Source organism: Pannonibacter anstelovis, assembly GCF_036881715.1.
Lineage (GTDB): Bacteria > Pseudomonadota > Alphaproteobacteria > Rhizobiales > Stappiaceae > Pannonibacter > Pannonibacter anstelovis.
The window spans coordinates 553,588-611,258 of sequence record NZ_JBAKBF010000001.1 but is presented as its reverse complement, the minus strand read 5'-3'; the positions used below and the strand labels follow the sequence as shown (position 1 = coordinate 611,258).

The window sequence follows — 57,671 nt, the reverse complement described above, 5'->3', positions numbered from 1 at the left end:
GTTGCCACCTGCTGCGGCAGGTCGGCCGGCACGGTGCGCATCTTCAGGCCCTTGAGATCTGCAGGGGTCTTCACCGTGCCCTTGGTGTTGGCGTAGTTGCGCCAGCCACCGGTGTTGCCGATGGTCATCAGACGAATGGCGTTGCCGCTGTCGGCCAGTGCCTTGGCGCGCAGTTCGCGGGTGAAGGGGCCGGTCAGCACGGCTTCGGCCACCCGGTCGTCGCTCATGAGATATGGCAGGTCCAGCACCTGGATATAGGGGAAGAGGCCCGCCGCACCGCCGGAGGTGGAGATGTAGATGTCGATGTTGCCGTCGGCGACGCCCTGAAGGCATTCCTCGCCTGTGGCGCAGAGCTGGGTGCCGATGAACAGCTCTACGGCAATGGCGCCGTTCGAGGCATTCTCGACGTAGTTCTTGAAGACGACGAGGCCGTCATAGTCCTCGTCATTCTCGTTGGAATTGGCAGTGGCGCGCAGGGTGATGTCTGCGGCCTGTGCCATGGTGGCCATGGACAGCGTGCTGGCCAGCAGCACGGTTTTCAGAAGTGCCTTGAGCATTCCAGTTCCTCCCTTTCACTCAAGTCAGTTCACGAACCCCAGAAGGCGGGGTACGGTGAGGCAGATTGCGGGGAAGTAGGTGATCAGGAAGATCACGGCCACTTCCGCCGCCAGGAACGGCAGCGTTGCCCGTGCGATGGTCTCCACCCTCAAGCCCGAGACGGACGAGGTGACGAAGAGCACAAGGCCCATGGGCGGGGTGAGCAGGCCAACGGTCAGGTTCACCGCCATGATGATGGCAAAATGGATCGGGTCCACGCCCATGGAGGTGAAGATCGGACCAAGGATGGGGCCCAGGATGATGATGGCGGGACCTGCATCCAGGAACATCCCGACGATGAACAGCAGGATATTGATCAGGAACAGCAGCACCAGCGGATTGTTGCTGAGGCCGAGGATGATCTCTGCCAGCAGTTCCGGCGTGTGGGCAAGGCTGGCGACGGTCTTGAAGGCCATGGCCGCGCCCACCAGCAGCAGCACCACGGCGGAGGTCATGCCGGCGCGCATCAGCACGTCGGGGATCTCGCGTACCTTCAGCGTGCGCATGACGAAAAGGCCGATGAAGAAGGCGTAGCCCGCAGCAATGGCCGAGGCCTCCGTTGGTGTGAAGACACCGCCCAGGATGCCGCCGAGAATGATCACCGGCGTCAGCAGCGGCCAGAAGGCCGAGAGGCTGGCTTTCCCTCTATCTCTCCAAGAGGCGCGGGCGGTGGCGGCAGGCAGGTTCTCCTTGTCGGCGACCAGCCAGACGATGACCATCAGACTGAGGCCAATGAGAATGCCCGGCACGATGCCCGCAAGGAACAGGGCTGCAACGCTCTGGTTCATCACATAGGCATAGATGATCATGATGCCGGAAGGCGGAATGATCGGGCCGATGATGGAGGAGGCGGCGGTCACGGCGGCGGCAAAGCGCCGGGTGTAGCCCTGCTTCTCCATGGCCGGGATCAGCATGGAACCCAGCGCCGAGACATCTGCAACCGCCGAACCGGAGAGCCCGGAAAAGAGCATGGATGACATGATGTTCACATGCGCCAGGCCACCGCGCAGATGGCCGATCATGGCCTGTGCAAATTCCACGAGGCGCATGGTGATGCCGGCCCGGTTCATCAGCTCGCCCGCGAGCATGAAGAAGGGAATGGCCATCAGCGGGAAGCTGTCCATGCCGTTGTAGACATTGCGGTAGAGCAGGGCGATTTCGCGTTCCTGGCCATTGGCCCAGAGCAGGGCGGCGGGCGCCATGATGAGGCCGAAGACCACGGGCAGGCCGAGGAACAGCAGCAGGAGGAAGAGCGGCAGGAAAAGACTGAGCATCACTCCGCTCCCAAAGACTGAGTTTCAGTGATCGGTGCCAGCTGGCGTTCACCGCCCATCAGGGTGATGAGGCTGCGCAGGATCAGCTCGATGCAGACGCTGAACATGGCCGTGCAGCCAACCGCGAGCGATGCCATCATCCAGGCGCGCGGGACCTTCATCCAGGCGGAGAAGTCCAGCGACACAGGCACGGCAATGGCCGACATGGCAAAACGGCCGCCAATACCAGTGACTTCCTTCCAGCCCAGCCGTGTGGCGTAGAACAGGAGGCCGGCAATCAGGAAGAGCAGCACGAGATTGAGCACTGCGGCCGCGAGACGCGGCAGCAGGATCACCAGCATGTCGATGCCGACAAAGCCGCCCCGGCGGAAAGCCGTGGGCACCATAAGGCCAGTCATCCAGAGCATGAGAAAGCGAGAGGCTTCCTCCGTCCAGGCCGGTGCATCGTTGAGCGCGTAACGGAAAAACACCTGGATCAGGATGATGATGACCATCAGCCCGACGCAGCCCGCCCCGATCCATCGGCCTGCGGCCAGCGCCGCGCCGTTGACAAGGCCCAGGTATCTGGCGGTTGCCAGAATGAAACCCATCATTTTCCTCCCACCAGCCGCGGTCTCCCGGCGCGGCTGCCACACCATAATGGCCTGGTATCTCAGGTCATTCTGGCAAACCGTCCGAAAGCGCCCTGCGAGAAGCAAAGCGGTGCGCCATCGCGCTGTGCTACGCGTAGCACCCGTCCGATGACAATGGAATGGTCCCCCCCATCGTGAACGGCGTGCAGGGCGCATTCGAAGCGGGCGAGGGTGCCGGGGATGACCGGTGCACCTTCCGCATTCAGTTCCCATGCCAGCCCGTCGAAGGCAGAGCCGCCCCGGGTGAAGCAGGCGCTGAGCCCGTCCTGTTCCTCGCCCAGCACATGGATGGCGAAATGCGCGGCGGTGGTAAAGCCGCCGTGCTTGGATGAGCTTTTCGCCGGCGACCAGAGCACCAGCGGCGGGTCAAGCGACAGCGAGGTGAAGCTGTTGGCGGTCATGCCCATGGGGCCCTGACCGCCCATGGCTGTCACCACGGTGACGCCAGTGGCAAAGGTGCCCAGCGCAGTGCGGAACTCACGCGATGTTTCCGTGCCCGGCACGAACAGCCGCTCATCCCGTCCGGAGAGGTGCCCGTTTGCTGCCATCATCACGGAACGTCCTTGCCAATGGCGAGAGTGTAGAGTTCGAACCAGGTCTGACGGTCCATTTCCACCTTGGCTGCATCGCCGATCTTGCCGATCCGCTCGATGTTGTTGGTGCCCATCACCGGGATGATCCGTGCCGGATGACGCAGCAGCCATGCTACCGCAACGGCGGTGGCATCGACGCCCTGCGCCTCACCGACCCGCTCCAGCGCTGTAAGAAGCTGGCGGTTGTCCTCGCCGAACAGCGAGCCGCCGCCCAGCGGTGACCAGGCCATGGGGGCGATTGCGCGTTCCTGCAGATAGGCCAGGTCGCCGTTGATGAAGCATTCGGTTGCCACAAGGCTGATCTCGATCTGGTTGGTGACGAGCTTGCTGCTCATCGCCGATTGCAGCAGCGAGAAATCCCAGGGGCGGAAATTGGAAACGCCAACGCTGCGCACTTTGCCCGACGCGACGAGGCCATCCAGCGCCTTGCCGGTTTCCTCGTGATCGATCAGCGGGTCGGGACGGTGGATCAGCAGAAGGTCGATCCGGTCCGTGCCCATGTCGCGCAAGGAGGCTTCGACGGAAGCCGTGATGTGGCCTCCGGTGGTGTCGTAATACTTCACGCGGCGGTCCGCATAGCGGCCAACCGGCGCGACAATGCCGCACTTGGTGACGAGTTCCACCTTATCGCGCAGCTGCGGAGATGCCTTCAGCGCGCCGCCCAGGATCGCCTCTGCGGTGTAGCCGCCATAAATGTCGGCCTGATCAAGCGTGGTGATGCCCTGCGCCAGACAGCTTTCGATCTTGGCCTGGACATGGGCCGGGCTGGTGTTGCTGTCGTCGCCGATGCGCCACATGCCGTAGACGATGCGGCTGAAGCTCAGGTCTTTGGTGAGATCAATGCGGTTCATCAGCGGCGTTCTCCCACGCCCAGCGGAGTGGCGGGCGTTTCGCTTGGCACACGGCCATATTCATGGGGCAGGGAACAGGTCTTGAGTTCGGGCAGGACCTTGGTTCCGAAGTGACCGGCTTCCTCCAGATGCGGATAGCCGGAGAAGATGAAGGCGCGGATGCCCATCTTCCGGTAGGATTCAATCTCCGACAAGACCTGATCGGTTGAGCCGACGAGCGCCGCACCGCAGCCGGAGCGGGCCCGGCCAATGCCGGTCCACAGATGCGGCTCGATATAGCCGAACTGGTCGGCCAGCTCCCGCGCGCGGGCCTGATGGGCAACGCCCAGCGAGATCGAGTCATGCGCACGGTCACGGATCAGTTTTCCGTATTCGTCATCGAGTTTCGAGACCAGATGCTCGGCGTATTCGCGTGCTTCGGCTTCCGTGTCGCGGACGATCATGTGGACGCGCAGGCCATAGTCGAGCGTGCGGCCATGGGCGGCGGCGCGCGCATGTACGGCCTTCATCCGCTCTGCCAGCTGCTCCTTCGTCTCGGGCCACATCAGATAGACGTCGCACTGCGCGCCGCACAGCTCCAGCGCATCCGGCGAGTAGCCGCCGAAATAGAGCAGGGGGCCACCGTTCTGCTGATAGGGGCGCGCCGGTTCCGTCGAAACGCCCTTGAACTGATAGACCTCGCCCTCATGGTCGATGGTCTCGCGCGTCCAGGCCTGGCGCAGGATTTGAACCACCTCATGACTGCGGCGGTAGCGGAAGGCGCTGTCAGCCACTTCGCCGGGGAAGTCCGAGCTGATGACGTTGAGCGTCAGGCGGCCCTTCAGCATGTGATCGAGCGTTGCGACCGTGCGCGCCAGCATGATGGGCTGCATCTCACCGCAGCGGATGGCCGCCAGCATGTTGATGCGCTCCGTGATGGGCGCGCAGCCGGCTACGAAGCTCAGCGTGTCCTGTCCCACCTGATAGGACGAAGGGCACAGGATGTTGCGGAAGCCAAGGCTTTCCGCCTTCTGCACGATGGAGGAGCAGTGCTCCCAGCTGGAGCGAAGGCTGCCGTCCGGTACGCCGAGATAGGCGTAATCGTCGGAGCACAGGGCCGCAAACCAGGACACTTCGGATGCGTCGAGATCGGCGGAGGTCACGGGAACAACGGTCATCATACTCCCCTTTTGAGCCGCAGTTTCCACTTGCGTAACACCTGCATTGATGTAAATCAATAGTGTATCAATTTTCTTGTGACCCCACGCCTTGAGCACCTCATCCCATGGCCGGAACGCGATGACACAGAGCAAGGGCAGCCTGCCGATCTACATGCAGATCGCCGAATTGCTGGTGCGCGACATTGCCGCCGGACGGCTGATCGACGGCATGCGCCTGCCGCCGGAGCGGGACATGGCGGCGGAGATGGGCATTGCCGTTGGAACTCTGCGCAAAGCCTTGGCGGAGCTGCAGAATCGCGGGCTTCTGGAGCGAGTTCATGGCTCTGGAAACTATATCCGCGCGGTCAGTGACCCAAAGAGCCTCTATGCCATGTTCCGGCTGGAACTGGTCCAGGGTGGCGGGTTGCCCACGGCTCAGGTTTTGTCCGTGGACCGGCTGGCAAAGCCGGATTACCTGCCGCCTTTCGGGCAGGGCAGCGAAGGCCACCGCATCCGCCGCCTGCGCCGTCTCTCGGGGCAGATTGCGGCTGTCGAGGAGATCTGGCTCGACGGCTCCTATGTGCAGCAGGTGACGGCTGAGGAGCTGTCGGAGTCGCTCTATCTCTTCTACCGCACCCGGCTCGGCCTGTGGATCGTCAAGGCCGAGGATCAGGTGGGGCTGGATCATGTGCCGGACTGGGCGCCTGCCAATTTCGGCCACGCGCCAGGGGCGCCGGTGCCGCACATCCTTCGCATCAGTCATGGACAGGACGGGCAGCGGGCGGAGGTTTCCCGCACCTGGTTCGATCATAACGTGGCGCGCTACGTGGCGCGTCTGAAATAGGGGGAAATACCTTGAGCCTGACGTATGGAATCATCGGCTGCGGCATGATGGGGCAGGAGCATCTGCGCAACATTGCCCTGCTGGAGGGGGCGTCCGTTGCAGCAATCTACGAGCCCGATGCAGACATGCGTGCCCGCGCCGCCGCAGCCGTGCCGGGCGCCCGGATGGTGGACTCGGTGGCCGATCTTCTGGAGGTGGCGGAGATCAACTGCCTGCTGATCGCCAGCCCCAACTTCCTGCATCTGACCCAGCTTGAAGAGATTGCGTCTGTCCGGCCGCTGCCGGTGATTGTGGAAAAGCCGCTGTTCACCGCCCCGGAAGATGCCTCGCGCCTTGCCGCCCTGCGCGCTGCCTATCCCGCGCCCATCTGGGTGGCGATGGAATACCGCTACATGCCCCCGGTCGCAAAGATGATCGAGGAAGCGGACAAGGTGACGGGCGGCATCCGCATGCTGACAATCCGTGAGCACCGCTTTCCGTTCCTCGAAAAGGTGGGCGACTGGAACCGCTTCAACCGCAACACCGGCGGCACGCTGGTGGAAAAGTGCTGCCACTTCTTCGATCTCATGCGGCACATCCTCAAGTCTGATCCGGTTCGGGTGATGGCGTCCGGCGGGCAGGCGGTCAACCATCTGGACGAGGTCTATTCGGGCGAGCGTTCTGACATCTGGGACCATGCCTATGTGATTGTGGATTTTGCCTCCGGTGCCCGCGCCATGCTGGAGCTTTGCATGTTTGCGGAAGGCTCGCGCTATCAGGAGGAGATTTCCGCTGTCGGGCCGAAGGGCAAGATCGAATGCCTTGTTCCCGGGCCTGGCCGCTTCTGGCCGGAGCATCTGGGCGAGCCGCCAGTGCCGCAGGTCATCGTCTCCCCGCGCCAGCCGCAGGGGCCCGTGGTGCTGGAAGTCCCGGTCGATCCGCAGCTGCTGGATGCGGGCGATCACAACGGTTCCACCTTCTACCAGCACCAGCGCTTCCAGAAGGCCGTCACCGCCGGTGCGCCGGTGGAAGTGGCTCTGAATGATGGCTGGTGGGCCGTCGCGATGGGCCTTGCCGCCCAGCAATCCGCCATGACCGGCAAGGCCGTGGACATTGCAAGCCTGGCCTACACGCCGGGGTGAGCGGGTTGCGGTGGTTTGTTTCTGGAATGCAGAGACGATACTGCGCTGCCCGGTATGAAGACACACACGCACCGCGCCGTCCCCGCCTTGTGCGGGGACCCGTAAGGGACGCAGGGTCTTGCGGTTTTCCCGGTGGTCGCCCCGGTCTTCGCACCGGGGCCTACTCGTTCGCAGAGCTGTAAGGCTAATGCACAGTGGCGAGACATGCCGTCCAGAATTAGCCGCGCCGCTCCGGACAGTAATTTGTCTCTCTGCAAGTGAGTGGCCCCGGATCTGCGCTGCGCTTCGCCCGGGGTGACGGCTTTGAGTGGGGCAGCGTTCTGCCCCATCGGCGTGATCCAATCCGCTCCCCCGTTGACCTCATCCCTCAGCCCGCTAATCTGCCGCCCGCCCGCGCAGCTGTTCAGAGATTCCAATTCTGCGGGCAGGGAGGATTTCCGTCATGCTCAAGGGCATTCATCCGCTCATCAGCCCGGAACTGCTGATGGTTCTGGCCGCCATGGGGCATGGGGACGAGATTGCCATCGTCGATGCCAATTTTCCGGCCGAATCGACGGCCCGCCACACGGTGCATGGGGTGCCGCTGCGCATGGATTGCCCGGCAGTGACGGCGGTTGAGGCCATTCTCACCCTGCTGCCGGTGGATACATTCGACGGCGATCCGGTCTTCACCATGCAGGTGGTGGGTGACGCAGCTGCCATTCCGCCGGTCGTTGCAGAAGCAAAACCTCTTTTCGACGCGGAAAAGGCGTCCATGGCCTCGCTGGAGCGCTACGATTTTTACGCCCGTGCCAAGGAGTGCTACGCCGTGGTGCTCACCACCGAACTGCGTGCCTATGGCAACTTCATCATCCGCAAGGGCGTGATCTTCGGGTGAGGTGAAGCCGGGTCAGGCGAGGGAGAGTTCACCCGCCAGACCCTTCAGCCGGTCCAGAACCTCGCTGATGCTGGCGCAAGGATCGCTGGCGGGGCGGCCGAGGTAGGGGCAGGTGAGGACGGCGATGGCGTCGCCGTCCGGGGCCAGCACTGGCACGGAAATATCCTGTACGCCCAGAAGCTGCCCGCTTTCGGCAATGCGGTAGCCAGCGGCCCGCACCCGTTCGAGCTCCTCTTCCACTTCATGCAGGCGTGCGGTCTGGGCGCTGCTGCCCCAGGTGGCCAGTGTTTCGGCACGCCGCTCCGGATTCTGGAAGGCCAGCAGGACGACGCCTGAGCCGGTTTCCAGAAGATCAAGCCTTGCGCCGGTGCGCACCCGGAATTCCCAGCTGTCCATCGGGCTTGCCTGCGCCACGACAACAGCAGCAGCACGTTCCGGCACGGCGAGGTGGCAGGACTGGCGGCTGTCGCGGGCAAAGACATCCAGCTTCGGCGTTGCCTGTGCCACAAGGCGGCGCACCGGCGGGTGCCGGTTGGCCAGCACGAACAGCTTCATCGACAGGGCGTAGCGGTCGCCGCCAAAGGAGCGCACCACATAGTCCCGCGCCACCAGCCGCTCCAGCATGCGGTAGATTTCCGAGGGGCTGCGGCCCATGGCCTTGACGATTTCCGCCCGCGTCATGCCGGCAGACTGTTCCGACAGCAATTCAAGAATGTCGAGTCCCTTGTCCAAGGCGGGAGCTCGGTAGCGCTCGGAGCCGCTCTCAACGTCGCTCATGCTTTTCCTCCCGGTCCCCTCAAAGATTTCACGCGAGGGTGTTTTGTTCTGTTGATCTGTAGTGTTGCATATCAGTTCATTTGTGAATAGGGTATTCGTATATGAACAGTTGCCATCAAGAGCGGCTGGAGGAGGAAAGGCCGGTGGCCCTGGGGTGGAGCCGGTATCCGGGAGGACTGCGATGCGCCTTGCAGGCAAGACTATTCTCGTGACGGCAGCAGGTCAGGGTATGGGCCGTGCTTCGGCTCTGGCATTGGCGGCAGAGGGTGCACGTGTGATCGCCACAGACCGTGAGCCTTCGCTGCTGACCGGCCTCACTGGCCTTGAGACATTGAAGCTGGATGTGACGGACCGGACCGCCATTGATGCGCTGGCGCGGGACGTTGGCCCGTTGGATGGCCTGTTCAACTGCGCGGGCATGGTGCACAATGGCGCGGTGCTCGACATCACTGACGAGGACTGGGAGCAGGCACTGGCGGTCAATATAACCTCCATGATGCGCATGATCCGGGCTTTCCTGCCGGGGATGCTGGAACGGGCCGGCAAGACCGGCTCTGCATCCATTCTCAACATGGCTTCGATGGCTTCGTCCATCAAGGGATTTGTCAACCGCACCGCCTATGGCACCACCAAGGCGGCGGTGATCGGCCTGACCAAGGCTGTTGCGGCCGATTATGTGAAGCAGGGCATCCGCTGCAACGCCCTGTGCCCCGGCACGGTTGACACGCCCTCGCTGCGCGGCCGCATCGCCTCTGCTGCTGATCCGGTGCAGGCGGAGAAGGACTTCATCGCCCGCCAGCCCATGGGACGCCTTGCAACGGTGGACGATATCACGCCGCTGGTGCTCTATCTTCTGAGCGACGAAAGCCGGTTCATGACGGGTCAGGCCGTTCTGGTGGACGGCGGCGTCACGATCTGAGCCTGGCGGGCCTGTTCCTAAGGCCCGCTCCCATCACACGCGGACGGGAGGCCGCCGGATGGAACGAATTGATGCTCACTGCCATTTCTGGCGCCCTTCGCGCGGAGACTATGGCTGGCTGGAGGAGGGCGGTCCCGCTCTTGATCTGCTGCGCCGTGATTTCCTCCCCGCTGATCTTGCCGTCCTGAATGGAAACCGCCGCGTCGTGGTGGTGCAGGCTGCGCCCTCCGAGGCGGAAACCCTGTTCCTCCTGGACCTTGCGAAGGACGCAACGCAGATCGCCGGTGTGGTCGGCTGGGTGGATCTGACCGATCCACTGGCGGAAGACCGGCTGGAGCGCATGGCTGCGGACAAGCGCCTCAAGGGCATCCGTCCGATGCTCCAGGATATTGCTGACCCGGACTGGATTCTCACCGAGCCCGAGGCTTCGGTGATCGAGGCGATGGTGCGCCTTGGCCTGCGCTTCGATGCGCTGGTGAAGGAACCGCAGCTTGCCGCCATCACCCGTTTCGCGTCTGCTCATCCTGATCTTCCGCTGGTCATTGATCACGCTGCCAAGCCGGCAGTGGCGGAAGGCCTGAGCGCCCACTGGAAGCACCACATGAAGGCGCTGGCGGCGGATACGCGCATTGTCTGCAAGCTGTCCGGCCTTCTCACCGAAATCCGCCCGTCCTGTCCTCAGGATGTTGAGGCTGCGGTGGCCCTGTTGCAGCCGGTGATGGATCATCTCCTGCACTGGTTTGGACCGCAGCGGCTGATGTGGGGATCGGACTGGCCGGTGCTGACGCTGGCCGGCACGCACGGCTTCTGGGAAGAGGTGACGGAGCGGCTCATCAGCGGGCTGTCCTGTGACGAGCGCGCAGCTTTGCTCGGTGGCACCGCCATCCGCTTCTACGGGCTCGGGGAGGGGCACGCATGAAGATCCTCGTGGAAATGCACCGCATCGACAAGCGCTTTCCCGGCGTCCATGCGCTCAAGGGCGTGAGCTTCGACCTTCAGGAGGGCGAAGTTCATGCACTGATGGGGGAGAATGGCGCAGGCAAATCGACCCTCATGAAGATCCTCTCCGGCGTCTATCAGCCGGACTCGGGCCGTATTCTGGTGGAGGGCCGGGAAGTGATCCTGCCCACCCCCCGCGCGGCGCAGGATCAAGGCATCGGCATCATCCATCAGGAGCTTGCCCTGATGAAGGATCTGACGGTCGCGCAGAACATCTTCATCGGCCGCGAGCCGCGCCTGTCCTTTGGCCGCGTCGATGATGCGAAGATGATCCGCGATGCCGAAGCGCTGTTCCGCACGCTCAACATCAGCATTGATCCGCGCCGCAAGGTGGAGGGCCTGTCCATCGCCCGCCAGCAGATGGTGGAGATCGCAAAGGCCCTGTCGGCACGCTCACGCGTGCTGATCATGGACGAGCCCACGGCGGCGCTCACCGACGGCGAGATCAACGAGCTCTTTGCGATGATTGCACGGCTGAAGGCCGATGGTGTGGGCATCGTCTACATCAGCCACAAGATGGACGAGATCCGCCGCATTTCCGACCGGGTGACCGTGATGCGCGACGGCGAATATGTCGGCACGGTGGGCGCAAAGGAAACGCCCATCTCGCAGATCATCTCCATGATGGTCGGCCGCACGCTGACGGATGAAACTGTCTCGATCCCCGATCTGACCGGCGCAGAAGTTGCCCTCGAAGTGAAGGGCCTGAACCGGGGCCGCGAAATCCGCGATGTCAGCTTCTCGCTGAAGAAGGGCGAGGTGCTGGGCTTTGCCGGTCTCATGGGAGCCGGGCGCACGGAAGTTGCCCGTGCCATATTTGGTGCAGATCCGCGTGATAGCGGCGAGATCACTGTGCATGGCCGCAAGGTGGAGATCCGCTCCCCGGTGGACGCGGTGCGGGCCGGGATCGGCTATCTGTCGGAGGACCGCAAGCATTTCGGCCTCGCCCTGGGCATGGACGTGGCTGACAACGTGGCGCTGGCCAGCATGCACCGCTTCACAGGTGGTGCGGGACAATTGAACGATGAAGCCATGCGCGAGACGGCGCGGGATTTCATCAAGAGCCTTGGCATCCGCACCCCTTCCGAACGCCAGGAAGTGCGGCTTCTGTCCGGCGGCAACCAGCAGAAGGTCGTCATTGCCAAATGGCTGTTGCGCAACTGCGATATTCTCATCTTCGATGAGCCTACGCGCGGCATCGACATTGGCGCCAAGTCGGAGATCTACAAGCTGCTGGCAGACCTTGCTGCGGAGGGCAAGGCCATCATTGTCATCAGTTCGGAACTGCCGGAAATCCTGCGTGTGTCGCACCGCATCGCGGTCATGTGCGAAGGCCGGCTGACCGGCACGCTGCCCGGAGGGGCAGGCACCACCCAGGAAGACATCATGCATCTTGCCACTGCCCGGCAAGCCATGCGTCAGGAGGAACCCGCGTGACCGCACAAGACAAGTCCAAGGCCGCAACGGGTGCAAGCTTCGTGCAGCAATCTGCATCCGCCCAGCAGAAGCTTCTGGCTTTTGCCAGTCTGATCATCCTTGTCATCGGCTTCAGCCTTGCCTCACCGAATTTCTTTCAGGTGAGCAACATCATGGCCATCCTGCAGGCAACGTCCGTCAACGGTGTGCTGGCCGTGGCGGCAACGGTTATCATCCTGACGGGCGGCATCGACCTGTCCATCGGCACCTTGATGACCTTCTGTGCCGTCGTCGCCGGCGTGGTGCTGACATGGGCCGGCATGCCGCTGCCGCTGGGCATTCTGGCGGCGATCGGCACGGGCGCGCTCTGCGGCCTCGCCTCGGGCACCTTCGTGGCGCAGATGAAGATCCCGCCTTTCATCGCCACCCTGGGCATGATGCTGATGCTCAAGGGCTTGTCGCTGATCATCACGGGTGCCCGCCCGATCTATTTCAATGACACGCCGGGCTACACTGATATTTCGCAGGGCTCGCTCATCGGCATGGTCTTTCCGGCGCTGCCTATCCCCAATGGTGTGCTTGTGCTTTTTGTTGTGGCGGGGGGTATGGCCTGGGTGCTGTCGCGCACGGTGCTGGGCCGTTACACCTATGCGCTCGGCTCCAACGAGGAAGCGGTACGCCTGTCCGGCGTCAACACCCGCGCCTGGAAAATGGCTGTTTATGCGCTCGCAGGCGGCATCTGTGGCATCGCCGGCATCCTCATTTCCGCGCGTCTCAACTCGGCGCAGCCGGCCCTTGGCCTTGGCTACGAGCTGGACGCCATCGCCGCCGTCGTCATTGGCGGCACATCGCTGGCAGGCGGCAGGGGCACGGTGCTTGGCACGCTCATCGGCGCGCTGATCATGGCCGTGCTCACCAACGGCCTGCGCATTCTTTCGGTCGCGCCCGAGTGGCAGACCGTTGTGACCGGCGGGATCATCATCCTTGCCGTCTATGCCGATCAACTGCGGAGGGAGCGCAGCTGAGGTCAGGAAAGAAGAGGGCGCAAATGCCCCTGTATCTTTGAAACCTTGAAAGTGGAGGAATGGAAATGATTACACGCCGCATGCTGCTGGGCACGCTCAGTGCCGCCGTCCTCGTTGCCTCGGCTTCCATGCCGATGGCACAGGAGAAGATGTATATCCCGATGATCTCCAAGGGCTTCCAGCATCAGTTCTGGCAGGCCGTGAAGGCAGGCGCCGACAAGGCCGCCGCCGAGTTCAACGTGGAAGTGACCTTCGAAGGCCCGGACAACGAGACCATGGTCGACCGGCAGATCGACATGCTGTCTGCTGCCCTTGCCAAGAAGCCATCCGCCATCGGCTTTGCCGCGCTGGACAGCCAGGCTGCCATTCCGCTGCTGCGTCAGGCGGAAGCTGCCAAGATCCCGGTCATCGCCTTTGACAGCGGCGTGGACAGCTCCATTCCGCTTTCGACGGCTGCGACCGACAACAAGGCCGCTGCTGCCCTTGCCGCCGAGAAGATGGCCGAGCTGATCGGCGATGAAGGCGACGTGGCGCTGGTGGTGCATGACCAGACCAGCCGCACCGGCATCGACCGCCGCGACGGTTTCGTCGAGTGGATGGCCATGAACAAGCCGAAGATCCAGGTCGTTGCCATCGAATACGGCGGTGGCGACCAGCTCAAGTCCACCGAGATCACCAAGGCCATTCTGCAGGCGAACCCGAACCTGAAGGGCATTTTCGGTGCCAATGAAGGTTCGGCCATCGGTGTCGTCAATGGCGCACGCGAGATGGGCCGTCAGGTGGTCATCATCGGTTATGACTCGGGCGCTGCCCAGAAGCAGGCGGTCCGCGACGGCCTGATGGCCGGTGCCATCACCCAGAACCCTGTCGGCATCGGCTATGAAACCGTCAAGGCCGCTGTTGCCGCTGCCAAGGGTGAACCGGTGGTGCCGAACATCGACACCGGCTTCTACTACTACGACAAGTCGAACATCGACGCGCCGGAAATTGCTGCCGTTCTTTACGACTGATTTCAAGGCGCTGAGGTGCTTGTGCAGGCTCTGATGAGGCAAGTTCATCAGAACCTGAACCGAGACTCAGCTTTGACATCCGGGGCCGGGCAGACTGCCCGGTCCCTTTCATACCCACGGAGACTGACATGAAGTTGCTGCGTTATGGCCCGAATGGCCAGGAAAAGCCGGGCCTTCTCGACAAGGACGGCAAGGTGCGTGATCTGTCCGGCGTCATTGATGACGTTGCCGGCAGCCACCTGACGCCGGAAGGCCTTGCGCGCCTTGCCGCGATCGATCCGGCTTCGCTGCCGGTGGTGCCGGGCACCCCGCAGCAGGACCTGCGCCTTGGCGCCTGCGTTGGCCGCGTCGGCAAGTTCATCTGCATCGGTCTCAACTACGCCGACCATGCCGCCGAAACGGGCGCCGACATCCCGAAAGAGCCGGTGGTCTTCAACAAGTGGACTTCGGCCATCTCCGGCCCGGATGACGCCATCGAAATCCCGCGCGGCTCGCAGAAGACCGACTGGGAAGTCGAACTCGGTATCGTCATCGGCAAGGGCGGCAAGTACATCGAGGAAAAGGACGCGCTCGACCATGTGGCCGGCTATTGCGTCGTCAACGATGTGTCCGAACGCGAGTTCCAGATCGAGCGTGGCGGCACCTGGGACAAGGGCAAGGGCTGCGACACCTTTGGTCCTATCGGTCCCTGGCTGGTGACCCGCGACGAAATCGCCGATACGGGCAACCTGCACATGTGGCTGGAGGTCGATGGCAAGCGCTATCAGGACGGCTCCACCGCAACGATGATCTTCGGCGTCGCCCATATCGTGTCCTACCTCAGCCGCTTCATGTCGCTGCAGCCGGGTGATGTCATTTCCACCGGCACGCCTCCGGGCGTTGGCCTCGGCCAGAAGCCGCCGGTGTTCCTCAAGGGCGGCGAGACCATCCGCCTCGGCATCGCGGGCCTCGGCGAGCAGACCCAGAAAGTGGTGCGGGCATGACCAGGATCACCGGTCTGCGCACGGCGGACCTGCGTTTCCCCACGAGCCAGCATCTCGATGGCTCTGATGCGATGAACCCGGATCCGGACTACTCGGCAGCCTATGTGGTGCTGGAGACCGATGGCCCCCACGAGGGCCACGGTCTGACCTTCACCATCGGGCGCGGCAACGAGATCTGCGTTGCCGCCATCGAGGCACTGCGTCCGCTGGTCGTGGGGCTCGATATGGCCTGGGTTGCCGAAGACATGGGCCGCTTCTGGCGGCACATCACCTCTGACAGCCAGCTGCGCTGGATCGGCCCTGACAAGGGCGCGATCCATCTGGCAACCGGTGCGGTCGTCAACGCGGTCTGGGACCTGTGGGCCAAGATCGAGGGCAAGCCGGTCTGGGCGCTCGTCGCTGACATGAGCCCGGAAGAGCTGGTCCGCTGCATCGACTTCCGCTACCTCACGGATTGCATCACGCCGGAATGGGCACTTGAGTTCCTGACGAAACAGGCGGAAGGCAAGGCGGAGCGGCGGGCCAAGCTCGAAGCCACCGGTTATCCCTGCTACACCACCTCGGCCGGCTGGCTAGGCTATGACGACGACAAGCTGCGGCGCCTGTGCCGTGAGGCGGTCGATGCCGGCTTCCGTCACATCAAGATGAAGGTGGGCCGCGATCTGGCCGACGACATCCGCAGGCTGACGATTGCCCGCGAAACGGTTGGCCCGGACATCAACCTGATGATCGATGCCAATCAGGTGTGGGAGGTCGATCAGGCGATTGACTGGGTGAAGCAGCTTGCCTTTGCCCGTCCGTGGTTCATCGAGGAGCCGACCAGCCCGGACGACATCGAAGGCCACCGCAAGATCCGCGAAGCCGTCGCTCCCATTCAGGTGGCCACGGGCGAGATGTGCCAGAACCGCATCATCTTCAAACAGTTGATCATGCGCGGCGCCATCGACGTGGTGCAGATCGATAGCTGCCGCCTTGGCGGCGTCAACGAGATCCTCGCCGTGATGCTGATGGCGGCCAGGCACGGCCTCAAGGTCTGCCCGCATGCGGGCGGCGTCGGGCTCTGCGAATATGTGCAGCACCTGTCGATGATCGACTATCTGTGCATCGCAGGCACCTATGAGGGCCGGGTGATCGAATATGTGGATCACCTGCACGAGCACTTCGTCGAGCCCTGCCTCATCCGTGATGCAGCCTATATGCCGCCGCAGATGCCGGGCTTCTCCATCGAGATGAAACCGGCCTCCATCGCTGCCTACCGGTTCGGAGCAAACTGATGGATCTGGGGCTCAAGGACAAGGTCATCATCGTCACGGGCGGGGCTTCGGGCATCGGGGCTGCTGTCACCGAAATTCTCGCCGAGGAGGGGGCCATTCCGGTCATCGCCACACGGCGGGAACCGGAGGCAGCTTTCATGGCGCGGATCACAGCCCTGTCGCCTCAGGCCTCCTTCATTCAGGCGGAACTGTCGCGCGATGAGGATTGCGCGGCGGTGATTTCCACTTGCCGGGCGCGCTATGGCCGCATCGACGGGCTGGTCAACAATGCCGGCGCCAATGACAGCGTCGGCCTTGATGCCGGGCCGGAAGCCTTCCGTGCTTCGCTCGACCGCAATCTGGTGCATTACTACACGCTGATGCACCACGCTTTGGCTGACCTGAAGGCCTCGAAAGGGGCCGTGGTCAATGTCTCGTCCAAGACGGCGGTAACGGGGCAGGGGAACACCTCGGCCTATGTGGCCGCCAAGGCGGCGCAGCTGGGGCTGACGCGGGAATGGGCGGCGGAGCTTGCCAAGGACGGGGTGCGGGTCAATGCCGTGCTGCCGGCCGAGGTGATGACACCGCTTTATGAGAACTGGCTGAAGTCCTTCCCGGACCCGGAGGAGAGGCTTGCGGAGATCGAGGGCCGCATTCCCTTCGGCGCCCGTATGACGACCCCGCGGGAGCTGGCGGACACGGTGGTCTTCCTCCTGTCGTCCCGCTCGTCCCACACGACGGGCCAATGGGTCTTCCCCGACGGCGGCTACACTCACCTCGACCGCGCCTTGCGCGGCTGAAGGGGACAGGAGCGTTGAAAGAAAGAAGCCGGGAACTGGGGTGCAGTTTCCGGCTTTTTCGTTTCGTGAAACTGCGGAAGCGTTGTTGAGCTGATTATTTTTTACGAAAAAATCCAATTTCGTCATGGCATGACGAAGGTGGATAATACTTCGCAATCTTTGCGCCGCAGCGCCCGCAAACCGGATGGCTTACGCCTTCTGCGTCTCTGACCCTCCTGGCCCTTCCAGCACGGCCAGCGCCATTTCGCCGGTGGCATCGGGGGGGAGGGTGAAGTAGCTGGCGTCACAACGCATGGCGTCTTCGAGCAGCAGGCTGTAATCGGCCTTGGGCACTTCGATGGTGCCGAAGCGTTCCAGATGGCTGGTGGTGAACTGGGTATCGAGCAGGCGGTAACCGCCGGCAATCAGCCGGGCCACCAGATGGGTGAGGCACACTTTGGAGGCGTCGCGCTCACGGGCGAACATGCTTTCGCCGAAGAAGGCGCCCCCGATGCTGACCCCGTAGAGCCCGCCCACCAGCTTGCCCTCGCGCCAGGCTTCCACCGTGTGACAGTGGCCAAGCTCGAAGAGTTCGCCATAGAGGCGGCGTATTTCCGCGTTGATCCAGGTGTTGTCCCGGCCAGGTGCGGGTTCTGCGCAACCGCTGATAACGCCGTCAAAGTCGCTGTCCACGCGGATTTCGAAATGGTCCGAGCGCACGGTGCGGGCAAGGCGGCGGGGCAGGTGGAAGCCGTCGAGGGGCAGGATGCCGCGTTGCTCTGGCTCGATCCAGAACAGATGCGGGTCGTCCGCTGATTCCGACATGGGGAAGATGCCGCAGGCATAGGCCTTCAGCAGAAGCTGCGGCGTGATTTCCAGAACGGCGTCGTCGTTGTTCTTGCGTGCCATCCCGAGGCCTGTACCGTCCGGTCTTGCGCCGGATCTGATCAGATGCAGTCTCCGCCCGGCCATGCGGGCGGAGACGCCTTGTCCCGTATCTTACTGCTCTTTCGCAGCCAGATACTTCTCCAGCCAGTGAATGTCATACTGGCCGTTGGCAATGTCCTGATTGTCCACCAGATCGCGGAACAGCGGAATGGTGGACTGGATGCCATCGACGACGAATTCGTCAAGGCAGCGGCGCAGGCGCATCATGCATTCCACGCGGTTGCGGCCATGGACGATGAGCTTGCCGATGAGGCTGTCGTAGTGCGGCGGGATCTTGTAGCCCTGATAGACACCGGAATCGACGCGCACACCAAGGCCGCCGGGCGGGTGATAGTAGGTGATCGTGCCGGGCGAGGGCGCGAAGGTGCGCGGGTTTTCCGCGTTGATGCGGCACTCGATGGCATGGCCCTCGAACAGCACGTCTTCCTGCTTGAGGCTGAGCGTGCCACCCGCTGCAATGCGGATCTGCTCGTTGACGAGGTCGAAGCCGGTGATCATTTCCGTCACCGGATGCTCCACCTGCAGGCGGGTGTTCATTTCGATGAAATAGAACTGGCCGTCTTCATAAAGGAACTCGACCGTGCCGACGCCGCGGTACTTCAGCTTGCGCATGGCATCGGCAACGATCTCGCCGATCTCCGCGCGCTGGCTGGCGTTGAGCGCCGGGGAGGGAGCCTCTTCCAGCACCTTCTGGTGACGGCGCTGCAAGGAGCAGTCGCGCTCGCCCAGATGGATGGCGTTGCCCTGACCGTCACCCAGAACCTGGATTTCGATGTGGCGCGGCTTGGCGAGATACTTCTCCATATAGAGAGCATCATCACCGAAGGCGGCCTTGGCTTCGGAACGGGCCGTGGAGAGGGCGTTGTCGAGGTCGGCCTCGGTCATCGCCACTTTCATGCCGCGGCCGCCGCCGCCGGCCGCTGCCTTGACGAGCACCGGATAGCCGATCTCACGGGCAATGGCGTGGGCATCATCCTTCGGCGTCACGGCACCGTCAGAGCCCGGCACCACCGGAATGCCGAGGCGCTTGGCGGTCTGCTTGGCCTCGATCTTGTCACCCATGATGCGGATGTGATCCGACGTCGGGCCGATGAAGGTGATGTTGTGCGCCTCGAGAATTTCCGCAAAGCGGGCGTTCTCGGACAGGAAGCCGTAGCCCGGATGCACTGCATCGGCGCCGGTGATTTCACAGGCAGCCATGAGGGCCGGGATGTTGAGGTAGCTGTCACGGGCCGGAGCCGGGCCGATACAGACGCTTTCATCAGCAAGGCGCACGTGCATGGCATCCGCGTCGGCGGTGGAATGCACCGCCACTGTGGAAATGCCCAGCTCCTTGCAGGCCCGCAGCACCCGGAGGGCAATTTCGCCGCGGTTTGCGATCAGGATCTTGGTGAACATGGGGCCGCCCCTTATTCGATGATGAAGAGCGGTTCGCCGTATTCCACCGGCTGCGCGTCGGTGACCAGCACCTGCTTCAGCACGCCGCTGCGCGGAGCGGGGATCTGGTTCATGGTCTTCATGGCTTCGACGATCAGAACCGTCTGGCCTTCCTTCACCGCAGCGCCAACTTCCACAAAGGCGCGGGCGCCCGGCTCTGGCGAGAGGTAGGCGGTGCCGACCATCGGGGAAGGCACCATGCCCGGATGCTTGGCAGGCTCTGCCGGGGCTGCGGCAGGGGCCGCAGCAGCTGCTGCGGCCGGGGCGGCGGCCGGGGCCGGAGCATAGTGAGAGGCAACGGAAGCCTGGATCGTCAGCTCGCGGGCAACGCGGATGCGGAAATCCTTCTGCTCCAGCTCGATCTCGGACAGGTTGGTCTCGTCGAGCAGGAGCGCCAGCTCACGGATCAGGTTTTTGTCGAAACCGTTGTTTTCTTTGGTCATCTCAAAGTGCTTTCTGTAGTCGTTCAGGCGCCGAGCTTGTGGGCCAGGGCCTCGATCGCCAGGTCATAGCCCTTGGCGCCGAAGCCGCAGATCACGCCGGCCGCAACCGGTGAGACATAGGAGTGGTGGCGGAAGGCCTCACGTGCATGGACGTTGGACAGATGGACTTCCACCGTAGGGAGCGCCACGGCACGGATCGCGTCGTGAATGGCGACGGATGTGTGCGTGTAGGCGGCAGGATTGATGATGATCCCCACAGCGCCGGTGTCGGCAGCCTCGTGAATCCAGTCCACCAGCGTCCCTTCGCTGTTGGTCTGGCGGAAGACGATGTCGTAGCCGAGCCGCGCGGCAGTTGCGCGGGCCTGGGCCTCGATATCGGCGAGGGTCGTACGGCCGTAGGTCTCCGGCTCGCGCTTGCCGAGCCGGTTGAGATTGGGGCCGTTCAAAATGAAAAAGGTGGCGGGCATTCCTTCTCCGTCGCCGCGATTTCCGCATCCTTATAGGGATTTGCGTGCGGGAGGAAAAGCCCTGATTGGGGCAGCGCCATGGCCGCCCCCAGGGTCTTTGTGAAATTTACGGAAATGCTGGTGGCCTGCCGGATCCGGTCAGCAGCTCGACTTGCCGCATTTGCGCACGGATTCAATGGCGGCCTTCAGCGTGTCATAGCCATAGGCGCCCTTGATCACGGCGTCACCGATCACGTAGGAGGGTGTTCCGGAAATGCCGAGCTGGTCTGCCAGTTCATAGACCTCTTCAACATTGGCGCGCACATCGTCCTTGGTGACGGCACGGGCAAGGTCGTCACGGGTAAGGCCCATTGCCTCTGCGACTTTCAGCGTGCTGGCCTGATCGGCCTTGCCGCGCATGGACAGCATGGCGACATGGAACTCCCGGTACCTGTCCGGCGCCAGTGCATTGACGGCAATGGCAATCTGAGCGGCCTCGAAGGAGCCCTGACCCAGAACCGGGTATTCCTTCAGCACGACGCGCAGGTTCGGGTCCTCATCCAGCAGGCGTTCCATGTCGGCCATGGCACGCTTGCAGTAGCCGCAGTTGTAGTCGAAGAACTCGACCATGGTGACGTCGCCCTTGGGGTTGCCAAGAACGACCTGATGCCGCGAGTTGAGAAGAATGCCGTCCTTGTCGGATACCATTGCGCTGACGCGGGTGGCCTCTGCCTCCTTGTCGCGGCGGTCCAACTCGATCAGCGCATCCCGGATGATTTCCGGGTTCTGCAGCAGATAGTCCTTCACGATCTGCTCGACCTGCGCCTTGTCGAGGGCGGGGGACTGGGCCGAAGCCGTCACGGGAGCCAGGGTGCCAAGGGCAAGCGCCAGCACGGGCGCGGCGAGACAGCGGAAAAAGCGGTTCATTCAAAACTCCTGCGCGCACGGCGCCTGGTGCGGAAACGGATTGCTGCAGCTCAGCGGTTCAGGGCCGGCGGCGTGTAGGTCAGGATATCATCTGCCTGTATCCATGCAGGCGTTCCGCGCTTCAAATTCTTTTGAGCACGTGCGGCATATCGTTTCGCTGCCTGGAAGTCACCTGTCATCATCATGCCTTGGGCTGTGGAAACATCTGCCTCCGCCTGCTTGCCCTGGCGCGCCTGCGCAATGGCCAGCTGACTGAAGGCGATCCCTGAATTCGGGTCGCGCTGGATGCCGTTCTTCAGGATGCGCTCCGCCTCGGCCAAGAGCGAGGGATCATTGGCGCCGACCATGGCATAGCCGAGCCAGATCAGGAACTGGCCCTCATTCGGCCTCAGCTGCACGGCGCGCTGGAAGGAAGGGATGGCCGCCTTGGGATTTCCCGATTCCAGCAGAGCCTGGCCCTTCAGCTCATGGAAGTGCGGATTGTCCGGCTGCTTGGCGATCAGCGCGTCAATGTCCTTCACCGCTGCCCTGCCACTGCTGCGCATGGCAGCGACCGCGCGGGCATATTGTGCCGGCATGCTGGTGTCCGAGCGCGGATAGAGCCGGGCGACGGCATTGGGATGATTGGTGAAGGCGGTCAGCTTGGCCCGCACCATATCATGGCGCGCCTGAAGGGCGGGCGGCGCGGGCTTGTCGAAGTACTTGCTCTTGCGGGCCTGCTCCTCAAGCGAGTTGTAACGCTCACGCGCCATCGGGTGGCTCTGGGCATAAGGATCGGTGTATTTCGCCGAGAACAGCTGCTGGTCGGCAAAGCGCTCGAAGGTGCGCAGCATGCCTTTGGCGCTCTGGCCGGTCATTTCCAGATAGCGCAGGGCTGCCTTGTCGGCTGCGGCCTCTTCGCCGCGCTGATAGGCCAGGAGCGAGCGCTGGCCGATGCCCGGGGCACCCATGGCAATGGCAGCACCGCCTCCCGCCGCTCCGCTGGAATTGCTGGAGACGCCTGCCGCCATGGCACCTGCTCCCAGCACCATGCCGACAACGGTCATGATCTGCGCATTGGCAAGGGCCGTGCGAAGCCGCACCAGATGGCGGCCAGCGATATGGCCAGCTTCATGCGCGATCACGCCGATCACTTCGCCCGGTGTCTCGGCTTCGATCAGCACGCCCACATTGATGAACATGCGGCGGGCATCGGGAACGAAAGCGTTGAAGGTGTTCTCGTTGACGAGGATGATCTCAACCTGTCCCTTCGGCAGGCCGGCAGCCTTGAAGATCGGTGCCGCGTAGTCGCGCAGCAATTCCTCTGTCTCTGCATCGCGCACGACCGGGATCTTCCGCCCCTGAGCCGCCAGTGGTGCGGTCAATGAGGGCAGGGCAATCGCTGCCGCCATGAACAGGGTGCCGGCCTTGCGCAGAATCCGGCCGAGGACAGGGGCGGCTGCCTTGCCGCTGCCGGGTTCCTGAACGGTGGAAATGTGTCGCACGGGTGCTTCCTCTTTCGCGTGTTGCCGGAGAAGGTAGGGGAGGCATCCGGGGCAGGTCAACAGGCCGGGCCGCCGCATCCGGTCACGCTCTGGTGTGTTCAGGCGCGCTCTGGTGTGCTCTGGCGCTATGCCCCGCCAAAGCGGCGGCTGGCATAAGACAGGGCAACGCTGTAAACCGCATGGCAACAGCCACCATGAGGATTTGCGCCTTGACCAGCCAGAAGACCGCCCCTTCCGCCCGCAGTGCCGTGGACCCGTTTCTCGCCATGGATGTGCTGTCGGCAGCGCGTGCCCTTGAGGCGGAAGGCCGGCATCTCATCCACATGGAAGTGGGCCAGCCCGGAGCACCGGCCCCGTCCACCGTTCTTGCTGCTGCCCGGCAGGCGCTCGAGGTCGGGCGGCTTGGTTATACGGAGGCGCGCGGCATTGCCCCCTTGCGCCAGCGCATCGCCCGCCACTACCGCGATGCCTATGGCGTCGAGGTGCCGGAAGGCCGGATCATGGTGACGACCGGCTCATCGGCTGGCTTCAACCTGTCGTTCCTTGCCGCCTTCGATCCGGGTGACCGGATCGTTCTGACGGCGCCCGGCTATCCCGCCTACCGCAACATCATCAAGGCGCTGGGGCTGGTGCCGGTGGAAATCGAGGTGGGGCCGGACACCCGCTGGAGCCTGACACCGGATCACATTGCAGCGGCGCTGAAGGATGGTCCGGTGAAGGGCGTTCTGGTGGCGAGCCCCGCCAACCCGACAGGCACGATGATGACGCCTGCCGCACTCGCCGGTCTTGCCCGCTTCTGTGACGATTCGGGCATCTGGTTTATTTCGGACGAGATCTATCACGGGCTTGTCTATGAAGGTCAGCAGGCCTGTGCGCTTGAGACCTCGCAGAATGCCATCATCATCAACAGCTTCTCCAAGTATTACTGCATGACGGGCTGGCGCATCGGCTGGATGGTGCTGCCGGAGAGCCTTGTGCGTCCGGCCGAGCGCATTGCGCAGAGCCTCTACATTTCCGCGCCGGAGCTGTCGCAGATCGCCGCTGCGGCGGCCTTCGAGGCAACGGAGGAGCTGGAGGTCATCAAAGCCGGATATGCCGCCAACCGGGCGCTGCTGCTCGAGGCCCTGCCAAAGATCGGTTTCGACAGGCTTCTGCCGGTGGATGGAGCGTTCTACGTCTATGCCGACACCAGCCGTTTTGCTGCAAGCTCCCTCGATTTCACCCGCGCCATGCTGAATGAAGCCGGCGTTGCCGCTACGCCGGGCGCAGACTTCGATCCGGTGCACGGCGCCAGCTACACCCGGTTTTCGTTCGCCGGGTCCGGAGAGGATATCGCGGAGGCTGTGCGGCGTCTGGATGGATGGCTGAAAGGCCGCTGAGGGCGCGGGAAACCGGTCTGTTCTGATCTGATGGCGTGATGAAAAGCAAAACCCCTCCGGAAGCAACCTTCCGGAGGGGTTCTTTTTGTGTCTGATCCGCAGATCAGAAGAAGGAGCGGCGCTGCCACCAGCCGGAGCGCTTGGGCTTGCCTTCATCATCCGGACCCTGGCCATCACCGGCGGTTTCGCTGGTAACGACAGGCGTTGCCGGTGCCTTCGGACGGGCCGGAGCTGCCGGTTCTGCGGGCGCTTCAACTTCGGCAGCCGTGGCAACCTCTGAGGCGGCTTCGGCTGGAGCCTCAGCGGCTACGGTTTCCAGAACCGGCGCCTCTGCCGCCGGAGCTTCTGCCGCCGGAACTTCTGCCGCCGGTGCTTCCTGCGCTGCCTCGGGGGCGGCCGTTACGGCTTCTTCAGCCGTTTCGGCCACCGCCGGAGCTGCTTCCACCCGGGCAGGAGCGTCTGCGTCAGCCTCTGCAGCAGCGGGGGCTTCGGCTGCCTCGGGAAAGGAACCGCCGTTTGCGGCGTCATCCCCTTCAACGGCACCGGTCAGATCTTCCGGAGCAGCGGCTGCGTTGGCATCTTCCTCGCCGTCGCTGCCCTCTTCACCGTCCTCGCGCTCACCATTGCGGCGGCCACGGCGGCCGCCACGGCGGCCACGGCGGCGCTTGCGCTTGGGCTCATCGGAGCCGTCACCCTGAGCGCCTTCGCCCTGAGAAACTTCACCGTCTTCGCCTTCGCTGCCTTCTGCGTCATCGCCAGCGTCTGCCTCCGAGCCGTCTTCGTTCTGGCGCGGGCCAGCCTGGCGGTCACCACCTGTTTCCGGGCTGCGGCGGCGCTTGCGGCGGCGGCGCTTGCGGCGCTCGCTGTCTTCGGACTGCTCGCGGGCAGAGGGACGTGCCGAGGCAGCTTCCACTTCCTCCTCAACGTCATCCTCTTCCTCTTCCTCCGGCTCGACGATATCGTCGATCTCTTCGATCTCGACCATATGCGGCTGGATCTGCGGCGGGGCAGGGAGGGGGATCTTGTCGCGGTCGATCAGGGACGAGCGCTCCAGCACATAATGCTGGCCATGGCCTACCTCATCCGCCACTACGGCAATCTCGAGACCGAAACGGGCCTCAAGGTCACCCAGGTTGCGGCGCTTCTGGTTGAGGATGTAGAGCGCGACGGAAGTGTTGGTGCGCACGATCAGATTGTGGGTGACGCCCTTCAGCAGGAAGTCTTCCAGCGAGCGCAGCACATGCAGGGCAACCGATTCGACCGAGCGGATCATGCCCGAGCCATGGCAGTGCGGGCAGGGTGTCGTGGAGCTTTCCAGAACACCGGTGCGGATGCGCTGACGCGACATTTCCATGAGGCCAAAATGGGAGATCCGGCCAACCTGGATGCGTGCGCGGTCGTTCTTGAGGCAGTCCTTGAGCTTGCGCTCGACCGTCCGGTTGTTCTTGTTCTCCTCCATATCGATGAAGTCGATCACGATCAGCCCGGCCAGATCGCGCAGGCGCAGCTGGCGCGAAACTTCTTCGGCGGCTTCAAGGTTCGTCTGGAGGGCGGTGTCCTCGATATTGTGCTCGCGGGTGGACTTACCCGAGTTCACGTCGATGGAAACCAGAGCTTCCGTCTGGTTGATAACGATGTAGCCACCCGAACGCAGAGTGACCTGCGGGGAGAACATGGCATCAAGCTGCGGCTCCACCCCGAAACGGGTGAAGATTGGCGAGGCCTCGCGGTAGGGCTGGACGTTCTTGGCATGGCTCGGCATGAGCATGCGCATGAAGTCCTTGGCCTCACGGTAGCCGTCTTCGCCAGCAACAAGAACCTCGTCGATGTCCTTGTTGTAAAGATCGCGGATCGAGCGCTTGATCAGGCTGCCTTCCTCATAGACGAGGCAGGGCGCGCTGGACTTCAGCGTCAGGTCACGCACGTTCTCCCACAGGCGCATCAGATATTCGAAATCGCGCTTGATCTCGGCCTTCGTGCGGCTGGCGCCGGCCGTGCGCAGGATGACGCCCATGCCCTCCGGCACCTCCAGCTCGGAGGCGATCTTCTTCAGGCGCTTGCGGTCTGCAGGCTGGGTGATCTTGCGGGAAATGCCGCCGCCACGGCCCGTGTTCGGCATCAGCACCGAGTAACGTCCGGCGAGCGACAGATAGGTGGTCAGGGCAGCGCCCTTGTTGCCGCGCTCTTCCTTGACGACCTGAACCAGCAGCACCTGGCGGCGCTTGATGACTTCCTGGATCTTGTACTGCTTGCGCTGGCGGGTGCGGCGCTCCGGCACCTCTTCCATGGCATCTTCGGCGCCGACCGATTCAACATGGTCAGCATCATCGTCGCCGTCAGAGGACGGCTTGTCGGAGTCGTCCTGATCGTCGTCGTCGTCGCTGTCGTCTCCGTTCTTCGCAGCTTCGGAGGCAGCAGCCTCGCGTGCGGCATGACGGGCATTTTCAGCAGCTTCGCGCCGCTCTTCCTCGTGACGCTCGTCTTCAATGAGTGCCAGCCTGTCGGCGGCGGGGATCTGGTAATAGTCGGGATGGATTTCGCTGAAAGCGAGGAAACCATGCCGGTTTCCGCCGTATTCCACGAATGCGGCCTGGAGGGAGGGTTCGACCCGCGTCACCTTCGCCAGATAGATATTGCCGCGCAGTTGCTTCCGGTTAGCTGCCTCGAAGTCGAATTCTTCAACTCGATTGCCGCGCACTACGACGACCCGGGTTTCCTCCGGGTGCGCCGCGTCGATCAGCATCTTGTTTGCCATTGATGAAGGTCTCCACGGCAGCCGGACGCCCGGGGCGCGGCTGACGCGCTCCGTGGCTGAAGGTCCGGCAGACCGTTTTCTTGTCACTTGGATGGAAAGACGAAAGAACTGGCGTGCGCGCGTCTATGCCTGCGGACCGGCTGTCCCGCAAAACCGGGGACACCGTTTGTGTCATTTTCGCCTGCATCGCGCTGTGCTTCAAGGCAACGCCTGCCCTTGATTAAACTGTTGTCACCGCGAAGTGCTGCCGCAAGAGGCCCGATGGCCGCCTGCGAGGCGCTTCTGTTTTCACGGATGGGGCATGCAGCCCGGCCTTGGGGCCTGACACCATGACAGGTCACTCTGGTCACCCTTCGGGCGGAGCGTGCAGGCTTGTAGCCTGCTCACTGCCTTCTGGTCCGGCCAATTCCAGACTGTCCAGGGACAGCCCGCACCCGTCACACCTAATACCGCCCAATGCTTCGCCGTCTCTTAACGCCGGGCGCTGCGGCCGGGGCAAAATGGCCTCCACTCCGCTCCGCGCGTCCGGCAAAGCCGCCAAGACATGTGGAAAGACTGTTCTTTCCATCATCTGAGGCAGTATCGGCTGCAAACCGAAATCCGTATTCTTCTTTTACGGGTCGGCAAGCGCCTTGGCAAGCAATGGAAATCATCTCTGCCAGCTTGCAAGCTCCGGCAAGGCCCGTTAGCACGGAGTTAACCATCCACCGGCAGGGTCATAGCGTCAGGGTTCCTGCTTTGACGGGACGCTGCCGGAGGGTTTAAAGAGCGCGGCAGGTGCCGCATCCGAGCCCGCAAACAGGACCGGAGTAGAGGATTGCCAGCCAGATTGCAGCAGAGTTTGCCTGTCTTTCTGTCAGGCCGTGAGCGGAACGCGCCCATGGCCCGCAGAGGCTTGCAGGATTTTGTCCTGCCCGCACTGCGCCGTGCGGCGGCAAGGGTGATGCTTGCTGCCGCTCTGGCCGTGCCTGCCGCGATTTGCAGCCTTCCGGTTCAGGCGGAGACCTTGCCGGTTGCCTCGGACCTGTCTTCCGCTGCCACGGATGCCCGGATTGCCGGGGATGAGGCCCGGACCCGATTCGTTCTGGACCTGCAGGGGCAGGTGCCTTTCATCGTTTCGAATCTCGCCGATCCCTACCGGGTCATCATTGATCTGCCCTCCATGGAGTTCAAACTGCCGGAAGGCTCCGGCACGGATGGGCGGGGTCTCATCAGGAGCTGGCGTTACGGTGTCTTCGCAAAGGGTAAGGCACGGATCGTGCTGGATCTCACCGAACCTGCCAAGGTGGACAAGAGCTTTGTGCTGGAAGCGATCGAGGATCAGCCAGCCCGGCTTGTTGTCGATCTTGTGAAGACCAGCCGTGAGGAGTTCCTTGCTGAGGCCGAGCGCACCCATCAGCCGTTGAGTGCCGTTTCTGCCGATGGCCAGCTTGGCGCGCCAAAGGCGGACAAGCTGACGTCGTCGGCGGGCAAAACCAAGCCTGTTGTCGTGCTTGATCCCGGCCATGGCGGCATTGATACGGGCGCAATCGGCCTTCATGGCACATTCGAGAAGTCCGTGGTGCTCAGTTTCGCGCAGTCGCTCAAGGCCAAACTGGAAGCCACCGGGCATTACACGGTGCACATGACGCGCGAGGATGACACTTTCATCCCGCTCCGCAAGCGTGTGCAGATCGCCCGCAGCTATAATGCCGATCTTCTGGTGTCGATCCACGCGGACTCGGTGCGCGACTATAAAGAGGAGGTGCGCGGCGCCACTGTCTATACGCTCTCGGAGCGGGCGTCGGACGCGCTGGCAGCCCAGATTGCGGCCTCGGAAAACTTCTCTGACGTGCTCGCCGGCGTGGAACTGAGCGAAGAGCCTGCCGAGGTTGCAGATATTCTGGTGGACCTTGCCAGACGGGAAACCAAAATCTTTTCAAGCCACTTCTCCAAGATCCTCGTGGAAGAGCTGAGAAGCGCGGTGAAGCTGATCAACAATCCGCAGCGCTCTGCCGGCTTTATGGTTCTGAAGGCCCATGATGTGCCCTCTGTACTCGTGGAACTCGGGTATCTTTCCAACGAACAGGACGAAAAATTGCTGATCTCGCCGGAGTGGCGCGAGCGGACGGCAACGGCTGTTGCCGACGCAATCGAGGCCTTCTTTCAGCCCCGCTTTGCAATGGACAAAGGCGCGGCTGAGGCGACAACGGCGGGGACAACAACAAAGTAATTGCCGCGTAGCGCCCGCCAGTGCTTGCCGATGCCTCAGCATCGCCATATTGCTCGACGACTAAAGTCCCGAGGTAAACCCCGATTTCTCTCCGCTCCTGTGTCCAGCCTGCCCGGAATATGGTAGGGGACCGGCAGCAGTAGTCTGGCCGGGAAGAAGCGAGCCCAAGGCATGAAATTTCTGATCAAGTTCTTCGGTTATCTGTTCGGCATCGGTGCGGTGCTCGGGCTGGTGGTCGCGGCTGGTGTCTGGATCTATCTGGAGAAGCTGGCCGAAGACCTTCCGGATTACACGGCGCTGAAGAACTATGAGCCGCCGGTGATGACCCGCGTGCATGCCGCCGACGGGAGCCTGATGGCCGAATATGCCAAGCAGAGGCGCCTCTTCCTGCCGATCCAGGCCATGCCGGACATGCTGAAGCAAGCCTATATCTCGGCAGAGGACAAGAATTTCTACAGCCACGTCGGCATCGACCCTGAAGGCATTGCCCGTGCCGCGGTCCGTTTCGTGCAGAATTTCGGTTCCGGCCGCCGCCCTGAAGGCGCCTCGACGATCACGCAGCAGGTTGCCAAGAACTTTCTGCTGACCAACGAGCTGTCGGTGGACCGCAAGATCAAGGAAGCGATCCTGTCGCTGCGCATCGAGCAGGCCTACACCAAGGACGAGATCCTCGAGCTCTATCTCAACGAGATCTACCTCGGCCTCGGCGCTTATGGCGTGGCTGCCGCTTCGCTTGTCTATTTCGACAAGTCGGTGCATGAGCTGAGCCTTGAGGAAGTTGCCTATCTGGCAGCATTGCCCAAGGCACCGAACAACTACCATCCTTTCCGGGGCCGTGAGCGCGCTATCGAGCGCCGCAACTGGGTGATCGACCGTATGGTCGAGAACGGCTATGTCAGCGCGGCTGACGCCGAGGTCGCCAAGGCAAAGCCCCTGACCGTGAAGCCGCGTGAAACCGGCTCGCAGCTGTTTGCGGCCGAGTACTTTACCGAGGAAGTCCGGCGTCAGGTGGCCTCGATCTATGGCGAGAACAGCCTTTATGAGGGCGGTCTCTCCGTACGGTCCACTCTGGACCCGAAAATGCAGGTAACGGCCCGCAAGGTGCTGATGAACGGTCTGCTGGATTTCGATCAGAAGCGCGGCGGCGGCTGGCGCGGGCCAGTGACGACGATCCCCGTTACAGGTGACTGGGGTGTTGAACTGGGCAAGGTCGAGGCTTTCTCGGATCTGCCCGAATGGCGCCTTGCAGTGGTTCTTGAAGCGGGACAGGGGTCTGCGGAAGTCGGGCTCCAGCCACGCAGGCTTGTCAGTGGTGCACTTGAGCCGGACCGTGAGACGGCCACGCTGCAGCTTGAGGACATGAAGTGGGCACGCGTCGGCGGGCGCGCCCCGGCTGCGGTCAGCGATGTGCTGAAGCAGGGCGACGTGGTCTATGTGGAGATCCCCAAGGATGGCAGCCGCTACGCGCTGCGCCAGATTCCGAAAGTCTCCGGCGCCCTGGTAGCAATGGATCCGTTCACCGGACGTGTGCTGGCGCTGGTGGGGGGCTTCAGCTTCGCCCAGAGCGAGTTCAACCGTGCGACGCAGGCCTGGCGCCAGCCGGGCTCGTCCTTCAAACCGTTCGTTTATGCTGCCGCACTCGACAATGGTTACACCCCCTCCAGCGTGGTGCTGGATGCGCCCATCGAGCTGGCGCAGGCGGGCCAGGAAACCTGGCGTCCGCAAAACTACGGAGGCAAGTTCTATGGCCCCTCGACGCTGCGCACGGGCATCGAACTGTCACGTAACCTGATGACCATCCGGCTTGCGCAGGACATGGGCATGCCGCTGGTCGCTGAATATGCCAAGCGGTTCGGCGTCTATGACAACATGATGCCGGTTCTCTCCATGTCCCTGGGGGCAGGCGAAACCACAGTGCTGCGTATGGTCACGGCCTATTCGATCCTGGCCAATGGCGGACGCAAGGTGACCCCGACGCTGATTGACCGTATTCAGGACCGTTACGGGCGTACAATCTTCAAGCATGACAGCCGCATTTGCGAAACATGTGACGCCAATGACTGGACCGGCCAGGCCGAGCCCGAGCTGATTGACGAGCGTGAGCAGGTGCTCGATCCGATGACCGCCTATCAGATCACCTCGATGATGGAAGGCGTGGTTCAGCGCGGCACGGCCACGAGCGTTCGTGCGGTTGGCCGCCCGGTTGCCGGCAAGACCGGCACCACCAACGAGGAAAAGGATGCCTGGTTCGTCGGCTACACGCCGGATCTCGCAGTCGGCGTCTTCATCGGCTACGACCAGCCGCGGCCGATGGGGCGCGGTGCGACAGGCGGTCTTGTTGCTGCGCCGATCTTCACCGAATTCATGAAGGAAGCGCTGGCTGGAAGCCCGCCGGTCGAGTTCCGTGTGCCGAAAGGCCTGCAGCTGATCCCGATCAACCGGCAAACCGGCATGCGTGCGGTTGCCGGGGCCGAAGGAACCATTCTGGAGTCCTTCAAGCCGGGCACCGCCCCGCCGGACACTTACTCGGTCATCGGCTTTGAGGACGAGATGGGCGTGCCGCGCACCGTTTCGCCGGAAGCTGGCGCTGCCGTGATGACCGGCACAGGCGGGCTTTATTGACCCTTCCGGAGATCTGCCTGCGCGGCTAGCTGTTTACATGGCTTGCCTGCGCCGTTAGTCTCCGCCCCGATTTGCGGCCACTGCCCCGGCAACGAGGCGGTGGCCGCGACATTCCTGAGTTAGCTTTGAGAGGTATCCGATGCGCGCCGAGATGGAAGGCATCGTCGACGAAATCAAGCAGGCCATAAGCCTGCTGAGGAGGCATCTTTGACTGGGATCACGCTCTGGTCCGTCTGGATGAACTGAACGCCCTGTCCGAAGACCCCACGCTGTGGAATGACCCGTCCAAGGCGCAGAAGCTCATGCGTGAGCGTCAGCAGCTTGAAGATGGCATTACGGGTGTGCGCCGCCTTGAATCGGAACTTGCCGACAACATCGAGCTGATCGAGCTTGGCACCGCCGATGGCGACAAGGACGTGGTCGAGGAAGCCGAGACGGCGATGCGCGGCCTCAAGGCCGAGGTGATGAAGCTGCAGATGGCGTCGCTGCTTTCCGGTGAAGCGGACGGCAATGACACCTACATGGAAATCAACTCGGGCGCGGGCGGCACGGAAAGCCAGGACTGGGCCAGCATGCTGCTGCGCATGTACCGCCGCTGGGCGGAGCGCAACGGTTTCAAGGTCGAGCTTCTCGAATACCATGATGGCGAAGAAGCCGGCATCAAGTCGGCGACGCTGCTGATCAAGGGCGAGAATGCCTATGGCAAGCTGAAGACCGAATCGGGCGTGCACCGCCTCGTGCGTATCTCGCCCTATGACAGCCAGGCCCGCCGCCACACGAGTTTTGCCAGTGCCTGGGTCTATCCGGTGATTGATGACTCGATCGACATCGAGGTCAACGAAAGCGATTGCCGCATCGACACCTACCGTGCCTCGGGTGCCGGTGGCCAGCACGTCAACACCACCGACTCGGCTGTGCGCATCACACATATTCCGACCGGCATTGTCGTGCAGTGCCAGAACGACCGCTCGCAGCACAAGAACCGCGCAACCGCCTGGTCCATGCTGAAGGCGCGCCTCTATGAGGCCGAACTGCAGAAGCGAGAAGAGGCTGCCAATGCGGAAGCCTCGTCCAAGACCTCGATTGGCTGGGGTCACCAGATCCGTTCCTACGTGCTGCAACCCTACCAGATGGTCAAGGACCTGCGCACGGGCGTTGAAAGCTCCTCGCCGCAGGACGTGCTCGACGGCAAGATCGATGACTTCATCGAAGCTGCTCTCGCGCAGCGCGTCTTCGGCGGCAAGGACGCCGAGGTTTCGGACATCGACTGAGCGGAACTCAAGGACCGCAAGACTGAAGAACCCCGCGGGATCAATCCGGCGGGGTTTTTTATGGCTTTGCAAACAAGCGGAACTAGCGCTTCAGCAGCTTGGAAACCTTGTCTCCGGTGCGGACGAAGGTCATGGGATCAAGAGCCTCATCGTCCCGCCGCACTTCATAGTGGAGATGCGGGCCTGTGGAGCGGCCGGTGTTGCCGAGGCGGCCGACCTGATCGCCTGCGCGCACTTCATCCCCCACGGCGACGGTAATGGCACTCATGTGGGCATAGCGGGTCAGGTGCCCGTCAGGATGCTCGACTTCCACCAGCCGCCCATAGCCGCCCTGATAGGAGGCGGTAATGACCGTGCCCGGAGCCGTGGCGCGCACAGGCGTGCCGTAAGGTGCGCGGAAGTCAATGCCGGTGTGCATGGCAAGGCCACCCAGGAATGGATCAATGCGGGGGCCGAAATCACTGGTGATCTGTGCTGCCGCGATGGGGCGGGCAAGCGGAATGGTGCCGATGGACTGGCGGACCTTGTTGCGCAGATCGAGAGCGGATTCGGCGCGCTCGATCTTGTCGTCCAGGGTTGCAGCGGCAAGCGGCACATAGGGCCCGCCGGTGGCTTCCATGCTGCCGGCAAGATCGCTGACGCGGTAGCCCAGAGGGCGGACAGCTGCGGCCAGCTGGCTGGTCTCGTGCTCGGCTGCAAGCGTCACTGCATCCAGTGCGGCGTTGCTTTCCTCGCTGATCCGGTCCAATGCGGCGCCGATGCCCAGAAGATCGTCACGCGGAGCTTCCAGCTTCGGCAGAGGCTTGGCCGTCAGGCTATCCTGTGATGCTGGCGGGGGAGCGTAGGCGGAAAGAGGGCTGTCCAGCAGGCCGTTTTCGCTGCTGCCGCGCAGCCCGAGTGCCGCGAAGGGGTTCTCCAGGGGAGCCTCGGGGCCGCCAATGGCCAGAAGGCTGCTGGAGGTCCCGGTATCCGAGAGTTGTTCCGGTTTGGCCGTGGGAATTGCCGGCCCGGAAACCACATCGAGCCCGCTGCGGGCGGCCTTGTCGAGGAGTGCTGCGACCTTGCCATGCTGGTCCAGAAGCTCGTTCTGCCGCTGGAGCAGTGTATCGATCATGCCTTCGACAGAGCGGCGCTCATACATCTGACTGCTGGTCAGGCGGTCGATCTCGGCACGGAGATAGGCGATGCGGTTCTCGTAAACTGCAGCTTCCTGCGTGCGCTGGGTGAGGCGGTTCTCGATCAGGTCGTCGCGCATCACGAAATAGGCGGCGGCGGCCATGTAGCCGGTGATGAAGAGGCCGAGAGTGAGGCAGGAGCCTGCGGCCAGCCAGGGGCGCACGGTGAAAGTCCGGGTGCGTTCGCCGGTCGTGATGGTGACCTGATGCAGTGCCTTGCGCTTGCCGAACCCTCGACGGGCTCTTGAAGGAAAGTCTGACATGCCGTTTTCCATGCATCCGGAAGGGGGCGAGTTCTGCCCCGGTCAGGAATCATTAGAAACGGTTAAGGTTAACAAACACCTTTCTTGCTGTTCACGCTTGGGCCGCTGAAACTGATTTGTTCAGGGAGCGAGCTTGACGAGGGGGCGGTAAAACCCTGGCGTCAGACCCGCTTCGGAGCGCGCCCGGTCGTTGAAGGGCGGCTTCAGCGGGCCTCTGAAATGGGTGCGCACCAGTTCATGGAAGCGCGGTTCGGGCCTCTCGCCATGACGGTCGCACAGGAAACGGAACCATTTGGCGCCGAAAGCGACATGATTCTTCTCATCCCGGTAGATGATGCCGAGGATGCGCGCTGTCGCATGGTCGCCGAGGGCGGCAGCCTTCTCGATCATTGGCGGAGTGATGTCGAGGCCGCGGGCCTCCAGCACCAGCGGAATGACAGCAAGCCGTGCGGTCAGGTCATGCCCGGTGGCCTGCGCGGCTTGCCAAAGCCCGTCATGGGCGGGCAGGTCGCCATAGGCAGCGCCGAGTTCCTGCAGCCGCTCCTCCAGCATGCTGAAGTGCTTGGCCTCCTCAAGCCCGACGCGCACCCAGTCGTCGTAGTAGGAGCGGGGCATCGGCACATGCACGAAGCGGCCAATGATGTCCCAGGTCAGGTCCACTGCATTGAGTTCGATATGGGCCAGCGAATGCAGCAGGGCGATCCTGCCAGCTTCCCCGCCAATGCTGCGCTTGGGCATGTCGCGCGGGGCCAGAAGCACCGGACGCTCCGGGCGGCCGGGCCGGTCCGGCATCTGGGCGGACGCGGATGGCGAGCCAAGAGCAAGGCTGCGGGCATACCAGAGCTTGGCGGTCTCATAGGCAAGGCGGACCTTTTCGGAAAGATCCGGCGTGCGCACGATGGCGTTGGCGCGCCCGGCCAGCGTGTCCAGCGCCGGGGATGGAAATATGCCGCTCATGCCCGAAAAGCCCCTTCAGCATCCGCAAGAGGCGGGGGCGCCGGATGTGCCGCCCCCGCGAACCTGCGGTCAGAGCCCGCGCACTGCCTCAAGCACGGCGTCGACGTGGCCCTTTACCTTCACCTTGCGCCAGATCTGGGCGATCTTGCCGTCGGCTGCAACAAGGAAGGTGCTGCGCTCCACACCCATGTAGGTCTTGCCATACATGGACTTTTCCACCCACACGCCAAAAGCCTGGCAGACGGCGGTGTCCGGATCAGACGCGATGTCGACGGTCAGTCCGTGCTTGCCCTTGAACTTGGCGTTCTTGGCAACAGGATCCGGCGAAATGCCGATGACCTTTGCGCCAAGCGCTTCGAACTGCGCCTTGGCCTGGCTGAAGGCAATGCACTCTTCGGTGCAGGCGGGGGTGTCGGCCTTTGGGTAGAAATAGATCACAACGGGGCTCCCTTGCAGGCTCGAGAGCTTCACGGTCTGATCATCGCCGAGCATCAGGTCCACGTCGGGTGCGGGGGCTGAAATTGCCAAATCGGTCATGCTGCCTTCCTCTTGTCATAGTCGGTGGATTTATCCGGAACGGTATTCAGTTGTCGGTGCTTGAGGCGCGCCTCGCGGCTGGCTTTGTTGCATAATGACGTAACACAGCGGATCGGAGGATTCGCAGTTCCGAGACAAAAAATGAAAGGACCCTGACCGCTGTCTCCGCCGCAAGAACCGCAGAAAGCCCCTTTTATACGGAAAGGACGCCGGTCTGGATTGGGGCGGAGGCTTGCGCGCGCCTGCGGATTTCTTTGCATTCTGGCGCTGGCCGCCGCTGCTGGGCTGATCGGGCGGCTCTACTGGGGACCCGTCACCATTCCTTTCGCGCGGGAACTGGTGGAAGCCCGCGCCAGGGTGGTCAATGCCGATGTCTCGGTCGGCTCGGTGCGGCTGGACCTTTTTGCAGCCAGCGGCCCGCAGGTGGTGATTGATGACGCCGGTGTCACGATCAGGGGGGAGGTCGAAAGCCGGATTCTCCTGCCGCGCACCGAAGCCGTTCTGCAGTTTGCTCCCCTGCTGACCGGCGAGGTGAAGTTTCGCAGTCTCGACATCGAGCGCCCGCGGATCACACTGGAAGGCGGTGATGGGCCCGCACTGATGCCGGAAATGAACAGCCTGATGGAAGCTGTTGACCGGATTGCGCTTCTGGTTGACGAGGAACTGAGCCGCCGCAGCCTTGATTTGATCCGCGTCCGGGACGGGCGTCTTGAAATTTCCGGGCCAACCCCGCGCCTTATCGACAATATCGATGCTTCTCTGGGACGCGATGCATCGGGCGCGATCTATGCCGAGAGTACGGTCGAGGGGCGTATGGGCGCCTGGCAGCTGGCCCTGCGGCGCGGCACGAATGCGGAAACCGGCTCCAGAGAGCTGGGTCTCTACGTCAAGGATGTGTCGCTGGCCGAACTCTTGCCGCTGAACGAGCAGGTGCGTTCTGGCCGTGGCCTTGGTTTGCCGCTCGAGCTTCAGTTCGGAGCGACGCTGGACAAGGATGGTGTCTTCGGCCAGGCAACTTTGGTCGGGCGTGCCGTGGATGGGTGGTTCCAGATCGGTACCACGACGATCCGGTATGATGAGGTGGCGGTTGGTCTTGCATGGCAGGGAGAGGATCCGCGGATTCGGGTGTTGCCGTCCCATGTGGTGCGGGGCAACACGCGCATCAACTTTGACGGCAGGGTAACGCCGCCTGCCGCCGGACATCCGAATTGGAAGATCCTGCTGGGGGCGGATAATCCGGTTTTCGGGTCGCAAGACGTGCAGGAAGACCCGATCATGGCAGAGCGGGTGCATCTCCAGGCTCAGTATGATCCAGTCGCACGCAGCCTCTATATCGACAGGGCGCAGGTGCAGTCAGGGCCTGCAAGCCTCAGTGCCGTTGGCACTGTAGACCTTAAGGACGATGGTCCCTATCTGGCGCTGGCGGTCCAGGTCAACGCCATGCCTGTCGCCCTGTTGAAGCAGATCTGGCCGATCACCCTGACGCCGCCGGCGCGGGCCTGGATCAGCAAGCACATGCTGTCGGGTCTCATCCGCGAAGCCAGCATCGACGTGTCGATCCGTCCGCCTGCCTTTGACGAGCACCATCCGGATCCGGGTTGGGGGGAAGACGATGTCCGGCTGGACCTGACGTTCTATGACGTGGATGTAGCGCCGCTCGATACCTTGCCGCCGATCACCGGGCTTGATGGGACGATTACGATCGACAACGAGGTTCTGACTGTTTCCGGACGGAATGGCAGGATCGTCGAGGGCGTTGCCAAGCCGGTTGACGTTCCGGAGGGGACCTTCACGATCCGGCAACTGGCGCTGCGCAGCATCAAGCCGGCCGATATTTCGCTGAAATTTGCAGGTGAGGCGCAGGATCTGGGTACTTTGATCAACCGGCCGCCATTTCGCGCGCTCGACAAGGCGCAGATGTCGGGGGGAACCTTCGGCGGCACCGGAGAGCTCGATGTGAAAGCAAACTTTCCATTGCGGCTTTCCATTGCGGTCGCCGATGTGGACTGGACGGCAGCGGCCCGGCTGAACGGATTTTCCTCCACCCAGCCAGTGCGCGGGCATAAGATTTCCGGTGCAGATGTTGTCATTGAAGCGGATCCAAGGGAAGTCGCGGTCAAGGGCAAGGGCCGTATCGACGGGCTGGAAGCCAACATTGATATGCTCGTTCCGGTGGAGGAAGGCCAGGGTGAGCGGCGTCAGGATGTCGAGCTGAAAGTCTCTGCGGAAGAGCTCGGCAAGCGGGGCATTGACCTGGGCTCCCTGGTCAGCGGGCAGATGGTGCTGAAGCTTGCCGGCACGCCGGATGGGCAGTCCTTTGACATTGATCTGACGGATGCCACGGTCAAGCTGGAGCAGATTGGCTGGGAAAAGGGGCCTGGCGTAGCGGCCAGGGCTAGCTTCATCCTGAGCGAGCAGGGCGACACCAGGCGGCTGAGGGATTTCAAGCTGACCTCCGATGGCGTGGCCGTCGGAGGTGAGGTGGTTCTTGGCAAGGATGGCGGCTTCCGCGAGGCCGATTTTGCCGGCTTCCAGATCAGGCCCGGAGATTCGGCCTCGCTAAAGGTCACCCAGCAGCGCCGTAACCAGTACAAGGTGGTTTTCAACGGCGCCCAGTTCGACGCGCGCGGGCTGATCAAGGCCCTGCTCGACAAGAAGGGTGGATCTGATGCCAAGGACAAGACAGTCTACGACATTGTCATCAAGGCTGGCCGTCTTCAGGGCTTCAACGGGGTTGTGGCGACAGATGTGGATGGGAAGGTAACCGGAGGCCCGGAGGGCATTGGCAGCCTCACCCTGAAAGGGGCCACCAATAACCGCGGTGCCTTCCGTTTCGAGCTCAGTGGCAAGGGGGACACGCGTGCTGCCAGCGGTGACTTCGCCGATACGGGCGCGGTGCTGCGTTTCCTTGACGTCTATCCGCGCATGCGCGGGGGGACTGGTACCTTGCTGATTTCCATGCCGGAGGAGTCGCAATGGTTTGGCACGTTCGGCGTTCGCAATCTGTCGATCACGGAAGACCCTGCGATCCGGAAACTGGCCGAATTACCCGTTTCAGCGCGGAATGAAAGCGGCGCGGTGGTGATCTCCCAGTCAGTGCGTGCGGGTGAGGCTTCGTTTGACCGCCTTGATCTGCGCTTTTCCCGCAATGGCGAAATCATCAAGGTCGAGGAAGGCCTGATGCAGGGCGCCGTCGTCGGTGGAACGGTGACGGGTGAGGTCGATCTCAGCCAGCGGACACTCGCGCTGACGGGAACCTATGTGCCGGTCTTTGCACTCAACAACCTGTTCAGCAAGATCCCGCTGCTCGGCTTTGCCCTCGGCGGTGGTTCGGACGAGGGGCTCTTTGGTGTGACCTACCGCCTGGCTGGCCCCATCAGCGCCCCGCAGTTGTCAGTGAACCCGGTCTCGGCCATCGCGCCAGGCATCTTCCGCAAGATGTTCGAGTTCCGGTGAGCGCAGGGCCCCTGACGGATCCCGGCACATAGTCAGCGCATAAACGAAAGGCCCGGACCTTTCGGGCCGGGCCTTGCTGAATGTCAGGCAGCGGCGGATCAGGCCGGGCGCAGCAGCACGTGCTTCTTCTTGCCCATGGAAAGCTTGATCACGCCCTCGCCGGTGATGTCCGCCATGGACAGGCTGCGCTTGTCGTCGGTGACTGTCTCGTCATTTACCTTCAGCGCGCCGCCCGTGATGTTGCGGCGGGCTTCGCCGTTGGAGGCGCACAGGCCTGCACGGACGAAGGCAGCCAGCACGCCGAGACCGGCTTCCAGCTCGCCCTGCGGCAGCTCCACTGTAGGCAGGCCCTCGGCCGTCTGGCCTTCCTCAAAGGCGCGGCGGGCGGTCTCGGCGGCCGCCTCAGCAGTTTCGCGGCCATGGATCATGGCGGTGGCTTCGGTGGCAAGAACCTTCTTGGCTTCGTTGATCTCCGCGCCCTGCAGCGCTGCAAGGCGGGCAATCTCCTCCAGCGGCAGCACGGTGAAAAGCTTCAGGAAGCGCTCCACATCCGCGTCTTCGGTGTTGCGCCAGTACTGCCAGTAGTCATAGGGCGAGAGCTGCTCTGCATTGAGCCACACGGCGCCTGCGGCTGTCTTGCCCATCTTTGCGCCAGACGCGGTGGTCAGCAGTGGGGCTGTGAGGGCGAAGGCCTCCACGCCAGCCTTGCGGCGCACCAGATCCACGCCGGAGAGAATGTTGGACCACTGGTCGGAGCCGCCCATCTGCAGGCGGCAGCCGGTCTGCTGATAGATTTCCAGATAGTCGTAGCCCTGCAGCAGCATGTAGTTGAATTCCAGGAAGGACAGGTGCTGCTCACGCTCAAGCCGCAGGCGCACGCTGTCGCGCTGGATCATCTGGTTGACCGAGAAATGGCGGCCAATGTCGCGCAGAAACTCCACATAGTTCAGCTTCATCAGCCAGTCCGCATTGTCCAGCATGATGGCGTCCTTAGGGCCGTCACCGAAGGTGAGGAGCCGGTCGAAGATCTTGCGGATACCGGCCTTGTTCGTCTCGATATCCTCGTCGGAAAGGATCTTGCGGCTTTCGTCCTTGCCGGTTGGATCTCCGACGCGGGTGGTGCCAGAGCCCATCAGCGCGATCGGGCGGTGGCCGGTCTGCTGCAGCCAGTAGAGCATCATGATGGTCACAAGCGACCCGGCGTGGAGGCTCGGCGCCGTGCAGTCAAAGCCGATATAGGCGGTCACGGTCTCGGTCGAGAGCAGCTTGTCGAGGCCCTCCGCATCGGACATCTGGTGAATGAAGCCGCGCTCGTTGAGAACCTTCAGAAAACCGGACTTGTACTCGCTCATGTAACGTTTCCACGCGCTGGATGTTCGGGAGGTGAGTTGGTGTGTCTGGCTCTATACCGGCAGGCAGCCGTTGTAAATCGGCAGAGGGCGCGGGCAGCACACTTGCTGCGTCACACATTTGCGCTGTGGGCGTCTCTCTTCTTGTTCCGTTCCCTCATTCCAAGGACAAGAGATGCCCCTCTATCAGATCAATGCCGCTCTTGGCACAGCCAGCATGTCCATCAGCCAGGTGATACAGCAGGCCAATGCGGGTAATGCCGGGCCGACGCCCGTCATCAATCCGAACCCCAATCCGAACTATCTTTGGGTCAACCAGCTTGGCCGCCAGACGATTGACGCGACGCAAAATCCGTCGTCAACGGCTGCCATGGGGCTGATCACCTGCGCTTCGGTGGTGATGGTTTCGGCCAACCCGAATGATCCGCCGGTTGCCTCTGTCTATCATGCCAACGCGGGCGTCGTTACGGCTGCGGACCTCAACCAGATGCGTCTGGCCATCACGCAGAATCCGAACAATCTGCCCGCATGGGGTGACTTGATGGTCGTCTATGCCGTCACGCAGCCCTGGGACCAGGGCTATACAGACGCAATCACCGTGATGACGGGCCTTGGTATTCCGGCAAACCGCATCGCCTGGCTTGCCCAGATTCCGATCGGGTGCTTTGGCATCAACTCGGTCGGGCAGGTGGGTGTTCCGGGCATCGCGTGACGGGTACCGTGAAGTCTGAAACAAGAAAGCCGGGCGCTAGGCCCGGCTTTCCGCATCTGCTGCCTGAAAGGCTTATGCAGAGTAGTACATGTCGAATTCGACCGGATGCGGGGTCATTTCGTAGCGCATGTTCTCTTCCATCTTCAGCTCGATGTAGCTGTCGATGAAGTCGTCATCGAACACGCCGCCAGCCTTGAGGAACTCGCGGTCGGCATCCAGCGACTGCAGGGCTTCACGCAGCGAGCCGCAGACGGTCGGGATCTCGGCCAGCTCTTCCGGCGGCAGGTCGTACAGGTTCTTGTCCATGGCGTCGCCCGGATGGATCTTGTTCTTGATGCCATCGAGACCGGCCATCAGCTGTGCAGCGAAGGCGAGGTAGGGGTTCGCGGTCGGGTCCGGGAAGCGGACTTCGATGCGCTTTGCCTTCGGCGAAGAGGTGTACGGGATGCGGCAGGAGGCCGAGCGGTTGCCCGAGGAATAGGCGAGCAGAACCGGAGCTTCGTAGCCCGGGACCAGACGCTTGTAGGAGTTGGTCGACGGGTTGGTGAAGGCGTTCAGGGCCTTGGCGTGCTTCAGGATGCCACCGATGTAGTACAGGCACATCTCGCTGAGGTCAGCGTAGAGGTTGCCGGCGAACAGCGGCTTGCCATCGCGCCAGATGGACTGGTGGCAGTGCATGCCCGAACCGTTGTCACCGAAGATCGGCTTCGGCATGAAGGTTGCGGTCTTGCCATAGGCGTTGGCGACCTGGTGAACCACATACTTGTAGATCTGCATGTGATCGGCGCAGACGGTCATGGTGTTGAACTTCACGCCCAGCTCGTGCTGTGCGGCAGCCACTTCGTGGTGGTGCTTCTCAACGGACACGCCCATCTCGGCCATGACGGTCAGCATCTCGGAACGCATGTCCTGGCAGCTGTCGATCGGCGGGACCGGGAAGTAGCCGCCCTTGACGCGCGGACGGTGGCCGAGGTTGCCGGCTTCGTACTCGGTGTCGAGGTTGCTCGGCAGCTCGTTGCTGTCCAGCTTGAAGCCCGTGTTGTACGGCTCGGATGCGAAACGCACGTCGTCGAAGATGAAGAATTCAGCTTCCGGGCCGAAGAAGATGGTGTCGCCGAAGCCGCCGGTCTTGACGTAGGCTTCTGCCTTCTTGGCGATGGAGCGCGGATCGCGGTTGTAGGTCTCGCCGGTGCGCGGATCGACGATGTCACACAGGATGACGAGGGTCGGCTGCGCGAAGAACGGGTCGATGTGAGCCGAGGACGGGTCCAGCACCAGGGTCATGTCGGAGGCGTCGATCGCCTTCCAGCCGGCGATGGAAGAGCCGTCGAAGGCAACGCCTTCAGCGAACATGTCTTCGTCAACGAGGCCAACGTCCATGGTGACGTGCTGCAGCTTGCCGCGCGGGTCGGTGAAGCGCAGGTCGACGAACTTGATGTCCTTGTCCTTGATTTCCTTAAGGATATCAGCAGCGGTGGTCATTATTCACTTCCCTATGTGTTCTGTTTTCACGTGGGCTTTTCTCGCAGCCTGAGGGCCTGCGCCTGTGGCGCAGCGGCTTTACGGATGCGAAACTCGGGAGCGGGGTATCCCCGCGAAACGGATTGAGAGGCTTCAGATGGCGTCCACGCCGGACTCGCCGGTACGGATGCGGACGGCTTCCTCGATGTTGGAGACGAAAATCTTGCCGTCGCCGATGCGCCCGGTCTGGGCTGCATTGCGAATCGCGTCAACGGCTTTTTCCACCATTTCGTCGGCGAGGACGATTTCGACCTTCACCTTCGGCAGGAAGTCGACGACATATTCTGCGCCGCGGTACAGCTCGGTGTGGCCCTTCTGACGGCCGAAGCCCTTGGCTTCGGTCACGGTGATGCCCTGAAGACCGACTTCCTGCAGCGCTTCCTTCACCTCGTCGAGCTTGAAGGGTTTGATGATCGCCTCGATCTTTTTCATCGTCTTGCGTCTCTCTCCGTTTCGGTGGCCATTGTCTGGCACGTTTCTGCGGCGGGGTCCGGATCGCGCGATCGGGGAGGCCCGTTGTTGCCCCCTCTCTTGCACGACGCGTGCCAACTTTCCTCACCACCCGAAAGCGCCGAAAAAAGGGGCATTGCGGACACTGTGGCCGATCCTGCGGGTTCCGCCAAGCGGATTTGCTGCCCGTTTTTTGCTCAATGTGATGCCTTATTGTGCAGTTAGTCATTTCTTGTGCTGGAGCGGGGCTGGAAAGGGCGGAATGCTGTGCGCCAAAGGGGCTTGCGTGTGCGGCTTCTATTGGCAACTCTGGCGCCCGTTTCAGAAGGCGGATGGGGATATGTCATGGTGCCGGGACTTGAACTGCTCTCGCCGCAGGAAATGCGCCGCGCCGATGCGCTGGCAATCGAGGCGGGCACGCCGGGGATCGAGCTTATGGAGCGCGCCGGGCGCGGTGTGGCCAATGCGGCGCGCGGCATGCTGGCGCCGGGGCAGGGGATTCTGGCGCTCTGCGGACCTGGCAACAACGGTGGCGACGGCTTCGTTGCCGCCCGGCTGCTGGCGCTCGAAGGTGTGCCGGTAATGCTGCTTCTGTGCGGGCAGCCGGAGCAGCTTTCGGGTGATGCCTGGAGCGCATGGCGGCGCATGGGTGAAGAGGCGGCCGACGGCATCCGGTTTCTGGAGCCGGGCGCCAATCCCTTCCTTGAAAGCGCAGAAACGGACGCCCCTCTGGTGATTGACGCACTGTTCGGTGCGGGGCTCTCCCGTCCCGTCACTGGATATGAAATGGAACTGGTCAACAGCCTCAATGCCTCGGGCCTGCACGTGTTGAGCGTCGATGTGCCGAGCGGACTGGATGGTGCGACGGGGGAGGTGAGGGGTGTTGCCGTCAAGGCTGCGCGCACTGTCACCTTCTGCCGGATGAAGCCGGGGCACCTGCTGTTGCCGGGCCGTCTTCTGTGCGGCGAGGTCGAGGTTCTCGATATCGGCATTACCAATGAAACGGTTCAGGCGGCAGGCGGGCCGGGGTGCTGGCGCAACGGGCCAGATGTATGGGGTGCTCTTGTGCCAAGGCCTCGGGTGGATGGGCACAAGTTCTCCCGTGGTCATGCAGTGGCCGTCTCCGGACCAGCTCACGCCACTGGTGCCATACGCCTGTCGGCAATGGCGGCACTGCGCAGCGGGGCGGGGCTGGTGACGGTTGCCTGCGAGCCATCGGCCACGATGGTTCTGGCGAACCATCTGACCACCATCATGCTTCACCCCTTGCGCGGTGAGGGCGCCATGGCCGGACTTCTGTCGGACAGCCGCATCACGGCGCTTGTCTATGGTCCGGGTGCGGGGCTGGGAGCGGAAACGCAGGCGCTGGTGCTGGATCTTGTGGCCTCCGGCAAGGGGCTGGTGCTGGATGCTGACGCGCTTTCGAGTTTTGCAGGAACGGAAACACTTCTTTTCGTTACCATTGAAAAGAGGGTGCGCGGCGGTGCGCAGCCCCCGGTTCTGACGCCGCATGCGGGCGAATTCGGCCGCCTTTTCCCGGATCTGCTGCCGGCCGTGTCGGGTCTCGGCAAGCTGGATGCAGCCCGTGCTGCAGCGCAGCGCAGCCGCTCTGTCATTATATACAAGGGTGCCGACACGGTGATTGCCTCGCCGGACGGGCGGGCGGTCATCAACGCCAATGGCACGCCCTGGCTGGCAACGGCCGGCTCAGGTGACGTGCTGGCCGGAACCGTAACCGGGCTGCTGGCGCAAGGGCTGCCATCCTTCGAGGCGGCTGCCATGGGCGTGTGGATGCATGGCCGCGCGGCGGAGATTGCCGGGGCCGGGCTGATCGCGGATGACCTTTTGCCGGCTCTGAAGGATGTGGTGCAGGAGCTTTCCGCGTAGAAATGGCCGCTGCCGCCATTTTTGCTTTGATGCGGCAGGGACGGGTGCTATAGAGGCCCCGCCTTGGCTACGGGCGCTGTTGAGCGTTTTTGGCGGCAGGAAGTGACCTGCCGTCCGGAAAGCGTTCCAGACTCAAAGCCCCGGGCATGATCCTGCCGTTCCGGCTCGCAAGGCCTGACTGCATCATGTTCAGGGCCGTCGCGGGCGTGGTGGAACTGGTAGACACGCCAGATTTAGGTTCTGGTGGCGTAAGCCGTGGGGGTTCAAGTCCCTCCGCCCGCACCAAGTCATGGGTCTTGAGGAGTGCCGGCCGCAGGCAGCCGATCTGGGCAACCGGTCCAGAGATGAACTGGTCCAGAGCGTAGCGGCCCCCCTTTCAAAGAGGCCCGTCATGGGCTGATCGAAAACACGAAGATGGAACGCTGGTTCCATACCGAGGACGAAGCATACTACCATGCAGGTGACCGAAACCCTTTCCGAGGGCCTCAAGCGCGAACTGAAAGTCGTTATTCCGGCGACCGAACTGGCGGCCAAGCTTGAAACGTACCTCGACGAACTGAAGTCCAAGGTGCGCATCAACGGCTTCCGTCCGGGCAAGGTCCCGGCCGCGCATCTGAAGCGCATGTATGGCCGTCAGGCCATGGCCGAAATCCTGAGCAACACGATTCAGGAAACCAGCCAGAAGGCCATTGAAGAGCGCAACGAGCGCCCGGCCCTGCAGCCCGAGATCGACCTGCCGGACAACGAGGCAGAGGCGATTCTGGAAGGCAATGCCGACCTCGCCTACAAGATGAGCTACGACCTGCTGCCGCAGTTCGACATCATCGACTTCTCCGGCATCGAGATCGAGCGTCCGGTCGTCGAGATCTCCGAAGAAGGCGTGATGGAGCAGGTCTCCTCGATCGCCGAGAGCAACCGTCCGTTCGAGAGCAAGGGCGAAGGCGCCGTTGCCGAAAACGGCGACCGCGTCACCATGTCCTACCTTGGCAAGCTCGACGGCGTTCCCTTCGACGGCGGCGCTGACGAGAACGGCCAGCTGGTGCTCGGCTCCGGCCAGTTCATCCCCGGCTTCGAGGAAGGCGTCCTCGGCATGAAGCAGGGTGAGGAAAAGGTCATCTCCGTGACCTTCCCGGAAGACTACCCGGCTGCGCAGCTCGCCGGCAAGGAAGTCACCTTCGACATCGTCCTCAAGGACGTTGCCGCTCCCGGTGAAGCGAAGATCGACGAAGACTTCGCCAAGAGCCTCGGCCTTGAGTCGCTGGACAGCCTGAAGGGCATCATCCGCGGCCAGATCGAGAGCCAGTTCGGCGCCATGACCCGCCAGCGCGTCAAGCGCCAGCTGCTGGACAAGATGGACGAGTCCTACTCGTTCGAACTGCCGTCCAAGCTGCTCGAGACCGAGTTCCAGAACATCTGGAATCAGGTTGAGGCCGACATGAAGCGCAACGGCAAGACCTTCGAAGAAGAAGGCACCACGGAAGAGGCCGCCAAGGCCGACTACCGCAAGATCGCCGAGCGCCGCGTGCGCCTGGGTCTGGTGCTCTCCGAAATCGGCGAGAAGAACAAGATCGAAGTGACGGACGAGGAAGTCCAGCGCGCGCTCTATGACCGCGTGCGCCAGTTCCCCGGCCAGGAGCGTCAGGTGTTCGAGTTCTACAAGAGCAACCCGCAGGCTCTCGCCTCGCTGCGCGCTCCGATCTATGAGGAAAAGGTCGTCGACTTCATCCTCTCCCTCGCCAAGGTGACCGACAAGACCGTTACCAAGGAAGAGCTGGAGAAGCTCGTCGCCGAGGACGAGGACGAGGCTGCCTCGAACTGATCCCATAGGGACTTGGCGATGCGGCGTGGGGGCTTTAACCTTGCCTTCACGCCGCATCTGCAACAGTCTTGAGTTGCTGGCGGCATCCCCTATGTATGGGTGTCGCTTTTTTCGACTCAAAGGGATCGCGCACTGGTGCGGTGCCTGACTGACGAAGATGCGTTTCAACGCTGTCTGCCCGCGCCCCGGTGGCCTGCGGGCGGCAAAGCCAGAAGATGGATGAGGTATGCAGGATCCTGTCGAATTCTACACGAACACGCTCGTGCCGATGGTCGTCGAGCAGACCAGCCGCGGCGAACGGGCCTTCGACATCTACTCGCGCCTCCTGAAGGAACGCATCATTTTCCTCACCGGCCCAGTTGAGGATCACATGGCGACGCTGATCTGCGCGCAGTTGCTGTTCCTTGAGTCGGAAAACCCGACGAAGGAAATCTCGATCTACATCAACTCGCCCGGCGGCCTCGTGACGGCCGGCCTGGCGATCTACGACACGATGCAGTTCATCCGGCCGGAAGTGTCGACGCTCTGCATCGGTCAGGCTGCCTCCATGGGCTCGCTGCTGCTGGCGGCCGGCCACAAGGGCTCCCGCTTTGCGCTTCCGAATGCGCGCGTCATGGTGCACCAGCCGTCCGGCGGGTTCCGTGGCCAGGCATCCGACATCATGCTGCATGCGAAGGAAATTCTCAGCCTGAAGCGCCGCCTCAATGAAATCTACGTGAAGCACACGGGCCAGACCCTCGACCAGGTGGAAGAGGCTCTTGAGCGCGACAACTTCATGACGGCGGATACGGCAAAGGAATTCGGCATCATCGACAATGTGATTGCCGACCGCAACAGCCTCTCTGGCGGCGAAAGCGCCTGAGGGGTATGAGGGAAGGGAGCTTTGCCAGCTCCTCTTCCTTCAACAGGTCATTGTTTGGATGACCGGCTTAAACGAATGTTGATCTTTACGGGCGAAGCATGGAGCATGTTTGTTCGTAAAGGCCGGAAAAGCGGTCTCGGACCGGAACCGGAGCGGCTGGACGGGCCAGCTTCGGGAGACAGAAAGGAAGGGGCGTGCCCCTTCCGGAACCTGCGGGGTTGAATAGATGACGAAGGCCAGCGGCAGCGACTCCAAGAATACGCTCTACTGCTCGTTCTGCGGCAAGAGCCAGCATGAAGTTCGCAAGCTGATCGCCGGTCCGACTGTTTTCATCTGCGATGAATGTGTCGAGCTGTGCATGGACATCATACGCGAGGAGAACAAGTCCTCGCTGGTGAAATCACGCGACGGGATTCCGACGCCGCAAGAGATTCGCCGTGTCCTCGATGACTACGTGATCGGGCAGAACAGCGCCAAGAAGGTGCTGTCCGTGGCGGTTCACAACCACTACAAGCGCCTGAACCACGCCAGCAAGAACAACGATGTCGAACTGGCCAAGTCCAACATCCTGCTGTGCGGCCCCACCGGCTGCGGCAAGACGCTGCTGGCCCAGACGCTCGCGCGCATCCTGGATGTGCCCTTCACCATGGCCGATGCCACCACGCTGACGGAAGCCGGCTACGTGGGTGAGGACGTGGAGAACATCATCCTCAAGCTGCTTCAGGCCGCCGACTACAATGTAGAGCGGGCGCAGCGCGGCATTGTCTACATCGACGAGGTGGACAAGATCAGCCGCAAGGCCGACAACCCGTCCATCACCCGCGATGTGTCGGGCGAGGGCGTGCAGCAGGCCCTGCTGAAGATCATGGAAGGCACTGTGGCCTCCGTTCCGCCGCAGGGCGGGCGCAAGCATCCGCAGCAGGAATTCCTGCAGGTGGACACGACCAACATCCTGTTCATCTGCGGCGGCGCCTTTGCCGGTCTCGACAAGATCATCTCCGACCGCGGCCGCAAGTCCACCATCGGCTTCAAGGCCAATGTGGTGGGCCCGGAAGACCGCCGCATCGGCGAGCTGTTCTCCGAGCTTGAGCCCGAGGATCTGCTGAAGTTCGGCCTGATCCCGGAGTTCGTCGGCCGTCTGCCGGTCATTGCAACGCTGGAAGACCTCGATGAGGAAGCGCTGGTGACGATCCTGACCGAGCCGAAGAACGCTCTGGTCAAGCAGTACCAGCGTCTGTTCGAGATGGAGAACGTGGAACTGACCTTCCACGACGAGGCCCTCAAGGCGATTGCCCGCCGCGCCATCGAGCGCAAGACGGGCGCCCGCGGCCTGCGCTCCATCCTGGAAGCGATCCTGCTCGACACCATGTACGAGCTGCCCGGTCTCAAGGGCGTCAAGGAAGTTGTCATCTCCCCGGAAGTGGTGGATGGCAAGGCCCGTCCTCTCTACATCTACGAGGACCGTGCCGAGACCACGGCAACGAGCGCCTGAGCCTTGCGTTCACGCAATTCTGAAATGCCGCCTCCGGGCGGCATTTTTTGTTCCGGCCAGGGTGTAAATGGTGGTTTTTCCCTGCTTCTGACAGGCGCTCGCAGGATAGTGCCCGTTCGTCAACAGGCAAGCTCAAGGGATATTGCTGCCTTGCCTTGACACCCATGGTGCGGGTGTCCACCTAATAGACCATGACGATGGTTTGGCGGCTGACATTCGTGCTCATGCGAGGCGGGATCAGCCGGCCCTCATCCGGACCACCCCGGGACCGGAGGGCCATCAAAAAGCACTGCATGCGGTCCCCCTCCCAGGACGCAGCCGTGCGGCAAGAAAGGAATGGACATGAGCGAATCTGAAACGCGCTCCCTCAACGAGGCGGACAAGACGGTTTATCCCGTGCTGCCGCTGCGCGACATTGTCGTGTTTCCGCACATGATCGTGCCCCTGTTTGTCGGCCGGGAAAAATCGATCCGCGCCCTCGAAGAGGTCATGACGTCCGACAAGCACATTCTTCTGGCCACCCAGATCAACGCGGCGGATGATGATCCGGCGACGGACCAGATCTACGAGGTCGGCACGCTGGCGACAGTGCTGCAGCTGCTGAAGCTGCCCGACAACACCGTCAAGGTGCTGGTCGAGGGCGGGGCCCGCGCCAAGATCACCAATTACACCGGCCGCGAGGACTTCTACGAGGCCGAAGCTGTGGTGCTTCCCGAGAAGGACGGTGAGAACATCGAGATCGAAGCTCTGGCGCGTTCTGTCGTTGCCGAGTTCGAGAACTATGTGAAGCTGAACAAGAAGGTATCGCCGGAGGTTCTGGGCACGATCAACCAGATCGAGGATTACTCGAAGCTGGCCGATACCATCGCCTCGCACCTTGCCATCAAGATTCCGGAGAAGCAGGACATTCTTGCCATCGTCTCGGTGGCCGAGCGTCTGGAGCGCGTGCTCGGGCTGATGGAGAGCGAAATCTCCGTCCTGCAGGTGGAGAAGCGTATCCGCTCGCGCGTCAAGCGCCAGATGGAGAAGACCCAGCGCGAGTACTATCTCAACGAGCAGATGAAGGCGATCCAGAAGGAGCTTGGCGACGGCGAAGATGGCCGCGACGAGCTGGCTGAACTGGAAGAACGCATCAAGAAGACCAAGCTCAGCAAGGAAGCGCGCGAGCGTGCCCAGGCCGAGATCAAGAAGCTCAAGCAGATGAGCCCCATGTCGGCGGAAGCCACCGTGGTGCGGAACTATCTGGACTGGCTGCTTGGCATTCCCTGGGGCAAGAAGAGCAAGGTCAAGCATGACCTGTCGCTCGCTGAAAAGGTGCTCGACACCGATCACTTCGGCCTCGACAAGGTCAAGGAGCGCATCGTCGAGTACCTTGCGGTTCAGGCCCGCGCCAACAAGCTGAAGGGGCCGATCCTGTGCCTTGTCGGCCCTCCGGGCGTCGGCAAGACCTCGCTTGGCAAGTCCATCGCCAAGGCAACGGGACGCGAGTTCGTGCGCATCTCGCTGGGCGGCGTGCGGGACGAAGCCGAGATTCGCGGCCACCGCCGCACCTACATCGGCTCGATGCCCGGCAAGGTCATCCAGTCGATGAAGAAGGCAAAACGCTCCAACCCGCTCTTCCTGCTCGACGAGATCGACAAGATGGGCATGGACTTCCGTGGCGACCCGTCTTCGGCCCTGCTGGAGGTGCTGGATCCGGAACAGAACAGCACCTTCATGGATCACTATCTGGAGGTCGAATACGACCTTTCGGACGTGATGTTCGTGACGACGGCCAACACGCTGAATATCCCCGGTCCGCTGATGGACCGTATGGAGATCATCCGCATCGCCGGTTACACGGAAGATGAGAAGCTGGAAATCGCCCGCCGTCACCTGTTGCCGAAGTCCGAAAGGGACCACGGTCTGAAGGAGGGAGAGTTCTCCGTTGGCGAAGAGGCCCTGCGTTTCGTGATTCGCCGCTACACCCGCGAGGCGGGCGTGCGTAATCTTGAGCGCGAACTGGCGACACTGGCCCGTAAGGCGGTGAAGGACATCCTGATGACCGGCGTGAAGACGGTTGCTGTGGATGAGGCGCTGGTCGAGAAGTATCTCGGTGTGCCGCGCTACCGTTATGGTCAGGCAGAGCTCGAGGATCAGGTCGGTGTGGTAACCGGTCTTGCCTGGACGGAAGTGGGCGGCGAGCTGCTGACCATCGAAGGCGTCATGATGCCCGGCAAGGGTAAAATGACGGTCACGGGCAACCTGCGTGACGTGATGAAGGAGTCCATCTCCGCCGCAGCGTCCTATGTGCGCTCGCGTGCGGTTGACTTCGGCATTCAGCCGCCGCTGTTCGACAAGCGCGACATCCACGTGCACGTGCCGGAAGGCGCAACGCCCAAGGATGGCCCGTCTGCGGGCATCGCCATGGCCACTGCCGTCATCTCGGTCATGACCGGCATTCCGGTCCGCCGTGATGTGGCGATGACGGGTGAGATCACCTTGCGCGGCCGGATCCTGCCGATTGGCGGGCTCAAGGAGAAGCTGCTTGCGGCGCTGCGCGGCGGTATCAAGACCGTGATGATCCCGGAAGACAACGCCAAGGATCTGGCGGATATTCCGGACAGCGTGAAGAACGGGATGGAAATCATCCCGGTCTCCAGCATGGAGCAGGTCCTGAAGACAGCCCTGTTGCGGATGCCGGAGGCGATTGAATGGGATGAGGCGGCCCAGGCGGCTGCAACTTCTGATCAGCGTCCCAGTGACGATGATGCGTCCGGTTTGATTGCACATTGAAGCGTGAACGCATGAAATAATTGGAGCCCCGGCCTGTGCCGGGGCTTTTTTCTTGGAGAATCGGGTGAAAATGGCGGTTTTCTGCGAAAAAATGGCTTGCTTTGCCGTCTGTTTCGCACGAATTTCCGGCCAGCGGCTTTGGCGAGAATCGCCTGCTTTCCGCCGTTTTGTAGAAAGGGACTGCTATGAACAAGAACGATCTGATCGCGGCCGTGGCTGAGAAGACTGGCCTGACCAAGGCTCAGGCCGGTGAAGCCGTCGACGCCACGTTCGACGCCGTGACCCAGGCGCTCAAGGGCGGTGACGAAGTCCGCATCATCGGCTTTGGCAACTTCTCGGTTTCCGAGCGTGCTGCCACCGAAGGCCGTAACCCGCGCACTGGCGAAACGATCAAGATCCCGGCTTCCAAGACGCCGAAGTTCAAGGCCGGCAAGGGCCTCAAGGACGCCGTGAACGCCTGAGGCAGTTCCGGAGCCTTTGCCGGTCCGTTCGCACGGCTCCGGTAAGGCCCATCCGAAAACCCGCGTATGGTCTCCATGCGCGGGTTTTTCTGTTTCGTTGAGCAGAGGCAGGGGAGCGGCTGCGCTTCTCCCGTGTGCATGATATGCCGGAGAGAGCCGGTTTTCTTGCCTCCGTCCACGTATCTGACAGCCCGCTATCAACAGGTTATCCAGAACCGCCGGTAAAAATACGCCAAAGCGTCTACCCCCTTGCCAAGCCAGATCAATGCCCCTAAAAGACGGGCTTCCGGATCGCCCAGATCCGGCTGGCCATCAGTGCCGGGCGGTTAGCTCAGTTGGTAGAGCGCCTCGTTTACACCGAGGATGTCGGGAGTTCGAGTCTCTCACCGCCCACCATTTACTCCCAGACATTCAGCAGTTCCTTGCATGGCGCGCTTCCATGCCATTGCATTTATGTGTCCTGACTTCCTGTGTCTGGATGCCGGGCTTGCTTGGGCCTGTTCTCGTAAGTTGTTATTTTTAATACGTATTTTTCATTATCCTGCAGTTTGCATTTTATTTTTTACCTCTGCCTAATTGTGATCCTCTAAGCTGCAATGTGCGGTTTGTGAGGGTTGTTGTATGAGCGTGCAGGACGTCTTGAAGAAATATGCGGTTACGGCAAGCGGGAAGGGTGGAGTTCCGATCATCTTTGCTCATGGTCTGGGATGCGATCAGGCGATGTGGAAGGATGTGGCGCCCGCATTTGAGACGTCCAACCAGGTGATTCTGTTTGACCTGATCGGGTTTGGCAATTCGGATCACAGCTGTTTCAGCTATGAGCGGTATCAGTCGCTTTCCGATTATGCGGATGATTGCATCGAACTCGTGGAGAATCTCTGTTCCGAGCCGGTCATGTTCGTTGGTCATTCCGTCAGCGCCATGATTGGCGTTCTGGCGGCCAGAAAGCGGCCGGAGCTGTTCAGGCAGCTGGTGCTGATTGGTCCGTCCCCGTGCTATCTGAATGATCAGGAGTATCAGGGAGGGTTCAGCGCTGCAGACATTGAAGGTCTGATTGAGGCGATGCGCTCGAACTATCTTGGCTGGGTGAAAGGGATTGCTCCGGTGATCATGGGCAATCCGGAGCGCCCGGATCTGACTGCGGCGCTGGAAGACAGCTTCTGCAGGACAGACCCAGAAGTGGCACAGCATTTCGCGGCTCTGACGTTCTGGAGTGACAACCGCAGCGATCTGGCGTCCGTCACCACGCCGGCCCTGATCATCCAGTGCTCCGACGATTTCATCGCCCCCCAGAGTGTTGGCCGGTATGTCGCCGCGCAGATGCCCAACGCCCAATTCGTCGAACTCGAGGTTACGGGGCATTGCCCGCATGTGAGCCACCCTGCAGACGTCATTGAAGAGATCAGGTGTTATGCCGGACTACCTGTCCCCCACGGCTGATTCTGCCGGGCCTCTTGATGCGTGGTACGAGGCCGCTTGCGCGCTTGCGGTCGTTGATACCTCGTTCCGCGTGGCCCGCGCCAACAGGCTGTTCTGCCGTCTTGCGGGCATTGACGAAAATGAAGCAGAGGGTAAGCGACTCAGCAGCTTCATGAGCAGGCCAAGCCGGATCTATTTTGAAAGTGTTCTGGCTCCGCTCCTGCATGTCGAAGGCGCCTGCTTTGAAGTTGCGCTCAGCCTGGAGGCTGCGTCCTCATCCACGCCCGTTCTGGTCAACATCACGGTCCGGACGGGTATCTCGCCGCGGCTTTACGATGTTGCTGTTTTTCCGGCGCCTGAGCGGCGCTCCTTTGAAGAACAGCTGCTCAGTCTCAAGATCGGCGCCGAGCGGCGGGCTGCCTGGCTGGCCCAGCTTGAGGCTCTTTCGGGTATCGGGGCCTGGACCTATGAGCTCCGGACGGGACGGATGCTCTGGTCCAGCCGAACCTATGAGCTTTACGGAATCAGCCATGGCACGGATATCGATCTCGAAACCGCTCTGCGGCCCTTTGCGCCTGCGGTCCGCAGAATGATCGAGGAAATGCTGGCCCAGCCGGATCTGGCCACCTTGGCACCTGTGTCCCATGAAGTGGAGTTCAGACAACCGCCGGGTCTGGTCCGCCGGTTCAAGATTGCAGGTCATGGCAGTGTCAATCAACTCGGTGAGCCGGTGGTTCAAGGCGTTCTGCAGGACATTACGGACGCCTATAACAGTCAGCTGGACCTGTGGCGTGCTGCCCATTTCGACCAGATCACGAAACTCGGCAATCGCTATCATTTCAACGAAGAACTGTCAGGCCGGACGGATCCTGAGGGGACGGCGCCGGGGTTCTTTCTGTTCATCATCGATCTTGATGGCTTCAAGGCCGTCAATGACACCCACGGCCACCGCGCAGGAGACGAGGTTCTCAAGGAAGTGAGCCGCCGCATCAGCCTGTACGCAACCTCAGGCAGTTTTCGTCTCGGCGGCGATGAATTCGCGCTGATCATTGATGCGCAGCCTGGGACAGATACAGCGAAAGCTCTGGCGCAGCATCTGCTGACGGACATCGCCCGTCCGATCGATATCGTGAAGGAGACTGTCTGCGTCAGCGCATCCATAGGGATTTCGCATTACCCGTCCGACGGCTGCGAAAGCGATCTGCTTCTGCATGCAGCGGATTGCGCCATGTATGCTGCCAAGAAGAACGGCAAGAATCAGTTTGCGGTGTTCCAGCCTGGGGCGGCGGCAGGCTTCTGAGGGCCCGGTCAGGGGCAGGGTGGGGCGTCTGCCCAGCAAAAAACCGGCGGAGTGATCCGCCGGTTTCTGAGAGCGGGGGCAGGGGACTGCCCGCCGTGTCTGACATCAGGCGGCAGCGACAGCGCGCAGGAACGTCTCGATGCGATTGCGCAAGTCTTCCGTGCTGCGGGCGGTCTGGGTGGAGTTCTGCAGCACGTCTTCTGCCGTCTGTGAAGTGCGCGTTGCGCCGTCGGCGACATGATGCATGTTTTCCGTCGCCATACGCGTGCCCTGAGCGGCTTCCTGAACGTTCGCAGAGATCTCCCGCGTTGCCTTGCCTTGCTCTTCCACAGCCCCGGAAATGGCGGTGGTATAGCCATTCACTTCTTCCATGATGTCGGTGATCTCTTCGATCACGGCAACGGTTTCGCGGGTGGACGCCTGGATGGCAGAGATTTGCGAAGAGATTTCTTCCGTTGCCTTGGAGGTCTGGTTGGCCAGTTCCTTGACTTCTGCAGCAACGACCGCAAAGCCCTTGCCAGCTTCACCGGCGCGTGCTGCCTCGATCGTGGCGTTGAGGGCGAGCAGGTTGGTCTGTTCGGCAATAGCCTGAATGAGGCTGACCACCTCGCCGATCTTCTGTGCGGCAGCGTCTAGGCTGGCGACCTTCTGATTCGACTGGGCGGCACTGGTGGTGGCTTTGCCGACGATGATGCTGCTCTGGCTGACCTGGCGGTTGATCTCGCCGATTGAAGCAGACAGTTCTTCTGCGGCCGAGGCAACTGTCTGCACGTTGGCGGTTGCCTGTTCCGAGGCAGCTGCGGCACTGCCGGAGGTCTCTTCGGTGCGGGTGGCGATCTGTTTCAGTGCGATTGCGGCTTCGTTCAGGCGGCTGGTGTTGTCGGCCACCACACTGAGTGCCTGCTGCGATTCGACCTTGAAGCTTTCGATCATGCTGGCAATTGCTTCCTGGCGCTGATGCTCGCGCAGGCGGTCTGCCTCGGTCTGGCTCTCAAGCTTCTGCCGGGTAAGGCCATTTTCGCGGAATACGTTGACGGAGCGGATCATGTCGCCGATCTCGTCCTGACGGCCCGTTCCATCAATCTCCGAGCCGAAGTTGCCGTCAGCGATCTCCAGCATGCGCAGCGACAGGCCGCGCAGCGGGCGCGCGATGGAGCGGGCAACGAGAACCGCGAGCGTCACGCAAGCCAGAACCAGTACGGCCATGAGGCCGGCGCTGCTGATGGCTGTGCGCCAGTAGGCTGCATTGATATCTTCCAGCAGCACGCCCGAACCCAGCACCCAGCCCCAGGGCTGGAAGTAGGAAACGTAGCTCACCTTCGGCAGCACCACGTTGTTCGGGTCCTTCCACGAATAGGCAACATAGGCGCTGCCCTTGGTCTTGGCCTCGGTCACAAACTCACGGATGTGCTGCTTGCCATCTCCGTCAGTGGAATTGATCAGATTCTTGCCTTCATTGGCAGGCTTGGCCGGATGCACCAGGCTGGTGCCGGACGCATCATAGACAAAGACGTAGTCCTTGCCGGAATTGTAGAGCATGCCGCGAAGGGCATTGCGGGCAGCAAGCTGCGCATCGGATTCGCTCATCTCGCCCTTGGCCGCGCGGGCCTGATAGGTGAGAGCCACATTCTGCGCCGCCTCAACAACACTCTTGATCTCTGTACGCTTGAACGCGTTCAGGTTTTCGCCAAGTGCATAAAGCTGGTACGCAAAGGCAGCTGCGAAACACAGACTGAACAGTCCGACGAGTGCATAGAGCTTGCCGCTCACAGTCTTTGGTGTTCCGAATTTCATTTTGAAACTTCCTCAGATGCAGAGTTTCTCCCGGTCGCACTATGCGTGGTATCATTTAATAATTCAGAAAAACGCTGCGTCATTCGGGCTGGTTCTTCTGGTTGTATATTTTGATCTATGTAGTGCTCCGGCTGTGTGGTGGATTGCGTCGTCCGGAAGGAGCTGCAGCTTTTTGCGGGCTGTGAGAATTTATCCACAGAGCTGCAGCTTATCTGGCGATGCAAGGTGGCGGGTTTCTGCCTTTTTTGAAAAACAGGTCATTCGCCGGTTCAGGGGTGCTTGACTTCCGTCCAGGGGCGCCGTACATCGGCACCACTTCGCGGCGCCGGAAGGTTGCTGCGGGGGAAACGAAGCGGGTGTAGCTCAGTTGGTTAGAGTGCCGGCCTGTCACGCCGGAGGTCGCGGGTTCGAGCCCCGTCACTCGCGCCA

General features: G+C 62.3%; 46 protein-coding genes and 3 tRNA genes (1 of these 49 running past the window's edge). 28 read left to right on the top strand and 21 right to left on the bottom strand.

Annotation, left to right across the window (positions count from 1 at the left end; genetic code table 11):
• The 6 genes from V6L75_RS02715 to V6L75_RS02690 all read right to left on the bottom strand — a co-directional run.
• Positions 1 to 557: the 5' portion of a TRAP transporter substrate-binding protein gene (locus tag V6L75_RS02715; protein ID WP_334249970.1), read on the bottom strand. Its footprint begins 502 nt before the window's first position; the window shows 557 of its 1,059 coding nt (coding positions 1–557); it begins with the start codon at positions 555 to 557; its stop codon lies beyond the left edge, outside the window.
• A 24-nt stretch (positions 558 to 581) separates the two neighbouring features.
• Complete coding sequence (locus V6L75_RS02710) at positions 582 to 1,871, bottom strand: TRAP transporter large permease (protein WP_334249969.1); 1,290 nt, start codon at positions 1,869 to 1,871, stop codon at positions 582 to 584.
• A complete protein-coding gene (locus tag V6L75_RS02705) occupies positions 1,871 to 2,461 on the bottom strand; it encodes a TRAP transporter small permease (RefSeq protein ID WP_334249968.1) in 591 nt (196 codons plus the stop codon). The genes V6L75_RS02710 and V6L75_RS02705 overlap by 1 nt, the downstream gene beginning before the upstream one ends.
• Before the next feature lie 62 nt (positions 2,462 to 2,523).
• Positions 2,524 to 3,054, bottom strand: a complete 531-nt coding sequence (locus tag V6L75_RS02700; protein WP_334249967.1) for a flavin reductase family protein — start codon at positions 3,052 to 3,054, stop codon at positions 2,524 to 2,526.
• Positions 3,054 to 3,947 (bottom strand): aldo/keto reductase, encoded by an 894-nt coding sequence (locus tag V6L75_RS02695; RefSeq protein ID WP_334249966.1) that lies wholly within the window; start codon positions 3,945 to 3,947, stop codon positions 3,054 to 3,056. The genes V6L75_RS02700 and V6L75_RS02695 overlap by 1 nt, the downstream gene beginning before the upstream one ends.
• A complete protein-coding gene (locus V6L75_RS02690) occupies positions 3,947 to 5,104 on the bottom strand; it encodes an LLM class flavin-dependent oxidoreductase (protein ID WP_334249965.1) in 1,158 nt (385 codons plus the stop codon). Before V6L75_RS02690 ends, V6L75_RS02695 begins: the two co-directional genes overlap by 1 nt.
• Positions 5,105 to 5,225: 121 nt before the next feature.
• Here V6L75_RS02690 and V6L75_RS02685 point away from each other — a divergent pair, with 121 nt between their 5' ends.
• The 3 genes from V6L75_RS02685 to V6L75_RS02675 all read left to right on the top strand — a co-directional run bounded on the left by V6L75_RS02685 (position 5,226) and on the right by V6L75_RS02675 (position 7,928).
• A complete protein-coding gene (locus V6L75_RS02685; protein ID WP_334249964.1) occupies positions 5,226 to 5,930 on the top strand; it encodes a GntR family transcriptional regulator in 705 nt (234 codons plus the stop codon).
• A gap of 11 nt (positions 5,931 to 5,941) precedes the next feature.
• On the top strand, positions 5,942 to 7,051 hold the full coding sequence (locus tag V6L75_RS02680; protein ID WP_334249963.1) for a Gfo/Idh/MocA family protein: 1,110 nt from the start codon (positions 5,942 to 5,944) through the stop codon (positions 7,049 to 7,051).
• A gap of 442 nt (positions 7,052 to 7,493) precedes the next feature.
• Entirely contained in the window at positions 7,494 to 7,928 is a 435-nt protein-coding gene (locus tag V6L75_RS02675) for an RbsD/FucU family protein (RefSeq protein ID WP_334249962.1), read from the top strand.
• A 12-nt stretch (positions 7,929 to 7,940) separates the two neighbouring features.
• Here V6L75_RS02675 and V6L75_RS02670 read toward each other — a convergent pair whose 3' ends face one another.
• Positions 7,941 to 8,705 (bottom strand): IclR family transcriptional regulator, encoded by a 765-nt coding sequence (locus V6L75_RS02670; protein ID WP_334249961.1) that lies wholly within the window; start codon positions 8,703 to 8,705, stop codon positions 7,941 to 7,943.
• A 181-nt stretch (positions 8,706 to 8,886) separates the two neighbouring features.
• Here V6L75_RS02670 and V6L75_RS02665 point away from each other — a divergent pair, with 181 nt between their 5' ends.
• From V6L75_RS02665 to V6L75_RS02630, 8 genes are all read left to right on the top strand, one after another.
• The gene (locus V6L75_RS02665) at positions 8,887 to 9,624 is read left to right on the top strand and encodes an SDR family oxidoreductase (protein ID WP_334249960.1); all 738 of its coding nucleotides are present in this window, start codon (positions 8,887 to 8,889) and stop codon (positions 9,622 to 9,624) included.
• Between the two features lie 58 nt (positions 9,625 to 9,682).
• Positions 9,683 to 10,543 (top strand): amidohydrolase family protein, encoded by an 861-nt coding sequence (locus V6L75_RS02660; RefSeq protein WP_334249959.1) that lies wholly within the window; start codon positions 9,683 to 9,685, stop codon positions 10,541 to 10,543.
• Complete coding sequence (locus V6L75_RS02655) at positions 10,540 to 12,060, top strand: sugar ABC transporter ATP-binding protein (protein WP_334249958.1); 1,521 nt, start codon at positions 10,540 to 10,542, stop codon at positions 12,058 to 12,060. The genes V6L75_RS02660 and V6L75_RS02655 overlap by 4 nt, the downstream gene beginning before the upstream one ends.
• Positions 12,057 to 13,064, top strand: coding sequence for an ABC transporter permease (locus V6L75_RS02650; RefSeq protein WP_334249957.1), 1,008 nt, complete (start codon positions 12,057 to 12,059; stop codon positions 13,062 to 13,064). Before V6L75_RS02655 ends, V6L75_RS02650 begins: the two co-directional genes overlap by 4 nt.
• A gap of 65 nt (positions 13,065 to 13,129) precedes the next feature.
• A complete protein-coding gene (locus tag V6L75_RS02645; protein WP_334249956.1) occupies positions 13,130 to 14,074 on the top strand; it encodes an ABC transporter substrate-binding protein in 945 nt (314 codons plus the stop codon).
• Positions 14,075 to 14,202: 128 nt separating this feature from the next.
• Positions 14,203 to 15,057 (top strand): fumarylacetoacetate hydrolase family protein, encoded by an 855-nt coding sequence (locus tag V6L75_RS02640; protein WP_019964714.1) that lies wholly within the window; start codon positions 14,203 to 14,205, stop codon positions 15,055 to 15,057.
• Positions 15,054 to 16,331, top strand: coding sequence for an L-fuconate dehydratase (locus V6L75_RS02635; protein WP_334249955.1), 1,278 nt, complete (start codon positions 15,054 to 15,056; stop codon positions 16,329 to 16,331). Before V6L75_RS02640 ends, V6L75_RS02635 begins: the two co-directional genes overlap by 4 nt.
• Complete coding sequence (locus V6L75_RS02630; protein ID WP_334249954.1) at positions 16,331 to 17,110, top strand: L-fucose dehydrogenase; 780 nt, start codon at positions 16,331 to 16,333, stop codon at positions 17,108 to 17,110. The genes V6L75_RS02635 and V6L75_RS02630 overlap by 1 nt, the downstream gene beginning before the upstream one ends.
• Positions 17,111 to 17,299: 189 nt before the next feature.
• On the opposite strand, the gene aat is transcribed toward V6L75_RS02630, so the two are convergent.
• The 6 genes from aat to V6L75_RS02600 form a co-directional block, all read right to left on the bottom strand.
• A complete protein-coding gene (gene aat, locus V6L75_RS02625; RefSeq protein ID WP_334249953.1) occupies positions 17,300 to 17,998 on the bottom strand; it encodes a leucyl/phenylalanyl-tRNA--protein transferase in 699 nt (232 codons plus the stop codon).
• A gap of 90 nt (positions 17,999 to 18,088) precedes the next feature.
• Positions 18,089 to 19,435 carry an acetyl-CoA carboxylase biotin carboxylase subunit gene (accC, locus tag V6L75_RS02620; RefSeq protein ID WP_334249952.1) on the bottom strand — a complete coding sequence of 449 codons (1,347 nt, stop codon included), beginning with the start codon at positions 19,433 to 19,435 and terminating at the stop codon, positions 18,089 to 18,091.
• A gap of 11 nt (positions 19,436 to 19,446) precedes the next feature.
• On the bottom strand, positions 19,447 to 19,917 hold the full coding sequence (gene accB, locus V6L75_RS02615; RefSeq protein WP_334249951.1) for an acetyl-CoA carboxylase biotin carboxyl carrier protein: 471 nt from the start codon (positions 19,915 to 19,917) through the stop codon (positions 19,447 to 19,449).
• Positions 19,918 to 19,940: 23 nt separating this feature from the next.
• Positions 19,941 to 20,384 carry a type II 3-dehydroquinate dehydratase gene (aroQ, locus tag V6L75_RS02610; protein ID WP_019964708.1) on the bottom strand — a complete coding sequence of 148 codons (444 nt, stop codon included), beginning with the start codon at positions 20,382 to 20,384 and terminating at the stop codon, positions 19,941 to 19,943.
• A gap of 138 nt (positions 20,385 to 20,522) precedes the next feature.
• Positions 20,523 to 21,290: a DsbA family protein gene (locus tag V6L75_RS02605; protein WP_334249950.1), complete on the bottom strand. Its 768-nt coding sequence runs from the start codon at positions 21,288 to 21,290 to the stop codon at positions 20,523 to 20,525.
• Between the two features lie 50 nt (positions 21,291 to 21,340).
• Positions 21,341 to 22,774, bottom strand: a complete 1,434-nt coding sequence (locus V6L75_RS02600) for a M48 family metalloprotease (RefSeq protein ID WP_334249949.1) — start codon at positions 22,772 to 22,774, stop codon at positions 21,341 to 21,343.
• A gap of 194 nt (positions 22,775 to 22,968) precedes the next feature.
• On the opposite strand from V6L75_RS02600, the gene V6L75_RS02595 reads away from it, so the two are divergent.
• Positions 22,969 to 24,153: an aminotransferase class I/II-fold pyridoxal phosphate-dependent enzyme gene (locus V6L75_RS02595; RefSeq protein WP_425498659.1), complete on the top strand. Its 1,185-nt coding sequence runs from the start codon at positions 22,969 to 22,971 to the stop codon at positions 24,151 to 24,153.
• Between the two features lie 103 nt (positions 24,154 to 24,256).
• On the opposite strand, the gene V6L75_RS02590 is transcribed toward V6L75_RS02595, so the two are convergent.
• Positions 24,257 to 26,908: an Rne/Rng family ribonuclease gene (locus V6L75_RS02590; protein WP_334249948.1), complete on the bottom strand. Its 2,652-nt coding sequence runs from the start codon at positions 26,906 to 26,908 to the stop codon at positions 24,257 to 24,259.
• Positions 26,909 to 27,788: 880 nt separating this feature from the next.
• Here V6L75_RS02590 and V6L75_RS02585 point away from each other — a divergent pair.
• The 3 genes from V6L75_RS02585 (at position 27,789) to prfB (ending at position 33,013) form a co-directional block, all read left to right on the top strand.
• Positions 27,789 to 29,120, top strand: coding sequence for an N-acetylmuramoyl-L-alanine amidase (locus V6L75_RS02585; RefSeq protein ID WP_334249947.1), 1,332 nt, complete (start codon positions 27,789 to 27,791; stop codon positions 29,118 to 29,120).
• 171 nt (positions 29,121 to 29,291) lie between these two features.
• The gene (locus V6L75_RS02580; RefSeq protein WP_334249946.1) at positions 29,292 to 31,742 is read left to right on the top strand and encodes a penicillin-binding protein 1A; all 2,451 of its coding nucleotides are present in this window, start codon (positions 29,292 to 29,294) and stop codon (positions 31,740 to 31,742) included.
• Positions 31,743 to 31,881: 139 nt separating this feature from the next.
• Positions 31,882 to 33,013 (top strand): peptide chain release factor 2 gene (gene prfB / locus V6L75_RS02575; protein WP_334249945.1). Its coding sequence is split into 2 segments (ribosomal slippage): positions 31,882 to 31,950 and positions 31,952 to 33,013, totalling 1,131 coding nucleotides; the frame shifts between segments, so codons are not numbered across the junction.
• An 82-nt stretch (positions 33,014 to 33,095) separates the two neighbouring features.
• On the opposite strand, the gene V6L75_RS02570 is transcribed toward prfB, so the two are convergent.
• The 3 genes from V6L75_RS02570 to bcp form a co-directional block, all read right to left on the bottom strand.
• The gene (locus V6L75_RS02570; RefSeq protein ID WP_334249944.1) at positions 33,096 to 34,451 is read right to left on the bottom strand and encodes a M23 family metallopeptidase; all 1,356 of its coding nucleotides are present in this window, start codon (positions 34,449 to 34,451) and stop codon (positions 33,096 to 33,098) included.
• 120 nt (positions 34,452 to 34,571) lie between these two features.
• The gene (locus tag V6L75_RS02565; protein WP_334249943.1) at positions 34,572 to 35,408 is read right to left on the bottom strand and encodes a ferritin-like domain-containing protein; all 837 of its coding nucleotides are present in this window, start codon (positions 35,406 to 35,408) and stop codon (positions 34,572 to 34,574) included.
• Positions 35,409 to 35,477: 69 nt separating this feature from the next.
• Positions 35,478 to 35,945 carry a thioredoxin-dependent thiol peroxidase gene (gene bcp, locus V6L75_RS02560; RefSeq protein WP_334249942.1) on the bottom strand — a complete coding sequence of 156 codons (468 nt, stop codon included), beginning with the start codon at positions 35,943 to 35,945 and terminating at the stop codon, positions 35,478 to 35,480.
• A 219-nt stretch (positions 35,946 to 36,164) separates the two neighbouring features.
• Here bcp and V6L75_RS02555 point away from each other — a divergent pair, with 219 nt between their 5' ends.
• Positions 36,165 to 39,401, top strand: a complete 3,237-nt coding sequence (locus tag V6L75_RS02555) for an AsmA-like C-terminal region-containing protein (RefSeq protein WP_334249941.1) — start codon at positions 36,165 to 36,167, stop codon at positions 39,399 to 39,401.
• A 98-nt stretch (positions 39,402 to 39,499) separates the two neighbouring features.
• Here V6L75_RS02555 and tyrS read toward each other — a convergent pair whose 3' ends face one another.
• Entirely contained in the window at positions 39,500 to 40,753 is a 1,254-nt protein-coding gene (tyrS, locus tag V6L75_RS02550; RefSeq protein WP_334249940.1) for a tyrosine--tRNA ligase, read from the bottom strand.
• A gap of 172 nt (positions 40,754 to 40,925) precedes the next feature.
• On the opposite strand from tyrS, the gene V6L75_RS02545 reads away from it, so the two are divergent.
• Positions 40,926 to 41,462 (top strand): hypothetical protein, encoded by a 537-nt coding sequence (locus V6L75_RS02545; RefSeq protein WP_334249939.1) that lies wholly within the window; start codon positions 40,926 to 40,928, stop codon positions 41,460 to 41,462.
• A 72-nt stretch (positions 41,463 to 41,534) separates the two neighbouring features.
• On the opposite strand, the gene glnA is transcribed toward V6L75_RS02545, so the two are convergent.
• Both glnA and V6L75_RS02535 read right to left on the bottom strand, forming a co-directional pair.
• Entirely contained in the window at positions 41,535 to 42,944 is a 1,410-nt protein-coding gene (glnA, locus tag V6L75_RS02540) for a type I glutamate--ammonia ligase (RefSeq protein ID WP_334249938.1), read from the bottom strand.
• A gap of 132 nt (positions 42,945 to 43,076) precedes the next feature.
• On the bottom strand, positions 43,077 to 43,415 hold the full coding sequence (locus V6L75_RS02535; protein ID WP_019964692.1) for a P-II family nitrogen regulator: 339 nt from the start codon (positions 43,413 to 43,415) through the stop codon (positions 43,077 to 43,079).
• 363 nt (positions 43,416 to 43,778) lie between these two features.
• Between V6L75_RS02535 and V6L75_RS02530 the strand changes: the two genes are divergently transcribed.
• The 10 genes from V6L75_RS02530 (at position 43,779) to V6L75_RS02485 (ending at position 55,448) form a co-directional block, all read left to right on the top strand.
• On the top strand, positions 43,779 to 45,320 hold the full coding sequence (locus V6L75_RS02530) for an NAD(P)H-hydrate dehydratase (RefSeq protein ID WP_334249937.1): 1,542 nt from the start codon (positions 43,779 to 43,781) through the stop codon (positions 45,318 to 45,320).
• A gap of 200 nt (positions 45,321 to 45,520) precedes the next feature.
• Positions 45,521 to 45,605, top strand: a tRNA-Leu gene (locus tag V6L75_RS02525).
• 169 nt (positions 45,606 to 45,774) lie between these two features.
• Complete coding sequence (gene tig, locus V6L75_RS02520; RefSeq protein WP_334249936.1) at positions 45,775 to 47,139, top strand: trigger factor; 1,365 nt, start codon at positions 45,775 to 45,777, stop codon at positions 47,137 to 47,139.
• A gap of 226 nt (positions 47,140 to 47,365) precedes the next feature.
• Positions 47,366 to 48,001, top strand: a complete 636-nt coding sequence (clpP, locus tag V6L75_RS02515; protein ID WP_019964689.1) for an ATP-dependent Clp endopeptidase proteolytic subunit ClpP — start codon at positions 47,366 to 47,368, stop codon at positions 47,999 to 48,001.
• Positions 48,002 to 48,227: 226 nt separating this feature from the next.
• Positions 48,228 to 49,493 (top strand): ATP-dependent Clp protease ATP-binding subunit ClpX, encoded by a 1,266-nt coding sequence (clpX, locus tag V6L75_RS02510; protein WP_334249935.1) that lies wholly within the window; start codon positions 48,228 to 48,230, stop codon positions 49,491 to 49,493.
• A gap of 336 nt (positions 49,494 to 49,829) precedes the next feature.
• Positions 49,830 to 52,268 (top strand): endopeptidase La, encoded by a 2,439-nt coding sequence (gene lon, locus V6L75_RS02505; RefSeq protein WP_425498650.1) that lies wholly within the window; start codon positions 49,830 to 49,832, stop codon positions 52,266 to 52,268.
• Between the two features lie 185 nt (positions 52,269 to 52,453).
• Entirely contained in the window at positions 52,454 to 52,729 is a 276-nt protein-coding gene (locus V6L75_RS02500) for an HU family DNA-binding protein (RefSeq protein WP_334249933.1), read from the top strand.
• A 320-nt stretch (positions 52,730 to 53,049) separates the two neighbouring features.
• Positions 53,050 to 53,125, top strand: a tRNA-Val gene (locus V6L75_RS02495).
• Positions 53,126 to 53,350: 225 nt separating this feature from the next.
• Positions 53,351 to 54,169 carry an alpha/beta fold hydrolase gene (locus V6L75_RS02490; protein WP_334249932.1) on the top strand — a complete coding sequence of 273 codons (819 nt, stop codon included), beginning with the start codon at positions 53,351 to 53,353 and terminating at the stop codon, positions 54,167 to 54,169.
• Entirely contained in the window at positions 54,141 to 55,448 is a 1,308-nt protein-coding gene (locus V6L75_RS02485; RefSeq protein ID WP_334249931.1) for a sensor domain-containing diguanylate cyclase, read from the top strand. The genes V6L75_RS02490 and V6L75_RS02485 overlap by 29 nt, the downstream gene beginning before the upstream one ends.
• Before the next feature lie 105 nt (positions 55,449 to 55,553).
• On the opposite strand, the gene V6L75_RS02480 is transcribed toward V6L75_RS02485, so the two are convergent.
• The gene (locus V6L75_RS02480; protein ID WP_334249930.1) at positions 55,554 to 57,242 is read right to left on the bottom strand and encodes a methyl-accepting chemotaxis protein; all 1,689 of its coding nucleotides are present in this window, start codon (positions 57,240 to 57,242) and stop codon (positions 55,554 to 55,556) included.
• A 352-nt stretch (positions 57,243 to 57,594) separates the two neighbouring features.
• On the opposite strand from V6L75_RS02480, the gene V6L75_RS02475 reads away from it, so the two are divergent.
• Positions 57,595 to 57,671 (top strand) — tRNA-Asp (locus V6L75_RS02475).

Coding starts and splice junctions, on each gene's coding strand:
- V6L75_RS02655 (WP_334249958.1), top strand. CDS start 10,540: ATGAAGATCCTCGTGGAAATGCACCGCATCGACAAGCGCTTTCCCGGC.
- V6L75_RS02705 (WP_334249968.1), bottom strand. CDS start 2,461: ATGGGTTTCATTCTGGCAACCGCCAGATACCTGGGCCTTGTCAACGGC.
- V6L75_RS02630 (WP_334249954.1), top strand. CDS start 16,331: ATGGATCTGGGGCTCAAGGACAAGGTCATCATCGTCACGGGCGGGGCT.
- V6L75_RS02585 (WP_334249947.1), top strand. CDS start 27,789: ATGGCCCGCAGAGGCTTGCAGGATTTTGTCCTGCCCGCACTGCGCCGT.
- tig (WP_334249936.1), top strand. CDS start 45,775: ATGCAGGTGACCGAAACCCTTTCCGAGGGCCTCAAGCGCGAACTGAAA.
- V6L75_RS02530 (WP_334249937.1), top strand. CDS start 43,779: ATGGTGCCGGGACTTGAACTGCTCTCGCCGCAGGAAATGCGCCGCGCC.
- V6L75_RS02565 (WP_334249943.1), bottom strand. CDS start 35,408: ATGAGCGGCATATTTCCATCCCCGGCGCTGGACACGCTGGCCGGGCGC.
- V6L75_RS02700 (WP_334249967.1), bottom strand. CDS start 3,054: ATGATGGCAGCAAACGGGCACCTCTCCGGACGGGATGAGCGGCTGTTC.
- aat (WP_334249953.1), bottom strand. CDS start 17,998: ATGGCACGCAAGAACAACGACGACGCCGTTCTGGAAATCACGCCGCAG.
- V6L75_RS02535 (WP_019964692.1), bottom strand. CDS start 43,415: ATGAAAAAGATCGAGGCGATCATCAAACCCTTCAAGCTCGACGAGGTG.
- V6L75_RS02660 (WP_334249959.1), top strand. CDS start 9,683: ATGGAACGAATTGATGCTCACTGCCATTTCTGGCGCCCTTCGCGCGGA.
- V6L75_RS02645 (WP_334249956.1), top strand. CDS start 13,130: ATGATTACACGCCGCATGCTGCTGGGCACGCTCAGTGCCGCCGTCCTC.
- aroQ (WP_019964708.1), bottom strand. CDS start 20,384: ATGCCCGCCACCTTTTTCATTTTGAACGGCCCCAATCTCAACCGGCTC.
- V6L75_RS02695 (WP_334249966.1), bottom strand. CDS start 3,947: ATGAACCGCATTGATCTCACCAAAGACCTGAGCTTCAGCCGCATCGTC.
- V6L75_RS02670 (WP_334249961.1), bottom strand. CDS start 8,705: ATGAGCGACGTTGAGAGCGGCTCCGAGCGCTACCGAGCTCCCGCCTTG.
- clpX (WP_334249935.1), top strand. CDS start 48,228: ATGACGAAGGCCAGCGGCAGCGACTCCAAGAATACGCTCTACTGCTCG.
- V6L75_RS02570 (WP_334249944.1), bottom strand. CDS start 34,451: ATGTCAGACTTTCCTTCAAGAGCCCGTCGAGGGTTCGGCAAGCGCAAG.
- clpP (WP_019964689.1), top strand. CDS start 47,366: ATGCAGGATCCTGTCGAATTCTACACGAACACGCTCGTGCCGATGGTC.
- accC (WP_334249952.1), bottom strand. CDS start 19,435: ATGTTCACCAAGATCCTGATCGCAAACCGCGGCGAAATTGCCCTCCGG.
- V6L75_RS02490 (WP_334249932.1), top strand. CDS start 53,351: ATGAGCGTGCAGGACGTCTTGAAGAAATATGCGGTTACGGCAAGCGGG.
- V6L75_RS02480 (WP_334249930.1), bottom strand. CDS start 57,242: ATGAAATTCGGAACACCAAAGACTGTGAGCGGCAAGCTCTATGCACTC.
- V6L75_RS02605 (WP_334249950.1), bottom strand. CDS start 21,290: ATGAACCGCTTTTTCCGCTGTCTCGCCGCGCCCGTGCTGGCGCTTGCC.
- V6L75_RS02675 (WP_334249962.1), top strand. CDS start 7,494: ATGCTCAAGGGCATTCATCCGCTCATCAGCCCGGAACTGCTGATGGTT.
- V6L75_RS02500 (WP_334249933.1), top strand. CDS start 52,454: ATGAACAAGAACGATCTGATCGCGGCCGTGGCTGAGAAGACTGGCCTG.
- V6L75_RS02595 (WP_425498659.1), top strand. CDS start 22,969: ATGAGGATTTGCGCCTTGACCAGCCAGAAGACCGCCCCTTCCGCCCGC.
- V6L75_RS02545 (WP_334249939.1), top strand. CDS start 40,926: ATGCCCCTCTATCAGATCAATGCCGCTCTTGGCACAGCCAGCATGTCC.
- V6L75_RS02710 (WP_334249969.1), bottom strand. CDS start 1,871: ATGCTCAGTCTTTTCCTGCCGCTCTTCCTCCTGCTGCTGTTCCTCGGC.
- V6L75_RS02590 (WP_334249948.1), bottom strand. CDS start 26,908: ATGGCAAACAAGATGCTGATCGACGCGGCGCACCCGGAGGAAACCCGG.
- V6L75_RS02485 (WP_334249931.1), top strand. CDS start 54,141: ATGCCGGACTACCTGTCCCCCACGGCTGATTCTGCCGGGCCTCTTGAT.
- V6L75_RS02665 (WP_334249960.1), top strand. CDS start 8,887: ATGCGCCTTGCAGGCAAGACTATTCTCGTGACGGCAGCAGGTCAGGGT.
- glnA (WP_334249938.1), bottom strand. CDS start 42,944: ATGACCACCGCTGCTGATATCCTTAAGGAAATCAAGGACAAGGACATC.
- tyrS (WP_334249940.1), bottom strand. CDS start 40,753: ATGAGCGAGTACAAGTCCGGTTTTCTGAAGGTTCTCAACGAGCGCGGC.
- V6L75_RS02635 (WP_334249955.1), top strand. CDS start 15,054: ATGACCAGGATCACCGGTCTGCGCACGGCGGACCTGCGTTTCCCCACG.
- bcp (WP_334249942.1), bottom strand. CDS start 35,945: ATGACCGATTTGGCAATTTCAGCCCCCGCACCCGACGTGGACCTGATG.
- accB (WP_334249951.1), bottom strand. CDS start 19,917: ATGACCAAAGAAAACAACGGTTTCGACAAAAACCTGATCCGTGAGCTG.
- V6L75_RS02685 (WP_334249964.1), top strand. CDS start 5,226: ATGACACAGAGCAAGGGCAGCCTGCCGATCTACATGCAGATCGCCGAA.
- V6L75_RS02690 (WP_334249965.1), bottom strand. CDS start 5,104: ATGACCGTTGTTCCCGTGACCTCCGCCGATCTCGACGCATCCGAAGTG.
- V6L75_RS02640 (WP_019964714.1), top strand. CDS start 14,203: ATGAAGTTGCTGCGTTATGGCCCGAATGGCCAGGAAAAGCCGGGCCTT.
- V6L75_RS02580 (WP_334249946.1), top strand. CDS start 29,292: ATGAAATTTCTGATCAAGTTCTTCGGTTATCTGTTCGGCATCGGTGCG.
- lon (WP_425498650.1), top strand. CDS start 49,830: ATGGACATGAGCGAATCTGAAACGCGCTCCCTCAACGAGGCGGACAAG.